General features: G+C 59.2%; 42 protein-coding genes and 1 tRNA gene. 34 read left to right on the plus strand and 9 right to left on the minus strand.

The features are described 5' to 3' along the window. Positions 1-143 precede the first annotated feature (143 nt). The 22 genes from APH41_RS08445 (at position 144) to APH41_RS08545 (ending at position 26877) form a co-directional block, all read left to right on the plus strand. Positions 144-497: a ribbon-helix-helix domain-containing protein gene (locus tag APH41_RS08445; protein WP_034128584.1), complete on the plus strand. Its 354-nt coding sequence runs from the start codon at positions 144-146 to the stop codon at positions 495-497. A gap of 162 nt (positions 498-659) precedes the next feature. Continuing rightward, positions 660-881 carry an FmdB family zinc ribbon protein gene (locus APH41_RS08450; protein WP_003193872.1) on the plus strand — a complete coding sequence of 74 codons (222 nt, stop codon included), beginning with the start codon at positions 660-662 and terminating at the stop codon, positions 879-881. Positions 882-989: 108 nt separating this feature from the next. Next, positions 990-2765, plus strand: a complete 1776-nt coding sequence (gene aspS, locus APH41_RS08455; RefSeq protein ID WP_005790914.1) for an aspartate--tRNA ligase — start codon at positions 990-992, stop codon at positions 2763-2765. 135 nt (positions 2766-2900) lie between these two features. Further along, the gene (locus APH41_RS08460) at positions 2901-3647 is read left to right on the plus strand and encodes a YebC/PmpR family DNA-binding transcriptional regulator (RefSeq protein ID WP_054918443.1); all 747 of its coding nucleotides are present in this window, start codon (positions 2901-2903) and stop codon (positions 3645-3647) included. A gap of 171 nt (positions 3648-3818) precedes the next feature. Next, positions 3819-4343, plus strand: a complete 525-nt coding sequence (gene ruvC / locus APH41_RS08465) for a crossover junction endodeoxyribonuclease RuvC (RefSeq protein WP_019821257.1) — start codon at positions 3819-3821, stop codon at positions 4341-4343. 70 nt (positions 4344-4413) lie between these two features. Then, positions 4414-5025 carry a Holliday junction branch migration protein RuvA gene (ruvA, locus tag APH41_RS08470; protein WP_054918446.1) on the plus strand — a complete coding sequence of 204 codons (612 nt, stop codon included), beginning with the start codon at positions 4414-4416 and terminating at the stop codon, positions 5023-5025. Beyond that, positions 5026-6084: a Holliday junction branch migration DNA helicase RuvB gene (gene ruvB, locus APH41_RS08475; protein ID WP_003193867.1), complete on the plus strand. Its 1059-nt coding sequence runs from the start codon at positions 5026-5028 to the stop codon at positions 6082-6084. It begins immediately after the preceding gene. A gap of 238 nt (positions 6085-6322) precedes the next feature. Beyond that, positions 6323-6778, plus strand: a complete 456-nt coding sequence (gene ybgC, locus APH41_RS08480; protein WP_014719714.1) for a tol-pal system-associated acyl-CoA thioesterase — start codon at positions 6323-6325, stop codon at positions 6776-6778. A gap of 1 nt (position 6779) precedes the next feature. Next, a complete protein-coding gene (gene tolQ, locus APH41_RS08485) occupies positions 6780-7475 on the plus strand; it encodes a protein TolQ (RefSeq protein WP_003193865.1) in 696 nt (231 codons plus the stop codon). A 23-nt stretch (positions 7476-7498) separates the two neighbouring features. Further along, positions 7499-7951 carry a protein TolR gene (gene tolR, locus APH41_RS08490; RefSeq protein ID WP_161793227.1) on the plus strand — a complete coding sequence of 151 codons (453 nt, stop codon included), beginning with the start codon at positions 7499-7501 and terminating at the stop codon, positions 7949-7951. Beyond that, entirely contained in the window at positions 7951-9024 is a 1074-nt protein-coding gene (gene tolA / locus APH41_RS08495) for a cell envelope integrity protein TolA (RefSeq protein WP_003193863.1), read from the plus strand. Before tolR ends, tolA begins: the two co-directional genes overlap by 1 nt. Before the next feature lie 17 nt (positions 9025-9041). Beyond that, a complete protein-coding gene (gene tolB, locus APH41_RS08500; protein ID WP_032874245.1) occupies positions 9042-10322 on the plus strand; it encodes a Tol-Pal system beta propeller repeat protein TolB in 1281 nt (426 codons plus the stop codon). A gap of 55 nt (positions 10323-10377) precedes the next feature. Continuing rightward, positions 10378-10878 (plus strand): peptidoglycan-associated lipoprotein Pal, encoded by a 501-nt coding sequence (gene pal / locus APH41_RS08505; RefSeq protein ID WP_003193861.1) that lies wholly within the window; start codon positions 10378-10380, stop codon positions 10876-10878. A 6-nt stretch (positions 10879-10884) separates the two neighbouring features. Then, a complete protein-coding gene (ybgF, locus tag APH41_RS08510; RefSeq protein WP_034128581.1) occupies positions 10885-11715 on the plus strand; it encodes a tol-pal system protein YbgF in 831 nt (276 codons plus the stop codon). Positions 11716-11879: 164 nt separating this feature from the next. Beyond that, a complete protein-coding gene (queE, locus tag APH41_RS08515) occupies positions 11880-12527 on the plus strand; it encodes a 7-carboxy-7-deazaguanine synthase QueE (protein WP_034128580.1) in 648 nt (215 codons plus the stop codon). A 123-nt stretch (positions 12528-12650) separates the two neighbouring features. After that, positions 12651-12726 (plus strand) — tRNA-Lys (locus APH41_RS08520). Positions 12727-13124: 398 nt separating this feature from the next. Then, positions 13125-14837, plus strand: a complete 1713-nt coding sequence (locus APH41_RS08525) for a ShlB/FhaC/HecB family hemolysin secretion/activation protein (protein ID WP_034128579.1) — start codon at positions 13125-13127, stop codon at positions 14835-14837. A 30-nt stretch (positions 14838-14867) separates the two neighbouring features. Further along, positions 14868-25097 (plus strand): filamentous hemagglutinin N-terminal domain-containing protein, encoded by a 10230-nt coding sequence (locus APH41_RS08530; RefSeq protein ID WP_256220198.1) that lies wholly within the window; start codon positions 14868-14870, stop codon positions 25095-25097. Next, a complete protein-coding gene (locus APH41_RS08535) occupies positions 25094-25336 on the plus strand; it encodes a hypothetical protein (RefSeq protein ID WP_054897997.1) in 243 nt (80 codons plus the stop codon). The genes APH41_RS08530 and APH41_RS08535 overlap by 4 nt, the downstream gene beginning before the upstream one ends. Before the next feature lie 262 nt (positions 25337-25598). Continuing rightward, positions 25599-25748, plus strand: coding sequence for a hypothetical protein (locus tag APH41_RS29025; RefSeq protein ID WP_164919369.1), 150 nt, complete (start codon positions 25599-25601; stop codon positions 25746-25748). A gap of 3 nt (positions 25749-25751) precedes the next feature. Further along, on the plus strand, positions 25752-26231 hold the full coding sequence (locus tag APH41_RS08540; RefSeq protein ID WP_054918449.1) for a hypothetical protein: 480 nt from the start codon (positions 25752-25754) through the stop codon (positions 26229-26231). 250 nt (positions 26232-26481) lie between these two features. Next, positions 26482-26877, plus strand: coding sequence for a hypothetical protein (locus APH41_RS08545; protein ID WP_054918452.1), 396 nt, complete (start codon positions 26482-26484; stop codon positions 26875-26877). Positions 26878-27112: 235 nt separating this feature from the next. Here APH41_RS08545 and APH41_RS29635 read toward each other — a convergent pair whose 3' ends face one another. After that, positions 27113-27316 carry a DUF6124 family protein gene (locus APH41_RS29635; protein ID WP_371262619.1) on the minus strand — a complete coding sequence of 68 codons (204 nt, stop codon included), beginning with the start codon at positions 27314-27316 and terminating at the stop codon, positions 27113-27115. Between the two features lie 48 nt (positions 27317-27364). Here APH41_RS29635 and APH41_RS08550 point away from each other — a divergent pair, with 48 nt between their 5' ends. From APH41_RS08550 to APH41_RS08600, 11 genes are all read left to right on the plus strand, one after another. Continuing rightward, positions 27365-28066 carry a transposase gene (locus tag APH41_RS08550; RefSeq protein ID WP_054918456.1) on the plus strand — a complete coding sequence of 234 codons (702 nt, stop codon included), beginning with the start codon at positions 27365-27367 and terminating at the stop codon, positions 28064-28066. 442 nt (positions 28067-28508) lie between these two features. Continuing rightward, positions 28509-30203, plus strand: coding sequence for a 2-isopropylmalate synthase (gene leuA / locus APH41_RS08555; RefSeq protein ID WP_034128567.1), 1695 nt, complete (start codon positions 28509-28511; stop codon positions 30201-30203). Position 30204: 1 nt separating this feature from the next. Further along, complete coding sequence (locus APH41_RS08560; RefSeq protein WP_054899116.1) at positions 30205-30945, plus strand: helix-turn-helix domain-containing protein; 741 nt, start codon at positions 30205-30207, stop codon at positions 30943-30945. 210 nt (positions 30946-31155) lie between these two features. Further along, on the plus strand, positions 31156-32658 hold the full coding sequence (locus APH41_RS08565) for an efflux transporter outer membrane subunit (RefSeq protein WP_054918459.1): 1503 nt from the start codon (positions 31156-31158) through the stop codon (positions 32656-32658). Further along, on the plus strand, positions 32655-33827 hold the full coding sequence (locus APH41_RS08570) for an HlyD family secretion protein (RefSeq protein ID WP_054918464.1): 1173 nt from the start codon (positions 32655-32657) through the stop codon (positions 33825-33827). The genes APH41_RS08565 and APH41_RS08570 overlap by 4 nt, the downstream gene beginning before the upstream one ends. Next, the gene (locus APH41_RS08575) at positions 33820-35364 is read left to right on the plus strand and encodes an MDR family MFS transporter (RefSeq protein WP_054918466.1); all 1545 of its coding nucleotides are present in this window, start codon (positions 33820-33822) and stop codon (positions 35362-35364) included. The genes APH41_RS08570 and APH41_RS08575 overlap by 8 nt, the downstream gene beginning before the upstream one ends. 461 nt (positions 35365-35825) lie before the next feature. Beyond that, complete coding sequence (locus APH41_RS08580; RefSeq protein WP_054898387.1) at positions 35826-36602, plus strand: DUF3050 domain-containing protein; 777 nt, start codon at positions 35826-35828, stop codon at positions 36600-36602. Continuing rightward, positions 36599-36946, plus strand: coding sequence for a DUF4437 domain-containing protein (locus APH41_RS08585; RefSeq protein ID WP_054918467.1), 348 nt, complete (start codon positions 36599-36601; stop codon positions 36944-36946). Before APH41_RS08580 ends, APH41_RS08585 begins: the two co-directional genes overlap by 4 nt. 24 nt (positions 36947-36970) lie before the next feature. Continuing rightward, positions 36971-37900, plus strand: a complete 930-nt coding sequence (locus APH41_RS08590; RefSeq protein WP_054918469.1) for a diiron oxygenase — start codon at positions 36971-36973, stop codon at positions 37898-37900. Between the two features lie 12 nt (positions 37901-37912). Next, positions 37913-41389, plus strand: coding sequence for an amino acid adenylation domain-containing protein (locus APH41_RS08595; protein ID WP_054918470.1), 3477 nt, complete (start codon positions 37913-37915; stop codon positions 41387-41389). 21 nt (positions 41390-41410) lie between these two features. Further along, positions 41411-41878 carry an SRPBCC family protein gene (locus APH41_RS08600; RefSeq protein ID WP_054918472.1) on the plus strand — a complete coding sequence of 156 codons (468 nt, stop codon included), beginning with the start codon at positions 41411-41413 and terminating at the stop codon, positions 41876-41878. A 143-nt stretch (positions 41879-42021) separates the two neighbouring features. Here APH41_RS08600 and APH41_RS08605 read toward each other — a convergent pair whose 3' ends face one another. Beyond that, positions 42022-46977, minus strand: a complete 4956-nt coding sequence (locus tag APH41_RS08605) for a hemagglutinin repeat-containing protein (RefSeq protein ID WP_054918474.1) — start codon at positions 46975-46977, stop codon at positions 42022-42024. 120 nt (positions 46978-47097) lie between these two features. Then, positions 47098-48813 carry a ShlB/FhaC/HecB family hemolysin secretion/activation protein gene (locus tag APH41_RS08610; protein WP_054918476.1) on the minus strand — a complete coding sequence of 572 codons (1716 nt, stop codon included), beginning with the start codon at positions 48811-48813 and terminating at the stop codon, positions 47098-47100. 473 nt (positions 48814-49286) lie between these two features. Between APH41_RS08610 and nadA the strand changes: the two genes are divergently transcribed. After that, positions 49287-50345, plus strand: coding sequence for a quinolinate synthase NadA (nadA, locus tag APH41_RS08615; RefSeq protein WP_054918478.1), 1059 nt, complete (start codon positions 49287-49289; stop codon positions 50343-50345). 125 nt (positions 50346-50470) lie between these two features. On the opposite strand, the gene APH41_RS08620 is transcribed toward nadA, so the two are convergent. From APH41_RS08620 to gcvH, 6 genes are all read right to left on the minus strand, one after another. Further along, positions 50471-50959 carry an RDD family protein gene (locus APH41_RS08620; RefSeq protein WP_034128556.1) on the minus strand — a complete coding sequence of 163 codons (489 nt, stop codon included), beginning with the start codon at positions 50957-50959 and terminating at the stop codon, positions 50471-50473. Between the two features lie 95 nt (positions 50960-51054). After that, on the minus strand, positions 51055-51267 hold the full coding sequence (locus APH41_RS08625) for a cold-shock protein (RefSeq protein WP_054918481.1): 213 nt from the start codon (positions 51265-51267) through the stop codon (positions 51055-51057). Between the two features lie 392 nt (positions 51268-51659). Further along, a complete protein-coding gene (gene gcvT / locus APH41_RS08630; protein WP_054918482.1) occupies positions 51660-52784 on the minus strand; it encodes a glycine cleavage system aminomethyltransferase GcvT in 1125 nt (374 codons plus the stop codon). Positions 52785-52823: 39 nt separating this feature from the next. Beyond that, positions 52824-54200: an L-serine ammonia-lyase gene (locus APH41_RS08635; protein WP_034128553.1), complete on the minus strand. Its 1377-nt coding sequence runs from the start codon at positions 54198-54200 to the stop codon at positions 52824-52826. A gap of 161 nt (positions 54201-54361) precedes the next feature. Then, positions 54362-57199, minus strand: a complete 2838-nt coding sequence (gene gcvP, locus APH41_RS08640; RefSeq protein WP_054918484.1) for an aminomethyl-transferring glycine dehydrogenase — start codon at positions 57197-57199, stop codon at positions 54362-54364. A 10-nt stretch (positions 57200-57209) separates the two neighbouring features. Beyond that, positions 57210-57593, minus strand: coding sequence for a glycine cleavage system protein GcvH (gene gcvH, locus APH41_RS08645; protein WP_014719698.1), 384 nt, complete (start codon positions 57591-57593; stop codon positions 57210-57212). Between the last annotated feature and the right edge of the window lie 78 nt (positions 57594-57671).

Below are 57671 nucleotides of genomic sequence, written 5' to 3' on the forward strand. Positions count from 1 at the left end.
CTGGTTTCCCTGCGCTTCCTGGCGTTGTCCTACAACTAACAACTCCCCGTCTTCTGGCTGCTCTGCGCTGGCTGCTGTTTTATAGGCCATCGTCCAATGGGAGAAGCCCATTGGCTGCTGTTTGGCAATGGAGTGTCAGGTGTATGTCACGTGGAGTGGGTAAGGGAATGATGGAAGCCTGTGGTTTTCACAAGATAAAGGTCGACCCTTTTACCAAGGGTTTTGATATGGGGCTGGCCAAGCCACTGTCCCGTTCGGTCAGGCTCAATGGGTTTTCTACCTGCCTGCGGCTTGAACAGATCTATTGGAATATCCTGACGGAAATCGCCAGGCTCAATACCTGTTCGGTCAGTGCGCTGTTGTCCTATGTCGATCGGGAAGTGCATTTGCGTTACGGAGGCGTGAAGAACTTCAGTGGGCTGGTGAGGGTGGTGTGCGTGGTTCACGTCCTCAAAGGTCGGGGCGCCCTCACGTCCGGGGATACGCTCGCGCAGTAGTCCGATGGCCGGGCCTTCAGCCCGACGGGCCGGGTCCTGGGCACAAAGCCGGCTGCGCTGTATTGATTTACCAGATATAATCCCGCGCTTTGCTGCGCATGCCGGGCTTTATGCACAGGGCAGGGCGTGGCGCTGTAACGATCTGATCGCCGAGACATCTCCATGCCCATGTACGACTATCAATGCGCTTCCTGTGGTCATCAGTTGGAAGCCATTCAGAAGATCAGCGCCGCGCCGCTGGTCGATTGCCCTGCCTGCCAGGCACCTGAGTTGAAGAAGATGTTGTCCATGCCGGGCTTCCGCCTGAGCGGCAGCGGCTGGTACGAGACTGATTTCAAGACCGGTGCCAAGAAGAACCTGGCCGGCGGCGACAAAGCAGACTGAGTTGAACTCTACGCGCAGGCTCCTGCATTATCCGTCCCCTGCTTTAATGTGCGGTGACGAGGCGGGCCTGCCACCGAATTTCGAATTACGAGAAGTGAAACCACGACCATGATGCGCAGCCACTATTGCGGCCAACTGAACGAGACCCTGGAAGGTCAGGAAATCACCCTTTGCGGATGGGTTCACCGTCGCCGCGACCACGGCGGGGTAATCTTCCTCGATATCCGCGACCGTGATGGTCTGGCCCAGGTAGTGTTCGACCCGGACCGCGCCGAAAGCTTCGCCGCCGCCGACCGCGTGCGCAGCGAATACGTAGTGAAGATCACCGGCAAGGTACGCCTGCGTCCGGCCGGTGCCGTGAACAAGAACATGGCTTCCGGCGGCATCGAAGTGCTGGGCTATGAGCTGGAAGTGCTGAACGAGTCGGAAACCCCGCCGTTCCCGCTCAACGAATACTCCGACGTGGGCGAAGAAACTCGCCTGCGCTACCGTTTCCTGGACCTGCGTCGTCCGGAAATGGCCGAGAAGCTGCGCCTGCGCTCGCGCATGACCACCAGCATCCGCCGCTTCCTGGATGAAAACGGCTTCCTCGACGTCGAAACCCCGATCCTCACCCGGGCCACCCCGGAAGGCGCACGCGACTACCTGGTACCGAGCCGTACCCATGCCGGCAGCTTCTTCGCCTTGCCGCAATCGCCGCAGCTGTTCAAGCAACTGCTGATGGTGGCTGGTTTCGACCGCTACTACCAGATCGCCAAGTGCTTCCGTGACGAAGACCTGCGTGCCGATCGCCAGCCGGAATTCACCCAGATCGACATCGAGACCAGCTTCCTCGATGAAAAAGAGATCATGGGCCTGACCGAGCAGATGATCCGCAACCTGTTCAAGGAAGTCCTGGACCTGGAGTTCGGCGAATTCCCGCACATGACCTTCGAAGAAGCCATGCGCCGCTACGGTTCCGACAAGCCAGACCTGCGTAACCCGCTGGAGCTGGTGGACGTGGCCGACCAGCTCAAGGACGTCGACTTCAAGGTGTTCAGCGGCCCGGCCAACGATCCTAAATGCCGCATCGCCGCCCTGCGTGTGCCTGGCGGCGCGAGCATGCCGCGCAAGCAGATCGACGACTACACCAAGTTCGTCGGCATCTACGGTGCCAAGGGCCTGGCGTACATCAAGGTCAACGAGCGCGCCAACGGTGTCGACGGCCTGCAATCGCCGATCGTGAAAAACATCCCTGAAGCCAACCTGAACACGATCCTCGATCGCGTCGGTGCGGTTGACGGCGACATCGTGTTCTTCGGTGCCGACAAGGCCAAGATCGTCAGCGAGGCCCTGGGCGCGCTGCGTATCAAGCTCGGTCACGACCTGAACCTGCTGACCTGCGAATGGGCGCCGATGTGGGTTGTGGACTTCCCGATGTTCGAAGAGAACGACGACGGCAGCTTCAGCGCCTTGCACCACCCGTTCACCGCACCGAAGTGCTCCCCGCAAGAGCTGGAAGCCAACCCTGCAGGCGCGCTGTCCCGTGCCTACGACATGGTGTTGAACGGTACTGAACTGGGTGGCGGTTCGATCCGTATCCACCGCAAAGAGATGCAACAAGCGGTCTTCCGCCTGCTGGGCATCAACGAAGCGGAACAGGAAGAGAAATTCGGCTTCCTGCTCGACGCCCTGAAATACGGCGCGCCGCCGCACGGTGGCCTGGCGTTCGGCCTGGACCGTCTGGTGATGCTGATGACCGGCGCCCAGTCGATCCGTGAAGTGATCGCCTTCCCGAAAACCCAGAGCGCTGCGGACGTCATGACCCAGGCTCCGGGTGTGGTTGATGCCAAGGCACTGCGCGAGCTGCACATCCGCCTGCGCGAGACGCCGAAGGCTGAGTAAGGCTGCAGCGTGAAAGCGCGATAAGGTTGTACGCAGTCAAAAAGGCGCATCTTCGGATGCGCCTTTGCGTTTAAAAGAGGGAAATCTCGCCTGGGGCGGGATTGATAAGGTTTCTAGAGAATTCGGAGTTGTGTTATGGCTGGCCATTCCAAGTGGGCGAACATCAAGCACCGCAAAGAGCGTCAGGATGCCAAGAAAGGCAAGATCTTCACCAAGTGGATTCGCGAACTGACCGTCGCTGCCCGTCAGGGTGGCGGTGACCCGGGCTCCAACCCGCGTCTGCGCCTGGCGCTGGACAAGGCGCTGGGCGCCAACATGAGCCGCGACATCATCGACCGCGCCGTGGCCCGTGGTGCCGGTGCGGCCGACACCGACGATATGGTCGAGCTGACCTATGAAGGCTACGGCCCGGGCGGTGTGGCAGTGATGGTCGAATGCATGACCGACAACCGCAACCGTACCGCGGCAGCCGTGCGCCATGCGTTCAGCAAGTGTGGCGGCAACCTTGGCACGGACGGCTCGGTGGCCTACCTGTTCGAGCGCAAGGGGCAGATCACCTTCGCACCGGGCACTGATGAAGACGCGCTGATGGAAGCCGCGATGGAAGCGGATGCCGATGACGTGGTCACCAACGAAGACGGCTCCATCGATGTGTTCACCTCGTTCGCCAGCTTCTACGCCGTGCGTAATGCCCTGGAAGCCGCTGGTTTCAGCGGCACCGACGCGGAGATCGTGATGCTGCCGACCACCAGTGCCGAACTGGACCTGGACGGTGCCCAGAAGGTGCTGAAGCTGCTGGACATGCTTGAAGATCTGGATGACGTGCAGAATGTGTATTCGAATGCCGACATCCCTGGGTCTGTGGCCGAACAGCTCGCTTAAGAACGATGAATATCCGCTGTGGGAGCTGGCTTGCCTGCGATAGCATCACCTCGATTTGACAGAAGCACCGAGGTGCCCGCATTGCAGGCAAGCCAGCTCCCACAGGGCTTCTATGCTGTTACACAAATGTGTGCCTGGCACATACCGTTGTAAATCCAACCCGCAGGCGTTATGACTTTAATCCTAGGTATCGACCCCGGTTCGCGCATCACCGGTTTTGGCGTGGTGCAGCAGACCCCACGCGGCTGTGTGTACGTCGCCTCGGGCTGCATCCGCACTGGCGCAGGGGAATTGGCCGAGCGGCTGCAGATCGTCTATCGCGGCGTACGTGAAGTCATCCAGACCTACGGCCCGGTCACCATGGGCATAGAGAAAGTCTTCATGGCCAAGAATGCCGACTCGGCGTTGAAGCTCGGGCAGGCCCGGGGCGCTGCCATCGTGGCAGGTGCCGAGGAGGGCATGGAGATCGCTGAATACACCGCGACCCAGGTCAAGCAGGCCGTGGTCGGCACCGGTGGCGCCAACAAGGAGCAGGTGCAAATGATGGTCATGCACATGCTCAAGCTCACTTCAAAGCCGCAGATCGACGCCTCGGATGCCCTGGCCATCGCCATTTGCCATGCCCATACCCGCTCCAGCCTGTTGCCTCACGGCTTGGGCGCAGCACGTAGTCGTGGCGGGCGGCTGCGTCTCTGATAGCATCAGCGCAATCGTTATTTTTGCGGTCAGGCTCCGATCTGACCCCCAAGCTTTAAGGATCTGAACCGTGATTGGACGCTTGCGCGGCACCCTGGCTGAGAAACAGCCGCCGCACCTGATTCTGGATGTGAATGGGTTGGGTTATGAGATGGAAGTGCCCATGACCACCCTGTATCGCCTGCCGTCGGTCGGCGAGCCGATAACCTTGCACACTCATTTAGTGGTGCGCGAAGACGCGCAACTACTCTATGGTTTCATCGGCAAGCGTGACCGCGATTTCTTCCGCGAGCTGATTCGTCTCAATGGCGTGGGGCCCAAATTGGCCCTGGCCTTGATGTCGAGCCTGGAAGTGGATGAATTGGTCCGGGCTGTATCGGCCCAGGATACCTCGGCCCTGACCAAGGTGCCGGGGGTGGGCAAGAAGACCGCCGAGCGCTTGTTGGTCGAGCTCAAGGACCGCTTCAAAGCCTGGGAGGTGGTGCCGAGCATGTTCGCCCTGGTACCGAACCAGCCGGATATGCCGGCGGCCCAGGTCGCCAGCGCGGAAAGCGATGCCGTCAATGCGCTGATCTCCCTGGGCTACAAGCCTCAGGAAGCCAGCAAGGCCGTATCGGCCATCAAGGACAAGAACCTGAGCGCTGAAGACATGATTCGCCGTGCCCTGAAGGGAATGATTTAAGTGATTGAAGCCGATCGTCTGATCGCGGCCACCGGCCCGCGTGACCGTGAAGAAGTCCAGGACCGGGCCATCCGCCCGTTGAGCCTGGCCGAATACATCGGCCAGCCCACCGTGCGCGAGCAGATGGAGCTGTTTATCCAGGCCGCTCGCGGGCGCAGTGAGTCCCTGGACCACACCCTGATCTTCGGCCCGCCGGGTTTGGGCAAGACCACTCTGGCCAATATCATCGCCCAGGAAATGGGCGTGTCGATCAAGTCCACCTCCGGCCCGGTGCTTGAGCGTCCTGGCGACTTGGCCGCGTTGCTGACCAATCTTGAACCCCATGACGTGCTGTTTATCGACGAAATCCATCGCTTGTCGCCGATTGTCGAAGAAGTGCTGTACCCAGCCATGGAAGACTTCCAGCTCGACATCATGATCGGCGAAGGCCCGGCGGCCCGTTCGATCAAACTCGACCTGCCGCCCTTTACCCTGGTGGGCGCGACCACCCGCGCGGGCATGTTGACCAACCCGCTGCGAGACCGTTTCGGCATTGTTCAACGTCTAGAGTTCTATAGCACCGCCGATCTGGCGACCATTGTCAGCCGGTCGGCGAGTATCCTCGGCTTGCCCCTGGACCCGGAAGGCGCCTTTGAAATCGCTCGACGCGCTCGCGGTACGCCACGAATTGCCAACCGTTTGCTGCGCCGCGTGCGAGACTTTGCCGAGGTGCGTGCCAAGGGCCACATCACCAAGGCCGTGGCGGACCTGGCCTTGAACCTGCTGGATGTGGACGAACATGGTTTTGATCACCAAGATCGACGCCTACTTTTGACCATGATCGAGAAATTCGACGGTGGCCCGGTCGGCGTGGACAGCCTGGCCGCAGCCATCAGTGAGGAGCGCCATACCATTGAGGATGTGCTGGAACCGTACCTGATTCAGCAGGGCTACATCATGCGAACCCCGCGGGGCAGGGTGGTGACGCGTCATGCCTATTTGCACTTCGGGCTAAACATTCCGTCACGATTGGGAGAGATGCCCGTGGTAGACGAATTCCTCGATGCAGTGGACGATTAAAAAATTGCAGGAGCGAGCTTGCTCGCGAAAAACGCCAACGATAACGCGGTATGTCTGGTTATACGCGGCGTGCTCAGGTTCTTCGCGAGCAAGCTCGCTCCTACAGGGTATTTGTCATGTGGGGTGATTTATCTGAGCTTTGTGCTGTCCCAGTGTCTGGCGTCGTCATTTGAAAGCGTTCAGGAATGAAAAAACAGTTGCCCAGCCAATTGGCAACCTGAGGAGTAAGCACTAGAGTATGCGCGCGCAAAACGGGGATCAGTCGTTCGCACATCGCTGTCGCGTTTATTACGAGGACACCGATGCCGGCGGCATCGTTTATTACGTCAATTACCTGAAATTCATGGAACGGGCTCGAACCGAGCGGCTGCGGGAGTTGGGTTTTGCCCAGTCCGAGCTGGTAGGCGAGGACCTGTTATTCGTCGTGCATTCCAGCGAGGCGCGGTATTACGCGCCGGCGCGACTGGACGATGAGTTGCTGGTCAGTGCTGAAGTCATCGAATTGAACCGTGCCAGCCTGCGTTTCAAGCAGCAGGTCAGGCGGGCCACGGATGCAACGCTGCTCTGTGAGGGGCAGTTCCTGGTGGCGTGTGTGCGCACCAACAGCTTGAAACCTCGGGCCATTCCCGAAACTCTACGCGCGGCCTTTGCCGCCGTGAGCGGCGCGGGTCAACAATCAAAGCAGGAGATTTAGCGTGGAACCTACCGTCGTCGACCATTCCTCCATGTGGAGCCTGGTCAGCAATGCCAGTGTCGTGGTTCAACTGGTCATGCTGACCCTGGTAGCCGCATCGGTTACCTCTTGGGTCATGATTTTTCAGCGCAGCAACATGTTGCGCGCCGGTCGACGTGCCCTGGAGAGCTTTGAAGAGCGCTTCTGGTCGGGTATCGACCTGTCCAAACTGTACCGCCAGGCCGGCAGCAACCCGGACCCGGACTCGGGCGTCGAGCAGATCTTCCGTGCCGGTTTCAAGGAGTTCTCGCGCTTGCGCCAACAGCCGGGTGTCGATCCTGAAGCGGTGATGGAAGGTGTGGCCCGTGCCATGCGCGTGGCCATCTCCCGCGAAGAAGAGAAACTTGAGCAGGGCCTGCCGTTCCTTGCCACCGTGGGTTCTGTCAGCCCGTACATCGGCCTGTTCGGTACCGTATGGGGCATCATGAACTCCTTCCGTGGCCTGGCCCAGGCGCAGCAAGCCACACTGGCCACCGTGGCCCCGGGTATTGCCGAAGCACTGATCGCCACCGCGATCGGCCTGTTCGCCGCTATCCCCGCAGTAATCGCCTACAACCGTTTTGCCGCAACCAGCGAAACCTTGATCGGCCGTTACTACACCTTCGCCGATGAATTCCAGGCGATCCTGCACCGTAAAGTGCACACCAGCGAAGAATAAGCAGGTAATTCCCAATGGCTTTAATCGCTCGAGCTCGCAAAAAGCGCAAGCCGGTCGCCGAGATGAACGTAGTGCCCTACATCGACGTGATGCTGGTGCTGCTGGTGATCTTCATGGTGACCGCGCCGATGCTCAACCAGGGCGTGAAAGTTGATCTGCCCAAGGTTTCCAGTGAAGCCTTGCCGCAGGACAACAACACTCAGGTCCTGACCATTTCGATCAAGGCTGACAAGACCTATTACTGGAACCTTGGCAGCGAAGTCGATACGCAAAAGCAGCAGGACAAGGCCCTGACCTTGCCTGCAATGACCGATGCGGTGACCAAGATCATTCGCTCCGGCAACGAAGGCGGCAAGCACACCCAGGTGTTTATCCGGGGTGACAAATCGGTCGACTACGGCTCCGTCATGGGCGCCATGGGCGGGCTGCAGAAGGCCGGCGTCGGTAACGTTGGCTTGATTACCGAGGCGCCCTGATGCAGCAACAGCGAGAGCCGTCCGCCTCGGAAAGCTACTTCTGGCCTGGCGTGTGGGCAATTGCCCTGCACGTCCTGGTGTTCGGCATGCTGTTCGTCAGCTTTGCCATGACCCCGGACCTGCCGCCAGCCAAGCCGATCGTGCAGGCGACCCTGTATCAGCTGAAATCGAAAAGTCAGGCCACCACCCAGACCAATCAGAAGATTGCGGGTGAGGCCCAGAAGTCGGCCGCGCGCCAGACTGAAGTCGAGCAGATGGAACAGAAGAAGGTCGAGCAGGAAGCGGTGAAGGCTGCTGCGGAACAAAAGAAAGAAGAGGCGGCTCAAAAGGCCGAGGAATCGAAAAAGGCTGACGAAGCCAAGAAGGCCGACGAGGCTAAAAAGGCTGATGAAGCCAAGAAAGCCGAGAAAGCTGCCGAAGCGAAAAAGGCCGAAGAGAAACAATTGGCTGATATAGCCAAGAAGAAATCGGAAGAAGAAGCCAAGAAGGCTGCCGAAGAAGAGGCCAAGAAAAAGGCCGCTGAAGAAGCCAAGAAAAAGATAGTCGAAGACGCGAAAAAGAAAGCCGCCGAAGACGCCAAGAAAAAAGCTGAAGCAGACGAGGCGAAGAAGAAAGTCGCCGACGAAGCGAAGAAGAAAGCTGCCGCCGACGCATCCAAGAAAAAGGCCCAGGAAGCAGCACGCAAATCCGCCGAAGAGAAAAAGGCCCAGGCCCTGGCAGATTTGCTTTCCGACACGCCGCAGCGTCAGCAAGCCTTGGCCGATGAGCGTGGCGATGAAGTCGCGGGCAGTTTCGACGACCTGATTCGGGCGCGGGCAGCGGAAGGTTGGACACGTCCACCTTCGGCACGTAAAGGCATGACAGTAGTGCTGCAGATCGGCATGTTGCCGGACGGTACGGTGACTTCGGTCAGCGTGGCCAAGTCCAGTGGTGACGGTTCGTTCGACAGTTCGGCGGTTGCCGCGGTCAAGAATATTGGCCGGTTGACCGAGATGCAGGGAATGAAACCAAGTGACTTCGCTCCCTATCGTTCATTCAAGATGACATTCACACCTGAGGATCTAGCCTTGTGAGAAACCTTCTTCGAGGAATGCTTGTCGTTATTTGCTGTATGGCAGGGATAGCGGCGGCGGATGAAAAGAACATCCTGGTAACCAGCGGCAGTGATCGGGCCACCCCGATTGCAGTCGTGCCGTTCGGTTGGCAGGGCGGCAGCGTGCTGCCGGACGACATGGCCCAGATCGTCAGCGACGACCTGCGTAACTCCGGTTACTACGCGCCGATTCCAAAAGGCAACATGATCAGCCAGCCAACCCAGGCCAGCGAAGTCATCTTCCGTGACTGGAAGGCGGTGGGCGCCCAGTACCTGATGGTCGGCAGCATCACGCCGGCCGGCGGTCGCCTGCAGATCCAGTACACGTTGTTCAACGTGGCCACCGAGCAGCAGGTCTTGACCGGCAGCGTATCGGGTACCGCCGAACAACTGCGCGACATGGCTCACTACATCTCGGACCAGTCGTTTGAAAAACTCACCGGTATCAAGGGGGCGTTCTCGACGCGCCTACTGTATGTCACGGCTGAGCGTTTCTCTGTAGACAATACCCGCTACACCCTGCAGCGTTCGGACTACGACGGTGCACGTGCAGTGACCTTGCTGCAGTCCCGTGAGCCAATCCTGTCGCCGCGCTTCGCGCCGGACGGCAAGCGTATTGCCTACGTATCGTTCGAACAGCGTCGCCCGCGTATCTTTGTGCAGCACATCGATACTGGCCGTCGTGAGCAGATCACCAACTTCGAAGGCCTCAACGGTGCGCCAGCCTGGTCGCCGGACGGTTCGCGCCTGGCTTTCGTGCTGTCCAAGGACGGCAACCCGGATATCTACGTGATGAACATGGCCTCGCGTCAACTCTCGCGTGTGACCAGCGGCCCGGGCATCAACACCGAACCGTTCTGGGGCAAGGATGGCTCGACCATCTACTTCACCTCTGACCGTGGCGGCAAGCCTCAGGTCTACAAGGCAAATGTGAACGGCGGCGGTGCGGAACGTGTGACCTTTATTGGTAACTACAACGCCAACCCCAAGCTTTCGGCCGATGAAAAGACGTTGGTGATGATTCACCGTCAGGATGGTTTCACTAATTTCCGGGTTGCGGCCCAGGATTTGCAGCGCGGAACCGTAAAAATCCTTACAGATACCAACCTTGATGAGTCAGCCACTGTTGCGCCCAACGGCACCATGGTAATCTACGCCACCCGCCAGCAGGGCCGGGGAGTCTTGATGCTCGTGTCCATCAACGGACGCGTAAGGCTCCCACTTCCTACCGCACAAGGCGAAGTCAGAGAACCATCCTGGTCCCCTTACCTGAACTGACGCGGCGCTACAAAAAGAAGTACTTAACACACTGGGGTTCATTAGGAGTTTCACGATGGAAATGCTGAAGTTTGGTAAGTTTGCTGCTCTGGCTCTGGCTCTGTCCGTAGCCGTTGGTTGCTCCTCTAAAGGCGGCGACAATGCCGGTGAAGGCGCAGCTGTTGATCCAAACGCTGGTTACGGCGCCAACACTGGTGCGGTCGACGGCTCCCTGAGCGAAGAAGCTGCTCTGCGCGCTATCACCACTTTCTACTTCGAATACGACAGTTCGGACCTGAAGCCAGAAGCCATGCGCGCTCTGGACGTTCACGCCAAGGACCTGAAAGCTAACGGCGCTCGCGTTGTTCTGGAAGGTAACACTGACGCCCGTGGTACTCGTGAGTACAACATGGCACTGGGCGAGCGTCGTGCGAAAGCCGTTCAGCGCTACCTGGTACTGCAAGGTGTTGCTCCAGGCCAACTGGAACTGGTTTCCTACGGTAAAGAGCGTCCAGTTGCAACTGGCAACGACGAACAGTCGTGGGCTCAGAACCGTCGCGTCGAACTGCGTAAGTAATTCGTCATGCGAACGTGCCGTCGTGCTCTAACTGTATTGGCTCTCAGCTTCGCACCGCTTGCGGTGTGGGCTGCGGTTCCTGTAACGGATAGCAACTCAGGCTATAACAATAGCGGGAGCAGTTATCCGCCAGCGGGTTATGGCACGAACGGCGCCTATGCGGGGGGAGCGGCTACGTCCGCTCCCTCGGCACAGGGCGAACTGTTCAACCAGCTGCAACGCATGCAGGATCAGTTGGCCCAGCAACAAGGCGCCATTGAAGTTCTGCAGAACCAAGTGAACCAGCTGAAGCAAGAAGGCCTGGAGCGTTACCAGGATCTTGACCGTCGTATTGGAGCCGGTGTTGCACCTGCCGCTACTCCTGATAATTCTTCTACCGGTGGCGCACCCAGTGCCGCTGCCGGTGGCGCAGCAGCGGGGGCCGCCGCGGCTGCCCCTGCCGCCAGCAGTGAACCGGGTGATCCGGCGAAGGAAAAACTGTATTACGATGCAGCCTTCGACCTGATCAAGGCCAAGGATTTCGATAAGGCCAGCCAGGCTTTTACCGCTTTCCTGCGCAAATACCCCAACAGCCAGTACGCGGGCAACGCCCAGTACTGGTTGGGTGAGGTCAACCTGGCAAAGGGTGATTTGCAGGCGGCGGGCCAGGCTTTTGCCAAGGTCAGCCAGCTGTACCCCAAGCATGCCAAGGTTCCGGATTCGCTGTACAAACTCGCTGACGTAGAACGCCGCCTGGGTCACACCGACAAGGTCAAAGGTATTCTGCAGCAGGTGGTTGCCCAGTATCCGGGTACCTCCGCGGCGCAGTTGGCCCAGCGGGACCTGCAACGCTTGTAAGCAATGCAGCCCGTTCAGAAGAAACCCGCGCTTGTCGCGGGTTTTTTCGTTAGAATCCACGCCCTTTTATGAAACACGCTTCCTGGGGTTGACGCGTTGGCGCAATCCCTTGAAGTGCCTGACGGAGGCGGACAGCCTGTTTAGCTGTTACGCCCGTGGCGACTATGCAAGACACATTACGTATTACCGAAGTCTTTTACTCGTTGCAGGGTGAAACGCGCACTGCTGGCCTGCCCACTGTCTTTGTACGGTTGACCGGCTGCCCGTTGCGTTGCCAATACTGTGACAGCGCCTACGCCTTCAGCGGCGGCACTGTGCGCACCCTCGACGACATCCTGGAGCAGGTTGCTGGTTACCGGCCGCGCTACGTCTGCGTGACGGGCGGTGAGCCTCTGGCGCAACCCAACGCCATTCCGTTGCTCAAACAGCTGTGTGATGCCGGTTACGAGGTCTCCCTGGAAACCAGTGGCGCCCTGGACATCTCCGCGGTCGACCCGCGCGTCAGCCGAGTGGTTGACCTCAAGACCCCGGACTCCAAGGAAGCCCACCGCAATCGCTACGAGAACATGGACTTGCTGACGGCCAACGATCAGGTCAAGTTCGTCATCTGTTCCCGTGACGATTATGACTGGGCCACCTCCAAGCTGATCCAGTATGGCCTGGAGCGTCGAGCGGGCGAGGTGCTGTTCTCGCCAAGCCATCACGACCTGAATGCCCGTGACCTGGCGGATTGGGTAGTGGCGGACAACCTGCCGGTACGCCTGCAATTGCAGCTGCACAAGTACCTGTGGAACGACGAGCCGGGGCGCTGATCCGGCTGCTGCGATAGGCGTTCTACCCACCGAATTACCGTTCAAATGCGTTTTTTCTGATTTATTTAAAATAAGGTGTTGAATAATCCTTAGAAATCAGTATTATACGCGCCACCACACAGCGGGTCGTTAGCTCAGTTGGTAGAGCAGTTGGCTTTTAACCAATTGGTCGTAGGTTCGAATCCCACACGACCCACCATTTTTGGCGGTTTAGAAAATCCGGAAGGCCCACGCAAGTGAGGATTTCCGGGTTTTTTTTTGCCTGTGATTTGGCCTGCCCGAGTCGACGTTGGGTCAACGTCTGCGCAAATTTCCGTTGTCGTCCAAAAATTCCTTAAATTCAAATATTCATATGCGGACCGGTGCTGACCCAATAGTCCGGGCGTTCGTGTGGGTGCTCAATGTGTATCAAATCTGATACCGCTGGTCGGAAAACAACCAATAACTTCAAGCAATATCCATTCTTATTCGATTATTTTCTTTATTCGTCAGCTAGTTACAGTTTTTTTAGGGCGTTACCTAAAGGTGGGTCAGTTTATTGGCGAGAAACGCGGTCGATGTTAGTTTGCCACCCTTCGTAAATTCGATGGATCGAACATGAATTCCCAACCGCCACGGACTCGGTATTCACTGAGCATTGCCCTGCTTGTCTGCCTCGCCTCCCCCAGCGTGATGGCGGCAACCCTTCCGGGTGATCAGGACCTGATCCGCGACCGGCAAAACCGCCTGTTGGAAGATCAGCAACGCCGCCTTGAACAACTCAAGGAACTGCCCGGCAAAGAGGCCAGGCCCGAAGCGCCAGCAGCCCCGGTGGACAGCCGTTGCTTCCCGATCCAAACCATTGAACTCCAGGGGGCCGACCACCTGCCTGCCCCTGAACGCGAGCGTCTGCTCAAACCGTACACCGGTCAATGCCTGGGCGTCTCACAACTCAACGCCCTGCTCAAAGACCTCACCGACTTCTACATCGACAAGGGCCTGATGACGAGTCGCGCCTACTTGCCGCAACAGGACATGTCCAAGGGGCATCTGCAAGTGCTGGTGGTGGAGGGCAAACTCGAAGGCTTGAAGGGCGCCGACAACAGCAAGTTGACGGACCGCGAGCTGGCCATGGCCTTTCCCGGCAAAAGCGGCGAGATATTGAACCTGCGAGAAATCGAGCAGGCCGTCGACCAACTCAATCGCTTGCCGTCCAATCAAGCCCAAATGGAGCTGACCCCGGGCGAGGCCGTGGGCGGCAGCTCGGTATTGGTCAAAAACAACCCGCAAAAGCCATGGCGCGCCAGCCTTTCACGTAACAACGATGGCCAGAAAAGCACCGGCGAACAGCAGTGGGGCACCGGCTTTGAGTGGGACAGCCCGCTGGGCCTGGCCGATCAGCTGATTCTGCGCGGCGGCCATGACGCGGTCAGCGACCATCAGAAAACTTCCAAGAACGCGATGCTCTACTACAACGTGCCTTGGGGCTGGTGGAACTTCAGCTATAGCTACAACCAGAGCGATTACCGTTCGGTCGTCCAGGGCGACGGTTTCGACTTCAAGCAAACCGGTGACAGTGAAAACCATCAGTTACGCGCTGAGCGGGTGATCCACCGTGATGCCGTGAGCAAGACGTCGCTCAACGTCGGCCTGTCCCACCTGCGCACCAACAACTACATCGATAGCAGCCGCCTCAAAGAGAGCAGCAACCGCCTCAGTGAACTGCAGTTGGGCATCAACCATGGTCGTCGTATCGGCAGTGCGTTCGTCAACGTCGATGTGGGCATGCAAAACGGCACCGGCGCCTTCGACGCCCAAGGCAATCATAACCCCCTGCCTGGCGTGCCGGATGCGCGCTACCGCAAGTACACCGCCACCGTCAGCTACCTGCAACCCTTCACGCTGTGGGGCGAGTCGTTCAGTTTCACCAGCCTGGCCACCGGCCAACGCAGCGAAGACGTGCTGTTCAGCCCCCAGCGCATGAGCCTCGGTGGCTCGGCGTCGGTACGCGGCTACAAGGATCAGCAACTGACCGGCGACAGCGGCGGTTACTGGCGCAATGACCTGCGCTGGAGCCGCCCGGTGACCCTCGGTTGGCTGCGCCCGGTGTTCGGCGAGTACGGTGCCAGCGTGGGCTACGACCAGGGCGTGATCCGCAATGGTCGCTACAACGGCGAAGTGCACGGCCGCGTCTCGAGCAACTCCCTTGAGCTGTTCGCCCGCGGCCAACACGTGAGCACCAGCGTGACCTTTGCCCACTCACTGGAACGACCGGCCGCGCTGCTTGAGCGCGAAGCACCGATCTACTTCCGCATGGATTTCTTCCTGTAATTCAACGCCCAGTTGCAACGAGAATTTGAAATGGATGTTCGCCAATTTGCCTTCCTGGTTCGCCAGCCTTCTGCTGCCCTGAAAAGCCGTGACGCGTTCCTGGGCCTGCCCAAACGTGGCGTGGCGCTGATCCTGGCCAACGCGCTGTTCTGGCAACCGCTGCTGGCCCAGGCCGAAGGCATCGTGGTCAGCGCGCCGGGCACCACGGTCGGCCAGGCGGGCAATGGCGTGCCGGTGGTAAACATCGCCGCCCCCAATGGCAGTGGCCTGTCCCACAACCAGTTCAAGGACTACAACGTCGGCGCCAACGGCGTGATACTCAACAACGCCACCGACCGTACCCAATCGACGCAACTGGGCGGCATCATCCTCGGCAACCCGAACCTGCAAGGCCGCGCCGCCAACATCATCCTCAACGAAGTCAACGGCGGCAGTCCCAGCCAACTGCGCGGCTACACCGAAGTGGCGGGCCAGTCGGCCAAGGTCATCGTCGCCAACCCCTATGGCATTACTTGCAGTGGCTGCGGCTTCATCAACACCCCCAACGTCACCCTGACCACCGGCAAACCGATACTCGACGCAAGCGGGCAACTGCAACGTTACCAGGTTGATGGCGGCGCCGTGACCATCGACGGCCAGGGCTTGAATGCCGATAACGTCGACCGCTTTGAAATCATCACCCGCTCGGCCAGGATTAACGCACAGATCAACGCGCGCAACTTGAGCGTGATTGCCGGGCGCAATGACGTCGATGCTAAAAGTCTGCAAGCCACCGCCCGGGCCGATGACGGCAGTGCCAAGCCGGAGCTGGCGATTGATTCGACGGCGTTGGGTGGGATGTATGCCGGGGCGATCAAACTGGTGGGCACCGAGGCCGGGGTGGGCGTGAAGCTCGACGGTACGTTAATGGCCAGTGGCGGTGATATTCAGCTCGATGCCAACGGACGTCTGAGTTTGGCCAATGCCAAAGCCAGCGAAGCGGTGGTGATCAAGGCCGGTCAATTGGACGCTGCGGGTGCGGTGTATGCCGGCACGCGAGTCGATGTACAAACCACGGCAGGCCTGAGCAACCAGAAAAGCCTGGCGGCCCGCGACAGCATCACCGTGACCAGCGGTGGGGCGCTGGTCAACAGCGGCATCATCGAAGCCGGTGTCAACGCCGATGAAAGCCGCAATGCCGGTGGCGATGTCAGTCTGCGCGCGGCAAACCTGATCAATAGCGGCAGCGTGGTTGCCAGCCGAACCCTTACCGCCACGGCCAACCAAACCTTGAACAATCAAGGCGGCACTCTGAGCGGTACCACCGCCGTGATTAACGCCGGTCAACTCGACAACCGTGGCGGTCGTGTACTGGGTAAGGACTCGCTCAAGGTCACGGCCACCGGTCTGGATAACCGCACCAACGGTCTGCTGCACAGTGAAAACAGCACCGACGTTACGGTGACCGCTGCGCTGGATAACCAGAACGGTCGCGTGATCGGCCTCAAGAACCTGACGCTCAACGCTGGCCAACTGACTAACGATAACGGCCTGGTCGCCAGCCAGGCGCAGGCCCGTGTAACCGCAGGGCAACTGAGTAACCAGGCGGGTGAAATCTCTGCCAGCCAGACAACCGTGATTGCCACGAACCTGGATAACCGTTCAGGCAAATTGCTGGGCAGCAACCTCAACGTAACCGCCAGCGGTGCCATCGATAACCGCCTGGGGATTTTCTCTGCGTCCAGCCTGACAGTACAGGCGGCCAGCCTGGATAACCGCGACAAAGGTTCCATCGCCGCCCAAGGCGTGATGAACCTGACCGTCGCCGGGCTGCTGGACAATCGCAATGAAGGCAACCTCGTCAGCCAGGGGGCTCAACAAATAACCGCAGGGCAGTTGAACAACAGCCAGGGCGGCCTGGTGTCCAGCAAAACCACCCTGGCGTTGCACGGCGACAGCCTGATCAACCAGGGTGGCGTGGTCATTGCCGACGGCGCGCTGACCCTCACCGGCGGCGATCTGGATAACAGCCAAGCGGGCGTGATCAGCACCAAGGCCGCCGCGCACGTGCAACTGAACCAGTTGAACAACAGCAATGGCGGCAAGTTGGGCAGCGATGGTGCGCTGACCCTCAACGCCAACCAGCTCGAAAACGGCGCCGGTCGCATCAGCGCCAAGGGCGACCTGCGGGCAACCGTCGGTGTGCTCAATCAACAAGCGGGCGAACTCGTCAGCGACGGTGCGCTGAACCTGACCGGCGCGTCCCTGGATAACCGCAACGGCGGCCTTATCGCTGCCACCAAGGGCGTGGACCTGCGCAGCCAGACCATCCTCAATCAGCAAGGCGAGATCTCCAGCCAGGCCAAGGTGCTGGTGGTCGCCGATCAACTGAACAACACCACCGGCAAGGTCATCGGCGACAGCGGCCTGACGCTCACGGTGCAGCGCCTGCTCAACCAGAGCAACGGCTTGCTGGCGGGGCGTGAGAGCCTGGCATTGAATGGCGACCAACTGGATAACAGCCTGGGTGGCCGCGTTACCAGCCAAAAAGACCTGACCATTAGCCTGACCGGAGACTTGCTCAACCAAGGGCAGGGCACGCTGCTGAGCGAGGGCGGACTGACCGTCAGGGCTGGCACCCTGGATAACAGCCGGGGCGGTATTCTTTCTGCGGCCAATGCGCTGTCGATCACCACCCAGGGCCAACTGAACAATCAGGCTGGCAAGCTGCTGGCCGATGGCACCGCCACGCTGGTCAGCACTGCGCTGAACAACAGCCAGGGCGGCGTGATCAGCGCCAAGCAACAGGTGGACGTGCGCAGCGCCGGCCTGGACAACAGCCAGCGCGGCAGCATCAGCAGTGACGCTGGCATCACCCTCAACGCAGGGCGACTGGACAACAGCCAACAAGGTTCGATCTTCGCCAAGTCCACGGTCAAGGCAACCCTGACCGGGCTGGACCAACATGATCGTGGCGAGCTGATCAGCAATACCAGCATCGACCTGGACTTGAGCCATGGGCAACTGATCAACCGTGACCACGGCCTGATCGCGACACCGGGCCAACTGCTGCTGAAAAACCTGGGCACCGTCGACAACAGTCAGGGCGGTGAAATCTCCAGCACCCAATCATTCCTGTTGATGGCCGATGCGCTGAATAACCGCGGCGGTAAAGTCATCAGTGGCGACAGCCTGCAGGTACGTATCGCCAAGGCGCTGGATAACAGTGTGGAAGGTGTACTGTCCGCCAAGAGCGTTCTGCAGGTGGCAGCTGACAGCCTGGACAACCAGGCCGGTGGCGCGCTCGCCAGCCGTGGTGCGCTGGAGCTGAAGGTCACCGGCGTGCTGGATAACCATAACCAGGGGCAGATCTTTGCCGCTACGGTTTTGACGACCACCTCAGGCTCCTTGAACAACAGCGACAAGGGCAGCCTCTCGGCCGGCACGCTACAGACGCTCAACACCGGCGCGCTGGACAATCACCAGGGCGGGCGAATCGTCAGCGATGGTAGCCAGACGGTCACCGCCGCCAATGTGGATAACCGCGCGGGTGTGATCGGCAGTCAACAGGCGTTGAACCTGACCACTGCCAACCTCGATAACACTGCCGGGTTGATCAACAGCCAGGCTGATTTGACTCTGACCGGGCAAACAGTCGACTCAAGCCTGGATGGCGAAATCTCAGCCAGGGGCGACTTGAAACTCATCGTCCAACAGCTGATCCAGCGCCAGGGCCGCTTGATCGGCGAACGCACTGTGAGCCTCGATCTGCAAGGCGGCAATCTCGATAACAGCGCAGGCTTGATCAGCGCCAAAGGCCCGCTGACCTTCGCGCGCCTGGTTAACCTGACCAACCGAGAACAAGGCGAAATCTCCAGCCAGACGGCGTTCACCATCGCCGCCAAACGCATCGATAACGGTGATCGCGGGGTCATCCTCAGTGCCGATCAATTGCGCCTTGAAGCGGATACCGTGGTCAACGCCAACAAGGGCTTGATCTCCGGCTGGAACGGTCTGACGGTGGTCGGCAATGGCCTCGACAACAGCGCCGAGGGCACGTTGTCGAGCAAGAGTGGCACCCTGCACACTGACCTCACCGGTGTATTGGATAACCACGCGGCGGGCGCCCTGGTCAGCATGGGCAAACAAACGCTCATCGCGGGCAGCCTGAACAATGATCAGGGGATCATCTCCGGCCAGGCCGATGTCGACCTCAACGTTGCCGGTCGCCTGGATAACAGCAACAACGGCCTGATTTCCGCAGCTCAACACCTGGGCTTCAATAATGCCCAGAGTCAAATTCTCAACCGTGGTGGGCGTATCAACGCCGCCAACATCACCTTTATCGGCGAGAGTCTCGACAACAGTGCTGGCCAACTGATCAGCCAGGGCACCTTGGACGGCACCCTCAGTGGTGCGCTGATCAACGCCAACAATGCGCGCCTGGCCAGTGGCGCAGCCCTGTTGCTGAACGCCGCCAGCCTGGGCAACCGAGGCGGCCAACTGGTCAGCCAGGATCGCCTTGACCTGACCCTCGCCAATGGCGATCTGGATAACAGCGCCAAAGGCACCCTCGCCAGCCAGAAAGACCTGGTGATCAAGCTGTTGGCCGGTGACGTTCAAAACCAGCAAGACGGCCTGATGTTCAGCCAGAAGGGCAAGCTCGACCTTACCGCCCGCACCCTCACCAACGATCAAGGCACGCTGCAAAGCCAGACCGATAACCGCCTGCGCCTCAGCGGCGCCCTGAGTAACCAGGGCGGCCGCGTCGACAGCCTCAGTGGCAACCTGGACCTGGAAACCGCCAGTGTAGCCAACACGGCCGGTGGCGTACTCAACAGCAGCAAGGGCTGGGTCAAACTGGTCACTGGGTTGTTCACTAACAGCAACGGCATCACTCAGGCGCAGTCGCTGGATATCCAAGCCAAGGGCGGGCTGCTCAACCAAATGGGGCATTTATCCGCACTCGGCGGTGAAAGCCGCATCGTCACCACGACCTTCAATAACCAGGGCGGCGGTGTCTACGCCGATACCTTGCTCAAGGTCACTGCCCAGGCTTTCGATAACCAGGGCACGGCGGCCGGTAAGGGCGGCAAGGTCGGTGCACGCAATATCGACTTTGGCCTCACTGGCGCCCTGAGCAATGGCTATGGCCTGATTGAAAGCGACGACGTCCTGCGCCTTGCTGCGCAAACCATCAACAACGTCGGCGGTAACCTGCGGGCCATGGGCCGTACGGGCACGACCGACATCGATGTTTCCGGCCTGTTCGATAACCGCTTCGGCGTGCTTGAAAGCGCCAACGAACACCTGAACCTGCAAGCCGCCGGCCTGGACAATAACGGCGGGCGCATCGTACACACCGGCACCGGTACGTTCGACCTGACCTCCGACCAAGTCACCCGGGCCGGCGGCAGCTTCGTCACCAACGGCCAGTTGGACATCAAGGCTGCCAGTTGGACCAACAGCAGCGTGATCCAGGCCGGGCGCCTGAACCTCGACATCGGCCAGTTCACCCAGACCGCCAGCGGCCAGTTGCTCGGTGCACAAAGCCTGGTCGGCATTGGCGACACCTGGACCAACGACGGCCTTCTGGCCAGTGATGGCACCCTCAGTGTGACGCTCACCGGTGGCTACAGCGGCAACGGCCGCGTCAGCAGCCTGGGCAACATGAGCCTCACCAGCGCCAGCATGGACCTGGGCGAGAACGCCCGCATTGCCGGCGGCGCACTCAACCAGGTCACTAGCACGAGCCTGAATAACCACGGGCGCCTGACTGCCATCGGCGACCTGACAGTCAATGCCACCACCCTGAACAACTACGGCACCCTGGGCGGCGCCGGAAAAGTCCGGCTGAACGCCACGCACCTGGTCAATGACAAGGGCTTGCTCTTCAGCGGCAACGACATGGCGTTGCGCGTCAATGATTTCAGCAACCGCTATGGCGACGTCTACAGCCTCGGCGCCCTGGACATCGCCCGGGATGATGCGAGCGCGCGCAGCAGCCTGATCGAGAACGTCTCCGGCAGCCTGGAAAGTGGCACCGGCATGCGCTTGCTGGCAGACACCCTGAGCAACCGTCGTGACCAGTTCACCACTGAAATGAAGCTGGTGTCGGGCAACCTCAATATCTATTGGAACGACTACTGCAAAGGCAAAGGCTGCGAGCTGTACTTCAACTCGGTGGAGAAATACGAAGATGTCATCACCGGCAGCTCGGCCTCTGCGTTCATCAACGCCGGTGGCGACCTGACTGTGGGCAGCCAGACCTTCGATAACCTTTATAGCTCGGTATCCGCCGCCGGGAATATCCTGATCAACACCGATGTGCTGACCAACCGCGGCGCGGCAGGCGGCGAAGAGCGTCACTTCAATTCCGGGCTCTATACCCGCGACCGTGGCATCTACAACACCTTCATGGAGCGCCAGAACCAGTTCAACATCTACAACAATCCCAACTCAGGCGACTACCGCCCGGGCCAGATGACGATGGACCAGGTCAGGGCAGGCGTTGGCAATTTCTATGAAAGCAGTAGCTATGTAGTGCCCACCACCGGCAGCGTGATTGCACAGGCGGTGATTCAGGCCGCAGGTGCGGTGACGGTTAATGCGACCTCCAGGATCGACAACAGCGTCATCCGCCCCAACGCCACCAACATCGACACCCCGGCGGCCAACCGCAACACCAACTCGGATGTATTTGCCTCCACGGTAAAACCGGCGATCACCGCACAGTTACCGCCAGACCTGGCCCAACGCCAAGTCAACCCGGTGACCTTGCCAGGCTTCAGTTTGCCGACCAGCCAGAACGGCCTGTTCCGTCTCAGCGGCCAGGCAGCGAACGCGGGTGTAGCGGGTAAAGCGGACACCGCTACCGGTGACTTCAGCGTCAACGGGCGTGTCATCACCGCCGCCGACCGCGAAAAAAACCTCGACTACACCGCCGTGCAAGAACGCGGTTTCAGCCTCGACGGCCAGCCCGTCAGCGGCGCAGTCAACGGCCAAGCCCCGCTGGCTCTGGACAGCCGTGCCCCATCAGTCACCCGCGTACAAGGCCTGCCGGAAATCACCCCGGTAGATAACAGCCACAAATACCTGATCGAAACCAACCCGGCGCTCACCGACCTCAAGCAGTTCATGAGCTCCGACTACCTGCTCGGCAAACTCGGCTACAACCCCGACGCCAGCTGGAAGCGCTTGGGCGATGGCCTGTACGAGCAACGCCTGATCCGCGAAGCCGTGGTGGCCCGCACCGGCCAACGCTACATCAACGGCCTTGCCAGTGATGACCAGTTGTTCCGCTACCTGATGGACAACGCCATCTCCTACAAGGACTCGCTCAACCTGCAACTGGGCGTGTCCCTTACCGCTGAGCAAGTGGCGGCGCTGACCCACGACATCGTGTGGATGGAAGAAGCCGAGGTCAACGGCCAGAAAGTCCTGACCCCCGTGCTCTACCTGGCCCAGGCCAACAACCGCCTGGCCCCCAACGGCGCGCTGATTCAGGGCCAGAACGTGAGCCTGGTCACCGGCGGCGACCTGCACAACAGCGGCACCCTGCGGGCCACCAACAACCTCAGCATGGTCGCCGGCAACATCGACAACAGCGGCCTGATGCAAGCCGGCAACCGCCTGGAAATGCTCGCCACCGACTCGATCCGCAACAGCCGTGGCGGCATCATCAATGGCCGCGACATCAGCGCCACTGCTGTGACCGGCGACATCATCAACGAGCGCACCGTCACCACCTTTAAACAGGAAGGCCAGGGCTACCAACTGCGCAACGACGTGGCCAGCGAAGCCTCCCGCTTCGAAGCCACCGACACGCTCAAACTGAACGCCGGCCGCGACGTGCTCAACCTCGGCAGCAACCTCAAGGCCGGTGGCAACGCCAGCGTAACCGCAGGGCGCGACGTACTGATCGCCAGCCAGACCGAACAGGACGACTACGCCTACCAACGCCGCCGCATCAGCGGCACCGAGCAAACCATCCTGCAACACACCTCCGCCGTGGACGTGGGCGGCAACCTCGCCATCGACGCCCGGCGCGACATCGCCGTGGTCGCCAGCACCGTCAGCGCCGCCAAAGACCTCAGCGTCAAAGCCGGCGAAAACCTGACCCTGGCCGCCGCCGCCAACGAACAACACGACTACTCCAAAGGCAAAAAAGGCGGCACCAAAACCACTACTCAACTGGACGACGTCACCCAACAAAGCGCCGAACTCAAAGCCGGCGGCGACCTGATCGCCATCGCCGGCACCGACCTGACTTTGGTTGCCAGCAAGATCAGCGCAGGCAATGAAGCCTATGTGCATGCGGATAACGAACTGCAAATGCTGGCGGCGCAGGACAGTCATTACTCGCTGTATGACATGAGCAAGAAGGGCAATTGGGGCAGCAAGAAGACTCAGCGTGATGAAGTGACCGATGTGAAGAGTGTCGGGAGCGAGATCAAGACTGGGGGTGATCTGACGCTGGAGAGTGGTGGGGATCAGAAGTATCAGGCGGCGAAGCTTGAGAGTGGTGGGGATATTGCGATTGTCAGTGGGGGGGCGGTTGAGTTTGAGGCGGTGAAGGATCTGCATCAGGAGAGTCATGAGAAGAGCAATAACAATGCCTTCTGGGTGTCCTCCAAAGGCAAAGGCAACACCGACGAAACACTGCGCCAGACCCAGATGGTTGCCGAGGGCAACATCGCGATCAAGGCGGTGGAAGGCCTGAAGATCGACGTCAATCAGGTCAATCAACAGACCGTCAGCCAATCGATTGAGGCGATGGTCAAGGCCGATCCGCAACTGGCCTGGATTAAGGATGCAGAGGCTCGTGGGGATGTGGACTGGAGGCAGGTCAAGGAGATTCATGACAGCTTCAAGTACAGCAACTCAGGGTTGGGGCCTGCGTCGCAGATCATTATTGCGATTGTGATGGCGGCGGTGGTTGGGCCGTTGGCTGCGGGTGCGGCTGCCAGCGCAGGGGCGGGCGTTGGCGTGGCAGCTGGAGCTGGAGCAGTGGCTGCAGGAGCAGCGACCAACGCTACGGTCAGTGTCGTTAACAACCGTGGCAACTTGGGCGCGGTACTCAAGGACGTGACTTCTTCGGATGCGATGAAGGGGTATGTGATTGCTGGCGTCACGGCTGGCATGACCGCTGCATATTTTGGTGATTGGACGGGGACTCAAACAAACACAATCACTGGGAAAGTCACGACGCCAGGTCTACTGAATACGTGGAGCGGTGTCGGTAAATTTGCCGCCAACCAGACGTTGCAAAGCGGCACATCCATGCTGCTGAGCAAGGCACTCGGGCAGGGCGGTAGCGCCAGCGATGCATTAAAAAGTGCGCTGTTCAATACGTTGGCGGCAGCTAGTTTCAATCTGGTGGGAAATTACACCCAAGGTGTAGTTGCCGATGGGTCGGCACCCAAGATTGCGATTCACGCGATGGTAGGTGGTTTGCTGGCTGAGGCTACGGGCGGCGATTTTAAAACCGGTGCGTTGGCAGCGGGGGCGAATGAGGCGCTGGTTACTCATCTGAATACGCTGGTTAACGGCAACGAAGAGTTGCTGACGATGAGTTCGCAGATCGTGGGTGTGTTGGCGGCTGCGGGGCAGAAAGATGCGGACGCTGCCAAGATCGAGAAAGGGGCTTGGGTTGCGCAAAACCTGACGCAATACAATTTTCTGGAGCATCTGCCACCAGGCTTAAGTGAATACGGATCAGCGGCGACTACTCTGGCAAAGGACATGCTGGAAAAAGGTGCCACTAACGACCAAATTGCCCAAGCACAGCTGGAGCTGGCCCAAGGACAAGGTTTTGAAGGGGTTCAACCGGCTAACGAGTTCGTCAAGGCTTGGGGCTATTTTATGGCCGGTGAACTCACAGGTGCTGGGCTGGCGGCAGTATTAGGTCGGCTTGTGATGGGAGGTGCAAAAGGATTGCCTTCCGCCCTGCAAAATTTCGGCGGCCGCACTTTCGATGATCTATCTGCCGCAGCTTCAAATCCTATCAATAAGGAAGGTCTGACAGAGGCTGCTAGGGCGCTCACAAAGCATGCTTCTGGCCAGCGAGCTACTGGAACGTTCCCAAAACTCACAGGTGGAATTGAAAAGCAAAATGCAACTGCACTCGGTATTATTGATGACGTTCTCAAGAATCCAAATTCAACATTCTCAAATTTGAGTCGCGGTGGGCTAGAGGTCCGGGCTCCCGATGGAAGAGGTCTGCGCTACAATAATGATGGCTCATTTTCTGGGTTTTTGGACCCTAAGGCGAAACCATGAAACTTGAAAGTAATTCGGATTTTGAAGTTCTGGGCTTTAGTGATAATCGCTATAAAAGGCTGACTGCGGAGATTCAATATAAAGGCGAACCAATTGCTCAAGTTAATCAGGATAAAGGGGTGGACGCTTTAGAGGTGGAGATCTTTGCTGACTTAAGTAGCGCGACTTTGAGAGTTCCATTCTCTGGTTTTTTTGAGGCGATGATTCTAGCGAAAGATTTCATTGTTGAGTCGGGGTGAGGCTAGAAGAAAAAATGGGGCAAATTTGAGCGTCACTTACTTGACAAGAAAAGGGGGCAGGTTTTTTGAGGTTTGGGCTTTGTGAAGATCTTGAGACGTAGCGGATGAGTCTCTGAAAAAATAAATCTGTCCATTTTTTTTCGTTCAATTACCTTACAAAGGTTCCACCGTTATCGGTCATGCACTATCGAAGCACGCGGGTAGAAATCCTGATATTTGGGGTAAGACTACAGGGTCTATGGCTACTTGGAACGAGCAGGCTATGAAGCAGTTACGTGAAATAATACGTGCTCCCGGCGAGTTTAAGTCGGTGACAACAGAAAAAGGAATTCCATTTATAGAGAAACGTCTTGGCGACGGGCGTGGCATACGGTTGAATTTAGATGGGGCATTTAAAGGGTTTGTCGACTAATTTATGAAAGAGTTATATGAGGTTGTTCTAGGTGGTGTGGTTGAAGACGATATTATTATTCTTCTGAAGGATTTGGAGAGTCATTCGGAGCGCGTCGACGATGTGACAGCTTCAGAAGTGCTCGGTATTGCGAGTTGCTTGGGCCTTGATCAAAGTATGGTTGCGGAGCTTTGTCGTTTTGAAGGTGATGTTTGTGTGTCTGCTAAGTTGTATGGTTTTGATATTGTATCTGCTTCCTCCGATTTTTTTGTATTACTTAGAGTTGTAAAATGTGGGGGCGGTGTTGACGTAGAGCTGTGTTTTGACGATTCTGTTTTTAATGATGTTGATAAAGTTATGCTTCTACTGCAGAAATATCTGAAAGAGATTTCTGATAGAGTTCGTATGAAGGAGTATTACGGAGGGATGGAGCCTGCTAAAGACTTAGGAACTCGGTACTTTACTGGCGAAATGTTAGGCCCTCTGGTTACGCGTTTTCGCTGACAGGTGGCAAAATGGGTGAGTATAAGCCTACATCCACGAAAACGACTTACGATCCAAAGGTTCTGCCGGATAGCAGGGTGGCTGATATGTCTAGTCGAGCGGCAGTCCAAGCCGAGTCTTTGTTTAAAACCAACCCAGCGTTGAGAGAAGCTAGTATTAAAGTTGATGGCTATCACTTCCAAGTGACACGTAATAGCAAGACAGGAGAAATAACAAATTCCTTTATCACTATGCCCCCGAGGACAAACTAATGGATAGCTTGGCTTGGCTTAAGAGGTTCAAGGAGTCATTTGCTTCAACTGGTCTGGACTATGAAGATCTTTACGAATTGATAGAGGCTTCTATGGCGAGGGGAAGGACTAATTTTCCAGCGTTCATCTATGACGCTTCGCAGGGATTTGGCTTCTCTGTGAGTGAAGGTTTTTTTTACGCCCTTGATCAGGACTGGGACGATCCAGAAAGTTTCAATAAGGTTAGTTTCTTTTTGGGCGAAGTGGAAACTTCAAGTATCCCAGTGCCTGACTACGTTTCCCTGATGAAAATTGCAGCAGATGTTTATTCTGCTTTCTTTCCTGATGATGGGGATGGCGTTCTAAGGTCTGCTGAAAGATTAGAAGAGCGTTACTCAAAAAAATTTTCAGTCTAGTTGGAGTGGAAAAGGGGCAGATTTATTTGATTGCTCTATTGGCGGTTTGCTGTTTAATAACGTGGTTTTATTTTTTGGTACCTGCTAGCTTTATAGTTAGCCAAAATGGATGTCTATAAGGCACCATTTTTTTGTAAGTATTCAATTGTTTAAATATAAGTGATAGATGGGGTAGGCCACGATATTTCGAATAAAACTGCGTAACCTATCCTCATCTATTTTTCTCCATTAAAAATCAGAGGGTTACTGGACTCGTTTTTTTCAGAGCATCGTTTACTAGAAGGTGCGCGCTTTCGATCAGCTGGGCCAACCCGAAGGTTTGAAGTCGCTGTGATCCGTTTGAGGAAAACGCCTGTTCATTCGCCATTGCTGATGCCGAAGCCAAAAGCTCACTCGCATTGAGAAAAAAGGGGACTGAGAAAAAAGGGGACAGATTTATTTTTTCCCCATTTGCTAGGCTGTAATTCTCTAAGGAAGGAGGTTACCTATGCCCAGAGTGGGACGTGTCGTTTTGCCCAACTATCCTCATCATGTTGTACAGCGTGGTCACAACCGCCAGGTGATCTTTGCTGCCGAGGAGGACTACCAGCGCTACGTGAGAGACCTTCGAGAGCTTAAGGACGCATTTGGCATAAAAATATACGCCTACTGTTTGATGACTAATCATGTCCATTTGCTGGTTTCTCCGGGTAACTCGGTTGCAGGGCTAGGGCAGTTAATGAAGGCGCTCGCGGCTCGGGCCACTCGGTATCGAAACAGGTTAGAAGGGCGGACAGGTACATTATGGGAGGGACGGTATAAATCAAGCGTGGTGCAAACGGAGGCTTACTTGCTAGCTTGCTGCAGGTACATTGAATTAAATCCGGTTCGTGCATGCATGGTAGCTGACGCGGCGGATTATCCATGGTCAAGTTACAGTGCCCGCACAGGGCTGGTGCCTGATAGTGACTGGCTTGATGTTGATGCTTGTTTTTCCATATTGGGAGATACAACGCTGAAGCGCCGCGAAAATTATAAGGTATTTGTGAAGCAGTCCGTTTCGAGTGATGAGACGAAAATTATTCGTGAGGCGTTGCAACGGGGGCAGCTTACCGGAACTGCTCGTTTCATTGAAGAAGTTGAGAGGATTGCAGGCGTTCGTATTGAGCGCCGAGGGCAAGGGCGGCCGAGGTTGGATGGTGGTAAATAAATCTGTCCCCTTTTTGGTCCGTCCCCTTTTTGGTCGCCCTTTTTGGTCGCTTTTTGCTCGTCCTGAACGTAACCTACAGGTATCCAATCAAGTGTGTTCAGAAAACCCGAGAGCCTTACACAGGTAAGGTTCTCGGGTTTTTTTTGCCCGTCAGAAATGTTTTCCCTGGCTCCCTCAGCCCGTTCATCCAAGCGATAGGTTCTTTTTTACTGATTTTGCCGGTAACTCCTGACTTCCGGTCTTTGATTGTTGGCTTTTATTTCTTTGCGCAATATTTTTTCGGTTTTTTTGAGCTTTTTGGATTTTTCTTTGGATTTTTTCATTCCGCAAACTCAACAACGCAATTTGTATCAAACTATGTTCGTTTAGTATTGGATCCAATCAGTCGGCATTGCCGGTGGTGTGTCTGACACAAACAAACTGCTGAAAAAGGAGAAACGCCATGATGCTCAAGGACCCTTCCCGCAAATATCGCCACTTCACCACGGTTAACCTGCCGGATCGCACATGGCCCAGCACTGTCCAGGCTGCCGCTCCCACCTGGTGCAGTGTGGATATGCGTGATGGCAACCAGGCTTTGATCGAGCCGATGAATGCCGAGCGCAAGCGGCGTTTCTTCGATTTGCTGGTGAAGGTCGGTTTCAAGCAGATCGAGGTGGGCTTTCCTGCCGCTTCGCAGACCGACTTTGACTATGTCCGTGAGCTGATTGAAAGCGGTTCGATTCCTGATGATGTGACGATTCAGGTCATGACCCAGGCGCGCAGCCACCTCATCGCGCGCACGTTTGAGGCGTTGAAGGGCGCGCCTCGCGCCATCGTGCATGTTTACAATGCGACGGCGCCTGTGTTTCGGGATGTTGTCTTCAATGTGGACAAGGCGGGCTGCATCGAGATTGCTACCCAGGCAACACGAGAGATCAAGCAGCACATGGACGCGAACCCCGATACGCAGTGGACGTTCCAGTACTCCCCGGAAACCTTTTGCTTCACCGAGCTGGATTTTGCATTGCAGGTGTGTGAAGCGGTGACGGATACGTTCGGGCCGACCCCGAGCAACAAGATGATCCTGAATCTGCCCACCACCGTGGAGGTGTCTACCGCCAATGTCTTCGCCGACCAGATCGAATGGTTCTGCCGGCACTTCAGTCGCCGTGACAGTGTGGTCATCAGCGTGCATCCGCACAATGATCGGGGCACTGGAGTTTCCACCGCGGAGCAGGCGTGCCTGGCCGGTGCCGAGCGTGTCGAGGGCACGTTGTTCGGTAACGGTGAGCGTACCGGCAACGTCGATATCCTCACGTTGGCGATGAACCTCTACACCAGCGGCATCGATCCGCAGTTGGATTTCTCCGACATCCTGCACGTCCAGCGTGAGGTGGAGTTCTGCAATCAGTTGCCGACCCATCCTCGTCACCCTTACGCCGGTGAGTTGGTGTTTACCGCGTTCTCCGGCTCGCATCAGGACGCGATCAAGAAAGGCTTTGCGGCGCGCCAGGCCAATCCGCAGGGCATGTGGGAAGTGCCGTATCTGCCTATCGATCCTGCCGATATGGGCCGTAGCTATGAAGCGGTGATTCGCGTGAACAGCCAGTCGGGCAAGGGGGGCGTGGCCTATCTGTTGGAGCAGCACGGCATTGTGATGCCGCGTCGCTTGCAGATGGAGTTCAGCAGCCTGGTACAACAGGAAGCCGATGGCTCCGGCCAGGAAATCAGTGGCGAGATGATCCTTGCCTGCTTCACCCGGCATTACCTGGAGCAGGGCAAGCCTTACGCGTTACGAGCCCCCAAACTGGTGAGCGAGGGCGATGTGACTTACCTGGAGGCCACCCTTGAACAAGGTACACAGCGCATCGACTTGAGTGGCGAGGGCAACGGCCCGCTTGCGGCGCTGGTCGATGCGTTTGCCCAGCGTGGCATTCATTTTGATATCGCCGATTACCACGAACATGCCACCCGTGACGGTGCCCAGGCTGAGGCGTTGGCCTATGTGGAAATTCGCGTGGGCAACCAGTTGCTGTTCGGCGCCGCTCGCGATGGCAGTAGCCTGCTCGCTTCCCTCGAAGCGGTCACCAGTGCGGTCAATCGTGCATCGCGCCTGGGCCTGCTCAGCGTGGTGAATGCTGCGGTGCCGTCCTGAGATGAACGCGCATACCGCATTGGCGGCACTTGCCGGTAATTATGGCCACGGTGACATCGTGGCCTCGCATCGACATGACGAAGGCCAACTGGTCTACGCCATCAACGGCGTGATGCTTGTGTCGGTGGAGGAGACCACCTGGGTGGTACCTTCCGGGCATGCCCTGTGGGTGCCTTCAGGTTTGGAACATCAGATCCGCATGACCGGCGAAGTGCGCATGCGCACTTTGTTGATCTCACCGGGAGCGCACCGTCGTTTGACGGAGGAGTGCGAGGTCATCAGGGTTTCACCCTTGCTGCGCGAGCTGATTGTGGCCGCCGGCGATGAGCCTGACAGCCACCCGGCGTCGTTGCGGCATGTACAGATTGTCGAGCTGATTTTCTCGGAACTTGACCGTGCGCAAAGGGTGCTGGCTCACGTGCCGATACCGGACGAGCCGAGGCTCAAGTCTCTGTGTGCGGACTTTATCGACAACCCTTCTCAGGAGTCGAAACTGGAGAGTTGGGCGGTGCAACTCAATATGAGTTCACGCACCTTGGCTCGGCTGTTCCAGAAAGAGTTGGGCATGAGTTACGGCGAGTGGCGCAAGCGCACGCGGCTGCTGCTCAGCATGCAGCGGCTGGCCAGTGGTGCCTCCATCCTTGAAGTGGCATTGGAGCATGGTTATCAGAGTCCGAGTGCATTTACCGCGATGTTCAAACGCACCATGGGCTACACCCCGAGTAACTGTCGCTTGGTCTGAATCTGACTGGCGATAGCACCACCTCCTTTTGAACATGGCCCCGCCTCCAGGCAGGGCCATGTTTACCTGTGCCTGGTGTATGGAGCCTGCGGCGCAGAGGGCGCGCCGGCACATTGTCCCAATCGAAACGATGGTTGTCTGGAACTCGGGAGATGCGCAAGCGGTTGCTCTCTTACCCTGCGTCTCTACTTGGCATTCTGGATTTCTTCGATGGGTTCGCCTTCTCTTTTCCCACGGCATTGCCGTCTTTCGCTGCTTGGCATGGCGGTGGCGTTGTTGGCGGGTTGTTCGTCCTGGGTCGCCCATACACCGGCACAGCCACATCCGGAACGCATCAATGCCCTGAGCCACCTGCCCCAAGGTGTCTCGGACCAAGCGTTACCTGAGCGCTGGTGGCAGTTGTATAACGATCCGCAACTCGATGCGCTGGTGCAACAGGCGTTGCTGCACAACCGCGACCTGGCGGCGGCCCAGGCCCATGTGCAAGCGATGCTGGCCGGGATCCAGCAGGCCGATGCCGAGCGCTGGCCGTCCACCCAGGCGTCGCTGGGGGCCGCTTATGGCAAGACGGCCGATGACCAGACGCTGGCCAAGGCCACCGATAGCGATGCGCCGTCAGAGTGGGCATTCAACCCAGGCTTCGAGCTGGCTTATCAAGTGGATGTGTGGGGCCAGGTTCAGCGCACCATTGAACGTGCCCAAGTGCAAACCGCAGCGGCGCAGGATGCCGAGGACTTGCTGCGCATCACGGTCGTGGCGCAAACCACTCGCGCCTATGTGAATGCCTGCGCCCTGGGGGCGCGTGCCAAGGTACAGCGCCATTCGTTGGACGTGGTCGGGCATAGCCTGGCGTTGACCGATCGCCAGCGCCAGGCCGGTGTGGTGACAGACCTTGAATACAGCCGCATGCAAGCCCTGCAAGGCGAAACCCAGGCGTTGCTGCCGATGTTGGAGGCGCGTCGACAAGCCGCGCTCTACGAATTGGCCATGCTGACCGGCGTCGCTGAACTGGACCAAGGCTCTGGCGCCGCAACGTGTGAAGTGGTGCCCCAACTCAATGCCGAGTTGCCGGTGGGTGATGGCTGGCAACTATTGGCGCGCCGCCCCGACATACGTCAGGCCGAGCGCGCGTTGCAGGCGGCCACGCTGCAAGTGGATATCGTCCAGGCCGACCTGTACCCCAAGGTGACCTTCGGCGCTTCAGTGTCCTCCTCGGCCAACAAACCCCATGAGCTGGGGGACAGCAGTGCGGTGATGTTCGGCATCGGCCCACTGATTACCTGGCAGTTCCCTAATTGGCAGGCCAACCGCGCGCGGGTCAAGCAGGCACGGGCACTCGAGCAGGTGGAGGTCGCGCAGTTCGAGGCCAGCGTCCTCAAGGCCCTCAAGGAGGTGCGCCAGGCCCTGGCGTTGTACGACGGCGAACGGCAGCGCCACGCGGCCTTGAGCCGGGCGCTGGACAGCAGCCGCCAAGCCTACAAGTTGGCCCAATTCAACTACGACGCCGGTTCTATCGACTTTCTCGACGTGCTGGACAGTGAGCGTGAACTGATCCGCTTGCAGGCCACGCGCGCCGACGCCGATGGCCAGTTACTGCAACGCCAGATCGGCCTATTCCGTGCCCTTGGTGGCGGTTGGCAGTCCGGCGCCGTCGATACCCCGGCCGCTGCGCCCACCCACGCGTCTATCCCTTCTTCCGGTACCCAGCCATGAATATCGCCGTTGATGAAAAAACTGCTGTCCAGGACGAGCAGGAGAATGTGCTCGAGCAACTTATGCATGCGCGTAAGCAACGGCGCAAAAGAAACCTGATCCTGCTGGGCGGCGCCGGGTTGTTGATCGCGGCGGTGGTGTTCGGCGTGTACTGGATGACCGTCGGCCGCTATCTGGAGCAGACCGATGATGCGTATGTGCGGGCCGACTGGATCCCCATCAGCCCGAAAGTCTCAGGCTACGTGGCCGAGGTGATAGTAGAGGATGATCAGCCGGTCAAGGCAGGGGATGTGCTGGTACGCATCGAGGACCGTGACTACCAGGCCCGCTTGGCACAAGCCCGCGCAGAACTGGCCGAGACCCAGGCCTCGGTGGCAGCGCAAGAGGCCAACTTGACAGTCACTGACAGCCTGATCGCCCAGCAAAAGGCCGGGGTTGCCCAGGCTGAGGCCCATGCTCGCAGTGTGGCCGCTGAGTTACGCCGCGCAAGCCTTGACCAGCGTCGCTACGAAGGCTTGGTGCGCGAACATGCTGCCAGCACGCAGCGTCTGGAAACGGCCGCCGCCAGTTACACCCAGGCCAATGCTGCGGTGGAAATTGCCAAGGCGATGCAACGCCAGCAGGAAACCCGCTTGACCGTGGCCACCACCCGCCGTCAACTGGCTCAGGCTTCGCTCCAGCAGCAGATAGCCCGGCGCAGCCAGGCCGAGGCGCAGTTGAACCTGGCGACGCATGCGTTGGAGGACACCTTGATCCGCTCACCCATCGACGGCGTGGTGGGGCAGCGCAAAGTCCGTACCCGCCAATACGTCGCGCCAGGGTTGCCACTGCTGGCGGTGGTGCCTTTGCAGCAGGCTTACGTCGTGGCCAACTACAAAGAAACTCAATTGCGCGATATGCGTGCCGGCCAACCGGTGGATATCAGCGTCGACAGTTATTCGGGGCGCAAGCTCAAAGGCCATGTGGTGAGCTTCTCGCCAGGCTCCGGGGCGGTGTTCGCACTGTTGCCGTCGGACAACGCTACCGGCAACTTCACCAAGATCGTGCAACGCTTTCCAGTCAAGATCGTCATTGATGAGCATGACGAAGGCGGGCCCATCCTGCCGGGCATGTCGGTGATCACCACGGTGGACACCCGCCCAGCTGAGCAGGGCGCTGCACATGACTGAAGCGGCTGAAAAGAGCGTCTCCTTTCGCGCCTGGGTGGCGGTGATCGGGGGGCTGTTCGGCTGTTTCATGGCCGGCATGAACGTGCACGTGACCAGCGCCGCGCTGCCGGAGATCGAAGGCTCCCTGGGCGCGACGTTCGAGGAAGGCTCGTGGATCTCCACCGCCTACCTGGTCGCGGAAATCGTGATGATCCCGCTGACCGCCTGGTTGGTGCAGGTGTTCTCTCTGCGACGTGTGATGCTCGTGGGCTCGTTTGTATTTTTGGTGGCGTCCATTGCCTGCTCCTGGGCGCCCAACCTGGAAGTGATGATCATCATTCGGGTAATCCAGGGCGCTGCCGGCGCAGTGCTGATTCCCTTGTCATTCCAGCTGATCATCACTGAACTGCCGCCCAGCAAGATCGCGATGGGCATGGCGCTGTTCGCGTTGTCCAACAGCGTCGCCCAGGCCGCCGGGCCGTCCATTGGCGGCTGGCTGACCGATGCCTATTCCTGGCGCTGGATCTTCTACCTGCAACTGGCCCCCGGCATTCTCTTGCTGTTGGCGGTGGCATGGTCGATCGATGCCAAGCCCATGCAGTTGAGCCTGCTCAAGCGCGGCGACTGGGGCGGGATCATCGCCATGATCGTCGGCCTGGGTGGCTTGCAGATCGTGCTGGAAGAAGGTGGCCGCAAGGACTGGTTCGGCTCCGATTTCATTGTATGGATGTCACTGATTGCCGGCGTTGCCTTGGTGTACTTCGTGCTGTCGCAGTTGTATGGCAGTCGCTCCTTCATCAACCTGCGCCTGCTCAAGAGCTACAACTTCGGCGTGGCCAGCGCAGCGATGTTCATCTTTGGCGCGGCCACCTTCGGCCTGGTGTTCCTGGTGCCCAATTACCTGTCTCAGTTGCAGGGCTACAACGCCCGGGAGATTGGCATCAGCCTGATCGCCTACGGCATGGTGCAACTGGTACTGGCGCCGTTCATGCCGCGCCTGATGAAGTGGCTCAACCCGAAACTGATGGTTGCCAGTGGCTTTTTCATCATGGCCCTGGGGTGCTATCTCGGCGCGCACCTGGACGTGGACAGCGCCGCCAACGTGATTATTCCGTCCACCGTGGTACGGGGCATCGGGCAGCCGCTGATCATGGTGGCGCTTTCCGTGCTGGCGGTGTCTGGCCTGGCCAAAGATGAAGCCGGCTCGGCCTCGGCCTTGTTTTCCATGCTGCGTAACTTGGGTGGTGCCGTGGGCACGGCGGGCCTGACGCAGATCGTGGCCATGCGCGAGCGCTTTCACTCTGAGCGGGTAGGGGAGTCGATCACCCTGTTTTCCCCGGCCTTTCAGGAGCGCCTGCGCGCCAGCATGGCCGACAGCGAGGCTTTTATCTTCAACCAGCTATTACCCGCTCAACAGCAGGTCCTTGAGGGCTTGATCCACACCGTGCGTCGTGAGGCGTACCTGATGGCCTACAGCGATGCGTTCTATGTGTCCTGTATTGCTTTGATCTTGTGCGGGGTCGCGGCCCTGGCATTGCGCCAATCAGCAAAGAACTGAACTCATTACTGCCCGCAGGTAATACGCGGGCGCTTATCAGCGGTAAGAGGGAACTTGAATGGTAAAAAGGCGAATGGCCGCGTTCATAGACTAGTTAATTGCTAACTTAGCAATTCCATACAGTTTGTTTGCACTCCCTTGAGGGGTGTTAGCCAACTATTGCCTGGCGAAGTTGATTTTATTAACTTCGGTCGGGCTTCTGTTTTTGTGGGTTTTACAACTTGGAAATAAATTGTATTAATTTTCCAAAAAACACTTGCTGATCATCATGAACTTCCTCTAAGTTTCGTCTTGCTTCGACGGCTGACCTTCGGGTCACGGAAGCATAACCGTACAACTTAATTGAATAAGACTCTAGCACTGGCCAAGAACGGCGAGGCAGGCCTGCTTATGCCTGAAAAAAGGTAAGCGGGTATCTCTCGAGTGGTCAGCGTTAACTAAAGCCTGATAAGGAGCGCAACATGGAAGATAAAAAGACGCTGTTGAACGCCAAGAAAGTAGAGCTGGGCAATCATCGGATCTTTGCTGAAATCAATTCGCTGCCGGTCCTGCGCGCCTTTATGGAAACCCATGTGTTTGCGGTGTGGGATTTCATGTCCCTGGCCAAGCGCCTGCAACAGGACCTCACCTGTACTCGCCTGCCTTGGCTGCCTCCCGTGGACCCGGCGGCCGCGCACCTGATCAACGAAATCATCCTGGGCGAAGAGTCCGACCAGAACTTGCAAGGCGGTCACTACAGCCACTTCGAACTCTACCTGCATGCCATGCGCGAAGTCGGCGCCAGCACCGACAAGATCGAACACTTTGTCAAACTGATGCGCGAAGGCGTCGATCTGAAAACGGCCTTGAGCCGTTGCGGTGCAGGCCTGGCAGCGTCGGCTTTCGTCACTGACACCATCGAAACCGCCATCAACGCTTCCACCCACAGTGTGGCTGCTGCGTTTTTGCATGGCCGTGAAAGTGTCATCCCGCAGATGTTCCAGCGCATTCTGGACGATTGGGATATCACCGCAGACGACGCGCCAACCTTTCGCTATTACCTGCAGCGCCACATCGAAGTCGACTCGGAAGACCACGGCCCGGCGGCAGAAAGCCTGTTGGCGCGCCTGGTCAATGGCGATGCGCAGCGTCAGGAAGAGGTCTACGTATCGGCTATCGCGGCGGTACAAAGCCGCCTGGCGTTGTGGGACAACCTGCGCGTGGCCATGGGCGAAACGGTCAGTGAGTGCGTGGCATGAACTTCGAAGTGATCGAGGCCGACCAGGCCCAATGGTTTGAGGTGACCTCTGAACGCGGTATCACGCTGACCGTCTTCAAAGACACATTGGACCCTGTTACGAAAACTGGAGTGCGTACACGTCTGGTACGTTTTCACCCTGGGGGCGGCACCCGTGAAATCTATACCCATGATTATCACGAAGAAGTGTATTTGATTGAAGGCGACCAGACAGAGCAGGCCAGTGAGGGGCGCCCGGAGAAAACTTACCGCGACGGTAGTTACTTCTTCAGGGTCGCACACACGGAGCACGGGCCGTTTAATTCGAAAGACGGATGCCTGTTGTTTGAAGTGCACTACTACTGAGTATCATGAATAAAGGAAGTAGTCATGAGAGCTGAAGCATATCAATCGTTTTCCGAGTCGTGGGAGGAAAGGGCGACTATTCGGACGCGCCCGAGACGACGCTTGGAAGATGACGAAAAGTTAATATTTCCGGCCAGTCGTCAACCATTGGTCATGAGCGCAACCTTTATGCAGGAGTGTAGTCACTTACAGCATTTTGTTCTCGTTCAGAGCTTGTATAAGTTCATTAATGATGTGGTGATTTTCGAAACCGAAATTGTCGACAAGACCGCCAGGAGCATTGCGAAAGATAACTTCGCTATCCGCTTTCCGTTTGCGTGCCGTTACGACGCGATGACCGTGGTCGTCGATGAGGACTATCACGCGCTAGTGGCGATGGACTACATGCAACAGACCATCGAGTTGACGGGCATCGAACCCATCACCTTGCCAGCGGAAATCGAGCTCAGCCGTTCTATCCCCAAGGCATTGGCCATGGCGCCCGCGCACCTCAAGGCTGCTGTCGAGCTGATCTGCGTGGCCATTGCGGAAAACACCCTGACCAACGATGTTGCCGCGTTTGCCCGCGACGACTCGGTCAAGGCATCGGTCAAGGGGTTGATGGCCGACCACTTGGCGGATGAGGGTCGACATTCGGGCTTTTGGGCCAAGTTGACGCGCATTTACTGGAATACCGCGAGCGAAGAGGACAAACGTGTGCTGGCCTCGATCATGCCGGTGTTCTTGGGTGAGTACCTGACCAACGAGATCCAGCAGGGGTTTGATTTCGCGCTGATCGAGCAACTGCCGGTGAACCCCAGCGTCAAGGCGGCGTTGCGTGAAGAGGTCGAAGGCATGAGTTTTCCGATCACGCCGTCTCACCCGCTGGTAGGCAACATCGTCCGATTCTTCAAACACAGCGGCCTGCTCGACGCTCCCTGCATGCAGGAAGCGCTCGCCGATTATCTGCGCTAGAGGACAACTTCGATGAGACATCTTGATATCGTTTTGTGCGGGCGCAGCCATGCGCTCGCCTGCCTTACGCAAGAGTTGGAACAGATGGGGCACACCGCCCGCTTGTTGACCAGCGATAACGCCATTGAGCTTTGCCAGTTATCGGCGCCGGACGTGCTGATAGACGACGCTAGCACGGCGCAACTCCCGCACTATCCGTCGTGTCATCGCCTATCTTTGCGGGCGCAGGCTGACGATGACAGTGATGTTCTCGCGCCACTGCGGGTGGACTGCCTGTGGCGTCCTGGCGATGGCGATTGGATGCTGCTGGGGCGTCGTGAAGTCAGCGCCCCCCTCGCCGGCAACGGTGCCGACCGGGCACGTGAAGCGATAGCGCAAGTGGTAGAGATGGCCAGTGTGCACATCGGGCGTTTCTCACGCAGTGCTGACTATCTTGAGGCGCCCCGTGAGCCGGTGCAGGCGATTGATCGCTTGTCGAGCCTGACCCTGTTGGATGGCCTGGCCTGGCGTCATCGCCACAATGCGAGCGCTAATACCGGCATTCTGGAGGAGGCCAGGCGCCCCTTTGTGCAGCGCTTGGCCGATAGCCTGTTGGCCAACGCCGAGCGCAACGCCCTGAAAGTGCAAGGGCGGGGTATGTCCTATGCGCAACTGCACGCTTATAGCGTTGCGATCCAGGAACGCTTGCAACCCTTGCTTGAAACCTCGACCCCAGGGTTGACGGTGGTCGGCATCTCGTTGCCCAAAGGCACTGCGCTCTATGCAGCGATCCTGGCGGTGATTGGTTGCGGTGCGGTGTACCTGCCGTTGGACCCGAACCATCCTGTCGAACGCCGTGCGGCCATCCTCAAGCATGCCGGTGCCAGCCTGCTGATCCAGGACACCGAGGCAGACAACCCGCTACCGGGCCTGGCTACCCTGGATATTGGCCATCTGGACTTCTTCCACCACGGCGCCAAGGGCTACAGCCGTGTCGCCCTGGCCCCGGATCAGAGCCTGTTGCGCGTAGCGCTGGACGGTTCGGCACCCTGCGTGGCGATCTACACGTCCGGTACCACCGGCCAACCCAAAGGCGTGTTGCTCACAGTCGACAACTTGAGCCACTTCTGTGCGTGGTATGCCCGTTATGTGGAACTGGACCGCCATAGCCGTGCCCTGCAGTTCTCGACCATCAATTTCGATGCATCGCTGCTGGATATCTTCCCGACGCTGATCCAGGGTGGCGAGTTGATCGTGCCCACCGAAGACCAGCGCCGCGACCCGGTGGCGCTTGCTGAATTGATCCAACGGGAGCAGGTCACCCACGCCTTTTTGCCGCCGGCTTTGCTCAGCATCATCCAGCTTGAATCGCTGTACGGCATGCAGCATTTGGTGACGGGCGGCGATGTGTGCGAACCCCACGTGATCGAAAAACTGATGGGCCACTGTGCACTGCACAACATCTATGGCCCCACCGAGACCACGGTGCTCGCCACCTGCCGTACCTTCCAACGGGGGGACAACAATCGCAACCTGGGCGTACCGATTGCCAATACCGCGATTTACCTGCTGGATGAGCACGGCCAACCGGTAGGCGAAAATGACAGCGGTGAAATCCACATCGCCGGGCCAGGGGTAGGCGCCGGTTACCTGGGCGCCTTGCAAATGACGGCCGAACGCTATCGGCTGCACGAGTTGCCCGATGGCCAGTGGGTGCGCCTCTACCGTACCGGTGACCTGGCGCGTTGGACCGAGGAGGGCATCCAGATCATCGGGCGCCTGGATAACCAGGTGAAGATCCGCGGTTTTCGGGTGGAGCCGGAAGAGATCGAACACCTGCTGCAATCGAGCCAGTTGTTCCGGCAACTGGCGGTGGTCATCGATCACCAGCGCCGCATCCTGACGTTTTTCTCCCAGCCTCAAGAGGGCGAGGGCCAGGCGGCCAGTGAGCAGTTGCAGGCCTATGCGCTCAAACATTTGCCCGACTACATGCGCCCCAGCGCCTATTGCCTGCTGGACCGGTTGCCGGCCACGGCCAATGGCAAGGTCGACCGCAAGGCCCTGAGAGACCTGCCGGTCAACTACAAGACGCAAGGGCCGCGCCTGGCTCCCCAGAACGCCACCCAGGCGCAGTTGCTGGAGCTGTGGTCCAGGCTGCTCGACTTGCCTGGGCCGGACATTTCCGTAGATGACAGTTTCTTCAATCTGGGTGGCCATTCGATCCTGTTGTCGCAGATGCTCATGGGGATTCGCGAGGCGTTCGGCAAAGGAGTCTCGATCAACCGTTTTATTGAGCAACCCACCTTGGTCAACCTCGCCAACCTGATTGACCAGGACGTCGAGGCCACTGCTACGGTCAGTCCGCAGGCGCTGCAAGACGCCATGATCCGGCCTGAGCTGGAGGTACTGCCCATCAGTCGATTGGGCAACGTACATAAAGTCATCGTGACCGGCTCCAACGGGTTCCTGGGTGTGCATATCGTCGAGGCCCTGCTGGAACTGGGCAGCACCGAAGTGGCGTGCCTGGTGCGCGAGTCCGGCGGCATGAGCGCGCAAGAGCGCTTCGAGGATGCGCTGATCCAGAACCGCCTCGAACATCTGGACCTGAGCCGGGTCAAGGTCCTGGCGGCGGATATCAGCAAGCCGCGCCTGGGGTTGTCCGAGCAGGACTATGAATGGCTGGATCGTGAATACGGCGTGTTGATCTACAACGCGGCCAACGTCAACCACGTGCTCGACTACGAGTCGCTGGTCAAGGACAACGTCACGCCGGTGCTGGAATGCCTGCAATTGTGTGAAGGGCGCAGCAAGAAAATTTTCAACTTCATTTCCACCCTGTCGGCATCCAGCACGGTGGACGAGCAGGGCCGGGTATTGGAAGAACCGCCTGCCTTCACGCCGCCCATCTACATCCGCAATGGTTACAACCTCTCCAAATGGGTGGCTGAGCGCATCTTGTGGAACGCCAGTGAGTCGGGGGTGTGGGTCAATCTCTATCGCCCTGGAAACATCGCGTTCAATACGCGAACCGGTGTGTGCCAGCCTCATCAGAACCGTTTGATGCTGATGCTCAAAGGCTCCTTGCAGCTTAAGCAAGTGCCCGAACTGGCGCTCAACTTCGACCTGATGCCGGTGGACTTCCTCGCACGCTTCATTGCGTTTCACGCCAGCCGTCATAACCGCACCAAAGCGGTGTTCAACTTGCACAACCCGCTGCCTTTGACATGGGCTCACTATCTGGAGGCGTTCCGCGCGGCCGGTCACGATTTCCAGATGGTCCCGGTGACACAATGGCAGCAACGCCTGTCGGCCATCGACAGTGATAACGCGTTGTTCGGCGTGGTCGGTTTTTACCTCAATGGGTTTGAAGAAGACATTGGCGATATCTCGATGATCGAGTACCGCAATGCACTCTCAGGAATCCAGAGCATGGGCGAAGACTACCCAGCCAAGAACAGTGAGTTGCTGCAAAAAGGCTGTGACTACCTCAAGCAAATCGATTTCATCTGAGCAAAAAAAAGGAGCTTACCCATGCAACATTTTGAACCCGATACCCTGGTCCGTAATCCAGTCGGCAACCCTGTCGTCGCCAGCGTCAGCGTGAATGGCGATGCTCGCAGTGTGTGGAATGTCGTCGGAGATTTCGCCGGTTTCACGAAGTTTATTCCGGCCTTGTCCCATATCGAGATGACGGGCGAGGGCGTGCGCTCGGTACGCAAGAAGCTGTTCAAGGACGGCAATGTCGTGATTGAGCAACTCAACAGCCATGACGATCAAGCCATGACCATGACCTGGTCGCTGATCTACACCTCGCTGAACATCGGTAACCTGTGGGCGCTGATGGAGGTGGTGCCACAAGGCCCGAACCAGAGCCTGGCGACCTGGACCATCATTGGCCAGCCCTACACGGGCGGTAAGGAAGACGTACCGGCGTTCGAAGCTTTCCTGCAAGGCTTTGCCGATGACGCGATGAAGAACGTACAGGCGCTCTTCAACTGACATAGGAAGAGCAGGCAGTGGCTGATTCCGTGGCGAGGGAGCTTGCTCCCGTTGGGGCGCGAAGCGACCCTGAGAATAGGACTGCTGCGCAGTCCATCGGGAGCAAGCTCCCTCGCCACAGAAGCGTTCTGCTGTTTTAAGCGTTAGTTGATGGCTTGATCAATCCCCGCCTGCAAGGCCTGGCTTTCACTGTGCCCACCCGCTCGCAGCGGGCCCAGGTTGAAGGCTTGGTCATTGCGTGTGGCGTCGTCGTGTTTCTGGGTCAGTTCGTCCTTGGCACCCAGGGCCAGGTTGACCGGTGACTTCGAAACGTTCAGCCCGACATCGGCGCGGTAGTCGCTGCCGGCCAGTGTGGTTGCCGTCACCTTGGAGCCACCCAGCTCAACCTTGCCATTGGGCGCACTGATCCGCGCGCCCGTAAGCTGGGTATCACCCTTGACCTGCAGGTTGACGCCGTGGCTCGCGCGAATGCCTGACGCCTGGGTGACGCTGTCCTTGGCCACATGGCTGACATCCAGATACAGGGTCGGGGTGTAGCTGGTGTTGCCGCTCTTGTCGCCGAACAACACGCTTTCGGCGGTATTGGCCACCTTGCTGCCGGTGGTGTCTTTGCCACTGACGGTGTAGCTGTCGCTGGTTTTTGGCCAGACCTTATCCTTGAAGCCAGACAAGCGCGTGCCCAGGGCATCGGTCTTGTCTGCCAGGTATGCCTTGGCCTTGTCCACGCGGGTACCGAAGGCGCCACGGGGTTCCGGGTTCACATCGTAGCTGCCACTGCGAGTGAGTTTTTCGCCCAAGCGTTCCTTGGCATTGACCACGCTGTTGACCACGCTGTCCTTGGCCGAAGCCAGGTGCCCGGTGCCTTTGTCGACGACGTTCTCCAGCTTGTCGCGATGCTTGTCGAACGCGCCTTCAGCCTTGGCTTGTACCTTGTCCTTCAATGGGCCGCTGGCTTTGGCCAGCTTATCCACCACCCCCGGCTGGTTTTTTTCGACATCCAGCCTGGCGTCGACATTCACCTGAGTGCTGTTGACCTGGTCCTTGCGGCTTTCGACGACGAGGTCGCCGCCCACCGCGCCATGCACCTTGTCGGCGTCGACACGCGCTCCGGCCAGATGGGTATCGCCGGCACTGTTGAGGGTGACGTCACCCGCCGTGATCAGGCTGTTGTGCTGGGTGGTACCTTGCAAGTGATCCACATCGACCTTGGCCCGCGCATTGATGCCGCGCTGGGTCTTGGGTGTCTCATGTTCACCGGCGTCGGCCAGGGTGGTTTGGCCGACGCTGCCCCCTGCGCCCAGGGTCACGCCCCAGTTACCATGGGCCTGGGTCGATTGCGCAGACTCTTGCAGGATGCCGCCGTTTTGCGCATCCAGGCTAACGCTGGCTGCGCTGACCTGAGTGCCCTGCAAGTGGATGGCATCGGTTGCATCAGCGCCGCTGGCGAGGCTGACCTTGCCGCTGCTGTGCAATTGCCCGACGACGGCGCTCTGGTCGTTTTCCGCCACTTTGCCAATATTGAAATTGGCGCTGAGGCTGCCGGTCTTGCTGCTGCTTTCGGCGCTGCTGGTCTTGCCGGCGCCGAGGGTCAGGCCGCCGCCCAGGTTGCTGCCGTTGCTGACGTGGCTACCGGTGGCGGCTTGCAGGTTTAGCTTGCCGCCGGCATTGAGGCTGATATCGCCAGCCTTCGCGCCCGTGCTGCCGATCTGCGTGCCTTGCAGGGTCATGTCAGCGCCGCTGCTGAGCTTGACGGGGCCGCTGCCCTGGATGGTTGCGACCTGGGCCTGGCTGTCCTGGGTGTCCAGGCGCTTGTTATCCAACTGCACGCCGGCACCGAGGTTGACGTTGCTGCCATTGGCGCCGGGCGCGGTGCCCACCGTCAGTGAGCCGTTGCCGCGCAGCGTGCTGCTGTTTTTACTCTGGGTGTTGGTGGCCTGGTTGAGCGCCAGCTCACCGCCGGTCTTGAGGTTGACCCCGGCCTGGCCGCCGTCGAACTGGCTGCCTTCATAACGGGCATCGCCCTTGGCGTCGATGCTCACGCCTTGGCTGGCCACATAGCTGCCGACCACCGCCGTGCTGCTGGACTCGCGCACATCGCTGCTGCCGCCCAGGCCACTGCCGCGCACATTCAGGTCTTCACCGGTGGTGGTATAGACTCGCACGCCAGCCTTGGCGTCCACGCCTTGCTCGCTGCTGCTGTGGGTGTTGGCCGCTGCGGTAGCAACGTGCTCGCCCGCCTTGATGTTCAGCCCGCCCTCGGTGGCGCGGTACTGGGTGCCCTCGTCCTGCAAGGTGCTGGCCGCATTGACCTGCACCGTGGCGCCACTGAACTGGCTGACCACGGCGGTGCTGTCCTGCGTTGTGCCGGTTTTGTTCGTGTGCCCGACTTCCACATCCAGGCCGACATTGGGTTGCTCGAATGCATCCAGCAAACCGGGCTGATGGAACTTGGCCTGGGCCACGCCCTCGACGGCTTTTTCGATCGGGCGGGTAATGCCTTTGTATTCCACATTGGCGCCAACATCGGCGGTCCAGCCGTTTTCCTTGTGGGTGCTGGTCTCGGTGGAATGGGCCGCCTGGTTGTCGATCTGGCCAGCGTTGACCTGCAGCCCGGCGCCGGCCTTGGCCTGTGCACCCTCGCTGGTGAAGGTGTTGCCAGCGTTGATGGTCAGCTTGCCGGCCGCGGCCACGGTGCTGGTTTGCGCAGTGGTTTTTTCAGCGGTGTCTTGGCTGCTTTGGTGGCTGAACTGAGCGCCACTGCCTGCCCGATCAATGCCGCCGGTGTAGTAGAAACTGCCGCCGGTGGCGGTTTTGTCGACGGCTTCGGTGCGCTTGTCGTGGGCGGCCAACAGCTCGACGTTTTTGCCGCTCAGGCTCGCATCGCCTTCGGTGGCCTGGAGGTTGGACCCGGTGATGCTGACATCGCCTGCGGCGTTAACCGCCACACTGGCGCCTTTAAGGCTGGAAGCCTGTTGTTGCGTGGTGTCGGTCTGGCGGGTTTGCTGCTGGTCTTCATAACTCAGGCCCGCACGGTACTGGCGGCTGACACCCTCGGTTTCCTTGGCGTAGCCATCGAAGCCACGGCTATGGGTGCGAGTGGTGTCGTGGGTGGTGTTCTCGGCGGCAACTACCTTGATATCGCCCTTGGCATCCGCTTGCAGTTCACCCGCGGCGGACACCTGGGAGCCACTGACGGTGATGTCCTTGGCACTTTCCAGCTTGAGGTTGCTGTCCGAGCGCAGGTTGCTGGCAACCACGGTGCTGTCCTTGAGGTTCTTGCGGCTTTCGTCCTTGGAGATACCGAAGAACTTGCTGTCATTGCTGTAGCGGTTGTCGTGGGAGGTGTCCTGGACGCCGTCGATCACCAGCGAGCCTTTGTCGCTGATGACGCTGGCCTGTTTGCCGCCTCGGGCCTGGCTGCCGCTGATGCGCACGTCGTCGGCCTTGACGATCAGCTTGCCGTCGGCGTTGACCTTGCTACCAGTGTTCGACGTCTTGCCCTGGTTACCGTCGCCTTGCTTGCCGAAGAAGCTGCCACCGGTGAGGTCGCCGGAGTAGGCATTGTCGCTGCTGCTCTGGGTACGGCTGGCGCTGGCGATTTCCACGTGCCGGGCGGCCAGTTGGATATCGCCGGGGGTTTTCAGCTCGGCGCCTTGCAATTGCAGCTTCTGTTGGCTGGTCAGCTCCAGTGTCTTTCCGGCCTTGAGGCTGCTGGTGATGCTGCGTTGTTCGCTGCTGGATTTATCCCAGTTGGCTTTCCACAGGTGCTTGCGATGGTTGCCCTGGTCGCGGGTTTCATGGGTTTCGGTGGCGGCGTTAACGTGCAGGTTGGCACCGCTGTCGACGCGCAGAGTGTTGCCCGCTTCCACATGGCTGGCTTTGATCTCGGTGTTGGCACCGGAAGACAGCGTCGCATCCTGTTGCGCCACAACCTTGTTGCCGTGCTGGCGCGAGTCTTTGTCGGTGGTGGTGCGGTCGTAGGTTTCGTAGGTGAACAGGAAGTTGCTGTTGTTCCACTGTTCACGCTTTTCCTGGAACTTGCGGCTTTCCAGGCTGCTGAGGGTCAGGTTGCGGCTGGCGTCGAGTTTGACGTTGCGCCCGCTGACGTCGGTGGCGGCCAGGTTCAGGTCCTTGGCGCTGTGCAAGTCGATATCGCCCTGGCGGCTGTGCACGCCAGCGCGAGTGGCGTCGAGGCTGTCGGCGCGCACCTGGCCGCTGATATCAAGGTCGCCGGCCGAACTGATCTTCACCCCGTCAGTGCCTTGCACCTGCACGCCGCCCACGCGCACACCGGCGCCTTCGGCGGTGCTGATGATGTTGATGCGCCCGGCCTGCATGGCGCCGAACAGGCGCGCGTCGATGCGTTGGTCCTGGGTCTTGCTGGCCGGGTCCACCTGGCGTACCTGCCCGCTGGCGAAATCGACCTGGTTGCTGCCGACGGTGAGGTTCAATTGATCGCGGGCACTGAGGCGACCTTCGCTGTCGATGCGCGGCGCGATCAGGTTGATGGACCCTTCGCGGTTGTGCAGGCCCTGGCCTTGCACTGTCAGTTGGCCGTTGGCATCGCGGGTGCTCAAGGCTTGCAGCTTGCCGTCGTTGAGTTCAGGGCGGCCCACCACCAGGTTGGCATTGGGCGTGTTGATGAAACTGCCGCCATTCACCGAAATACCGTTAGGGTTGGCCAGCACGTAATCGGCCGCCTGGCCGAAAATCTCCTGGGCGCCGTTGAGGGTCGAGGCGTTGCGGCTGATCACTTCGTTGAGGATCACGCTCGCCGCCTGGCCCTGGAACTGCGGGTTGGCCGCCAGTTGCCCGGCAAGTTGGGACTGGCCAGCTTGCAAGGCATTGTTCAACACCAGGCCCTGGCGGTCGACGTTGTAATCCAGGAACTGGTTATGGGACAGGCCACCGGCGTTCGGCGCGACGATGTTGACGATGGGTACGCCGCCCTGGTTTTGCAGCTGCGGCGTACCGCCAGGGCCTTCGACGACGGTCAAGCCTGCGGCGAGCGCGAGCTGCGGCAGCAGGAACAGGCTGGCGATGGCCCAGCGCAGTTTGCCCTGGGGTGAAAGGTGGAAGCTGTGTGAAGTAGTCGGCATAAATAATCTCGCTCTGTGTTGGCTGATCCACGACGCGCGTTGTTCGTTGCAACGCTGCTGGGGTGGTCAGGTACGGCGGTGACTCAGGCTAAAAACAGGTATTGGCTCATCGTTGCACACTCATATCTGCACGCTAAGGCGCGTCAGCCAGACCTCCGGCTCCTGGCGAAAACCTGTGGGGGTGTTGAGGTTGCGTTGGTAGTCGATGTCGAGCTGTACGTTCTTCCAGCTCAGGTTGAGCCCCGCGCTGGCGCCGCTCAGGCGTTGGCTCTGGGCGCCGTGTTCGTGCTTGACCCAGCCGTTGTCCAGGCCCAGGCGCGGGGTGAGCTTCACCGGCAAGTCAGTGTTGAGCGGCAGGCGCAAGGTGTTGCGCCAGACCGCGCCAATGGCACCGGAACTACTGTTTTCGCGGTAGCCGCGCACGGCCGAGTCGTCGGTGATCAGCAACTGTTCGATGGCGGGCAACGCATCCGGGCTGTACTGCACCGACAACTGGCTCTGCCACTGCCATGGCTGCGCTGCCCATTGGCCGTTGCGCCATTGGGTGAGGTTGGCGCGGTACTTTTGAAACTGCGCCTTGGGCCGGTTTTTCTGCACCTGGTCGGCATCGCGATCGGCGCCGAACCAGGTCAGGCCCTGGGCGTAATTGACGTCCAGGTTCCACACCGCGCTGTTGAGCCAGAACAGGTTCATGCCCGCTTCGGCTACGGTCAGCGTGGGGCTTTGGATGTCCAGGTGTACCTTCTGTAGGTAGCTGTCGACGTCTTTGTAGGCCAGTTGCAGGTTGGCGCTGAGTTGGTGGCCCTGGTCGCGCCACAACACACGGTCGCTACGCAGGCTGACCTGATCGGTGCGGCCACTGTTGTAAAACGTGGTGCGGCTGAGTTTGAACGGCGAGCGGTATTCGGCATGGCTGGCGAACAGGCTGTAGGTCCAGTAACCGTAGGGGATCGAGTAGAACAGGCTGTGGCTGCGGCTGTAGCGCGGCCCATGGTTGAGCGTGTCGCTGAAGCTCAGGTTGAGCGAGTCGTTGATTTGCAGCGGGCTGTCCAGGCTCAAGTTGATCGCATTGCGATCACGCCCGGTGCCGGCGCTGCCGAGGTTATCCACCCCCAGGCCCAGGGCCCAGCGCGAGGCACTGCTGCGCGAGCGCAGGATGATGCGCGACGCGCCCGCGGTGCTGCCTGGGGCGATGTCGGCCGTGAGGTCCACCGAGCGCAGGCGGTTGAGCTGGTCCAGGCCCTGCTCCAGATCTCGCAGGTTCAGTGGCTTGCCGAGCATCCCGGGGAATGCCCCACCCAATGACACCGGCAGGCTCTGGTCGGCCAGTTCGATGGCCTCCAGGTAGCCTTCTTCGACGTGAATATCCAGCGGTTGCCCGGCGGCGGGCGCGCTGATCAGGTAGGGGCGGCTGGCGATATAACCGGCCTCGACATACAGCCGCGTAATCTCGGCCAGCAGGCGGTTGATCTGGGTGACGCCCATGCAAGGCGCCACGTAGGGCTCGATGTGTTTGTCCAACTCGGCACGGCTGAACAGCGTGACCCCGGCCAGGCGCGTACCGCTCAAGGGCCAGCAGCGTTCGTCCTTGGCGATGTCTGTTGGCAAGGCCGGTGTGGCCGCTGGCGTACCGAAACTGCCACGTTGCATCTGGCGTTGGCGCTGCTCCAATTGTAATTGCTGCAGGTCGCGTTGCTGTTGCTGTTGCAAGCGCAGGGCTTCCTGGCCTGGCTGCGGCGCCTCGGCGCCAGCCACGGGCAGCGCCCACAGGCAGAGCAGGGCAATGCCCAGGTTCCGGGTACAACTCAAGTGTCCGGTTGAGAGCTGATTTGGCACTCGACATCCTTAACGTAGAAATACACACGATCCACACCGCACGAGCTAAACCTTGAACTCAGCGCAGACTTGCCCCACTTGAGTGAGTGCTGAACGGTTTGTTACATCGCCGTAGGATTTATTGCACATTCTGTAAGAAAAATCGTGTGATGCAGTGCTCAAATGCACAAATTTAGTGCGCGAATGGGCGTCTCAGCCCAAAAATCCTGATTTTTCAGGAGGCGGGAGGGGGCGGCGCGGTTTTGATTGTTGTCTGGGCTTCACCTAATCGGCGTGCCGCGGCGAGGAACTGAGTACCTTGCCCGGTTGCCAGATTAGGCTTTTGAATCCATTGGATATTCTGTAGCCTTGCGCAGCTTTAAGCTGTACCCGTGCTTGATGAACAAAAACACTTCGTCCGGTGGCGCCCGAAGGGCTCCTGAGCCGGTGGTACACTCGACTTTCGCGCTACTGCGCCTGCAGGTCTTGCGAACATGACGCACATTTCCGAACGCCTACTGGTTCAAGCTCACCTCGACGCCAAGCAGCCCAAGGTTCTCAGCGCTGCCGAAGAGGCGAGCCTGCGAACCGCCATTGCCGCCGAGCTCAAGGCTCAGGACGCGGTGCTGGTTGCCCACTTTTATTGCGACCCGGTGATTCAGGCCCTGGCCGAAGAAACCGGTGGTTGTGTTTCCGATTCCCTGGAGATGGCGCGCTTCGGCGCCGCTCACCCGGCCAAAACCGTACTGGTGGCTGGCGTGCGCTTCATGGGCGAGACCGCCAAGATCCTTACGCCTGAAAAACGCATCCTGATGCCTACCCTGGAAGCCACGTGCTCCCTGGACCTGGGTTGCCCGGTGGATGAGTTTTCCGCGTTCTGCGATCAGCACCCCGAGCGCACCGTGGTGGTCTATGCCAACACCTCGGCGGCGGTCAAAGCTCGGGCGGATTGGGTGGTGACTTCCAGCTGCGCGCTGGAAATTGTCGAAAGCCTGATGGACAACGGCGAGACCATTATCTGGGGTCCGGACAAACACCTGGGCACCTACATCCAGCGCCAGACTGGTGCCGATATGCTGCTGTGGGACGGTGCCTGCATCGTCCACGAAGAATTCAAGTCCAAGCAGCTCGAAGACATGAAGGCGTTGTACCCGGATGCGGCAATCCTGGTGCACCCGGAGTCACCGACTTCGGTGATCGAATTGGCTGACGCGGTGGGTTCCACCAGCCAACTGATCGCTGCGGCGCAACGCTTGCCGAACAAGACCTTTATCGTCGCGACCGACCGCGGCATCTTCTACAAGATGCAGCAGTTGTGCCCGGACAAAGTCTTTGTCGAAGCGCCTACCGCCGGTAACGGTGCAGCCTGTCGCAGTTGCGCGCACTGCCCGTGGATGGCAATGAACACACTGGAGCGTACGTTGCAGTGTTTGCGTGAGGGCGGTAATGAGATCTTCGTGGAGCCGGCGGTGATTCCGCAGGCGGTACGACCGCTCAAGCGTATGTTGGACTTCACCCAGGCCGCACGATTGAAACTGGCCGGCAACGCCTGAACACAAATCAAAATGTGGGAGCTGGCTTGCCTGCGATAGCGGTGTAACAGTTACAGGTGTTTTTGACTGCAACACCGCTATCGCAGGCAAGCCAGCTCCCACAGTTGATCTGTGATGCGCTTGAGTTACTTCTTTTGCTTCGGGATCCGCACCAACTGCGTATCCGAATAGATGTCATGCCAGCTGCGTTTGTGTTTATCGAACAACGACCAGATAAATCCCAACCCCACGCACAGCCATGACGCAATCGACACCACAAAACGCAGCAGTGCCTGCCACAGGCTGATCCGCGACCCGTCGGCGTTCTGCACGCGCACGCCCCACACCTGCATGCCTAGGGTTTGCCCCGAATGAGTCCAGAACTTGGCGAAGAACCCGAAGAGCACGAACAGCAGGATCGTGGACAGCAACGGGTCACCGTCCAGCGCGCCGGATTCGGTGAGTGTGCGCATTTTCGCTTCGCCCACGAAGGCGATCCACACCAGCTTGTAGATAAACGCGGTGACGATCAGCAGTGCGGTACATAAAAGAAAGTCGTAGAACATCGCTGCCAGGCGGCGGCCCAGGCCAACGGCGGGGAACTCGCCCTGGGGGCTCAACAGGGGTTTGGACATGGCAGGGCTCTCTGGAGAAAGCACGCAGTTTACGCAATGGCGCCCATAAAAAAGCCCCTGATGTCATATCAGGGGCTTTTTGTCGCAGGTAAGGGTCAGGCTTCTGCGTTTACTTCGTCAGCCTGCATGCCTTTCTGGCCTTGCACGGCAACGAAAGTCACTTTCTGGCCTTCCTTCAGGCTCTTGAAGCCATTGCCCTGAATTGCGCGGAAATGCACGAACAGATCCGGGCCGCTTTCAGGAGTGATAAAACCAAAGCCTTTTTCGTCGTTGAACCACTTGACGGTACCGCTCTGACGCTCAGCCATTTTCTTCTTTCCTTTGACGCTAAAAATTAATGACAGCCCCTTTCAAACGAAAGAGTACTGGGCTGGGTTGCAGGAAAGTAAGAGACATCGAACGGGTTGTAGCAAACTACTTGAGCTACTGCCCAGGTCCAGGTTCCAAGCGACCCATGCAAACACAGTGGGCAAACTCTACGCCAACTAATATGAAAAAAACAAGCCCTTGTGCAGGCCCTGATTTTACTGGGTCTCATGACACTTTGTTGAATGTTCTGATGCCGGCTTATTCGATAGAGTTATTCACTTGTTATAGGGCGTCAGCTATAAAAATCCTATCGTGAATGCACTGTTTTATGGCGGTTGCGTTACGGTTTAGTGCACGTTAACGCAACCGCGTTACTTATAGAAACAGTCAATCAGCCACGGTAGTAACGTTGCGGAACAAATGGCATTTTACTTACACGCAGTGGCACCTTTTTCCCACGTACCATTGCGCAAACTTCGGTATCCAGTGCGACAAATGCGTTGTCCAGATAACCCATCGCCAGAGGGCCACCCAAGGTTGGACCAAAGCCCCCGCTGCAGACGCTGCCGATAACCGTACCTTGTGCATCGACAATTTCAGCGCCTTCACGCACCGGGGTACGCTCCTGCGGCAGCAGGCCTACGCGTTTGCGCGCCACACCGGTTTGCTGCTGAGTGAAGATGCGGTCGGCGCCAGGGAAGCCGCCGGCCCGTGCGCCATCGGCACGCCGAGCCTTGGAAATCGCCCACAGCAGGCTGGCTTCGATTGGCGTGGTGTCGGTGTTCATGTCGTGGCCGTACAAACACAAGCCGGCTTCCAGGCGTAGCGAATCGCGAGCGCCCAGGCCGATCGCCTGCACTTCGGTTTCGGCCAGCAGGCTGCGGGCCAGGCTCTCGGCATTGGCGGCCGGCACGGAGATTTCAAAACCGTCTTCACCGGTGTAGCCGGAGCGGCTGACGTAGCAGTCCACGCCCAGCAAACGCAGGGTGGCGAATTGCATGAAGGTCATCTGAGTGACTTCAGGGGCCAGGCGCGCCAATACTTTCACTGCCGCAGGGCCTTGCAGGGCCAGCAGGGCGCGTTCTTCGAACAGCGGTTCGATGGTGCATTGGTCGCCGATATGTGTACGCAGGTGCGCCAGGTCCTGGTCCTTGCAGGCGGCGTTGACCACCAGGAACAATTCGTCGTTGCCCAGGTTGGCGACCATCAGGTCGTCGAGGATGCCGCCTTGCTCATTGGTGAACATCGCATAGCGCTGCATGCCTACTGGCAGGTCGATGATATCGACGGGCACCAGGGTCTCCAGAGCCTTGGCGGCATTCGCGCCAGTGAGACGAATCTGGCCCATGTGGGAGACGTCGAACAACCCGGCCTGTTCACGGGTATGCAGGTGTTCCTTCATCACGCCCAATGGATACTGCACCGGCATGTCGTAGCCGGCGAAGGGCACCATGCGTGCGCCCAGTTCCAGGTGCAGGGCATGCAATGGGGTTTTCAACAGGGTTTCGGTGGACATATTCAACTCCTGAAAAACGTGCCGACGCGCTTGTGGGCGTCAGCACTCGATAATGTTGACCGCCAAACCGCCACGGGCGGTTTCCTTGTATTTGCTTTTCATGTCGGCGCCCGTCTGGCGCATGGTGCGGATGACCTTGTCGAGGGACACAAAGTGCTGCCCGTCGCCACGCAGGGCCATGCGCACCGCATTGATCGCCTTCACCGAGCCCATGGCATTGCGCTCGATGCACGGCACCTGCACCAGCCCGCCAATTGGGTCGCAGGTCAGGCCGAGGTTGTGTTCCATGCCGATCTCGGCGGCGTTTTCCACTTGGGACACGCTGCCGCCCAGCACTTCGCAGAGTGCGCCTGCGGCCATGGAACAGGCCACGCCGACTTCGCCCTGGCAACCGACTTCGGCGCCTGAGATCGAAGCGTTTTCCTTGTACAAAATGCCGATGGCGGCCGCGGTGAGCAAAAAGCGCACTACGCCGTCTTCGTTCGCGCCGGGGATAAAACGCATGTAGTAATGCAGCACGGCGGGAATGATCCCGGCCGCGCCGTTGGTGGGCGCGGTGACCACGCGCCCGCCATTGGCGTTTTCTTCGTTGACCGCCAGCGCATACAGGTTGACCCAATCGAGCACCGACAGCGGGTCGCGCAGCGCCGACTCCGGGTTCTTGCACAACTGCCTGTGCAAGGCCGCTGCCCGGCGCTTGACCTTCAAGCCTCCGGGCAAGATGCCTTCGTTGCGACAGCCGGCATCGACGCAATCCTGCATGACCTGCCAGATCTTCAACAAACCGCTGCGGGTTTCGGCTTCCGGGCGCCAGGCACTTTCATTGGTCAGCATCACCTGGCTGATAGACAGGCCATAGGTGGTGCAGTGGCCGAGCAAGTCCTTGGCGTGTTTGAACGGGAAGGTCAGGGGTGTAGCGTCTTCGACGATACGGTCGGCGCCCGCCGCGTCTTCATCCACCACGAAACCGCCACCGACCGAGTAGTACTCGCGGCTGCGGGTCTGGATGCCGGCGGCGTCAAAGGCACGAAAGATCATGCCGTTGGGATGATAGGCAAGGGGCTTGCGGATCATCGCCAGGTGTTCTTTCTCGTTGAACGCAATGCTGTGTTCGCCGAGCAGGTTGAGGCGCCCGTCACTGCGCATCTGCGCCAGGCGTGCTGCCACGGTTTCGGTATTCACGGTGTCCGGGTGTTCGCCTTCCAGGCCCAGCAACACAGCCTTGTCGCTGCCGTGGCCTTTGCCGGTGGCGCCCAGTGATCCGTAGAGTTCCACCTTGATGCCGGTGGTGGCCTCCAGCAGGTTGTCACGCTTGAGCCCCTCGACGAATCGGGCAGCGGCACGCATCGGGCCGACGGTGTGGGAACTGGAGGGGCCGATGCCAATCTTGAACAGGTCGAACACGCTAAGGGACATGGTTGTTCTCCGGTTTCTTATTATTTTCTGAAAGCCGACTCGGTCAATGTGGGAGCCGGGCTTGCCCGCGATAACGGTGGGTCAGGCAACATCACTGTCGGCTGATACACCGCTATCGCAGGCAAGCCAGCTCCCACACTGGCCGCGTATCTCTCGTCAGATCAGGCGTAGCTCTCGATAGAAGGGCACGCACACACCAGGTTGCGATCGCCAAACACGTTGTCGACCCGGCCAACCGGTGGCCAGTACTTGCTTTCGATCAACGACGCTACCGGGTACACCGCTTGTTCACGGCTGTATGGGTGGCTCCATTCTCCCACCAGTTCCGCAGCCGTGTGCGGCGCGTTCTTGAGGGGGTTGTCGTCTTTGTCGAGGGTGCCGTTTTCTACCGCGCGGATCTCTTCGCGGATGGCGATCATGGCGTCGCAGAAGCGGTCCAGCTCTTCCTTGGATTCACTTTCGGTGGGCTCGATCATCAAGGTGCCGGCCACCGGGAACGACATGGTCGGCGCATGGAAACCAAAATCGATCAGGCGCTTGGCCACGTCGTCCACGCTGATGCCGCTGCTGTCTTTCAACGGGCGCAGGTCCAGGATGCATTCGTGGGCCACCAGGCCATTGCTGCCGGTGTACAGCACCGGGTAGTGCTCTTCCAGGCGACGGGAAATGTAGTTGGCATTCAGGATCGCCAACTGCGACGCACGCTTGAGGCCGGCGCCGCCCATCATGCTGATGTACATCCAGGTGATCGGCAGAATGCTCGCGCTGCCGAACGGCGCAGCGCACACCGCGCCTTCCTTGCGTTCCATGGCGGCGTGGCCGGGCAGGAATGGCGTGAGGTGCGACTTGACGCCAATCGGGCCAACGCCCGGGCCGCCACCGCCGTGGGGAATGCAGAAGGTTTTGTGCAGGTTCAGGTGGGACACATCGCCGCCGAACTTGCCCGGTGCGCACAGGCCGACCATGGCGTTCATGTTGGCGCCGTCGATGTACACCTGGCCGCCGTTGTCATGAATGATCCCGCAGATTTCGCGAATACCTTCCTCGAACACGCCGTGGGTAGAGGGGTAGGTGATCATCAGTGCTGCGAGGTGCTCGCGGTGCTCGATGGCCTTGGCGCGCAGGTCTTCGATGTCGACGTTGCCGCGTGCATCGCAAGCGGTGACCACCACGCGCATGCCGGCCATGTTGGCGGTCGCAGGGTTGGTACCGTGGGCTGACGACGGGATCAGGCAGATGTCGCGACGTTCTTCGCCACGGCTCTGGTGATAGGCACGGATGGCCAAGAGGCCGGCGTACTCACCCTGGGAACCGGCGTTGGGTTGCAGGGAGATCGCGTCGTAACCGGTGGCCGCGCAGAGCATGGCTTCCAGTTCGCTGGTCAGTTGCTGGTAGCCGGCGCTTTGCGCGGCGGGGGCGAACGGGTGCAGGGCACCGAATTCGGCCCAGGTCACCGGGATCATTTCGCTGGCGGCGTTGAGCTTCATGGTGCACGAGCCCAGCGGGATCATGGTGCGGTCCAGGGCCAGGTCCTTGTCGGCCAGCTTGCGCAGGTAGCGCATCAGCTCGGTTTCCGAGTGATAACGGTTGAACACCGGGTGGCTGAGGATCGGCGACTGACGCAGCAATGCGCTTGGCAGGGTGCTTTCGGTTGCAGCAAAGGCTGGCAGGGTTTTGCCGTCGGCGAAGATGGCCCACAAGGCTTGGATATCGGCCTGGGTGGTGGTTTCGTCGACCGACAGGCCTACGCGCTCGCCATCTACCACACGCAGGTTGATGCGCTGGGCGCGGGCCTTGTCGTGCAGGGCTGCGGTGTGGGCGCCGGTGTGGATTGTCAGGGTGTCGAAGAAGTGTGCCTGCTCGACTTTCTGGCCCAGGGCCGTCAAACCCTTGGCCAGGATCGCGGTCAGCTGGTGAATGCGCTGGGCGATCTGCGTCAGGCCCTTGGGGCCGTGGTACACGGCGTACATGCTGGCGATATTGGCCAGCAGCACTTGCGCGGTGCAGATGTTGCTGGTGGCTTTCTCGCGGCGGATATGTTGCTCGCGGGTTTGCATGGCCAGGCGCAGGGCCGGCTTGCCGAAGCGGTCGACGGAAACACCGACCAGACGGCCTGGCATGTCGCGCTTGAACGCATCCTTGGTGGAGAAGTACGCCGCGTGCGGGCCACCGAAGCCCAGTGGCACGCCAAAGCGTTGTGCGCTGCCAATGGCGACGTCGGCGCCGAATTCACCCGGCGGCGTCAGCAGGGTCAGGGCCAGCAGGTCGGCGGCCACGGCGACCAGTGCGTTGGCGGCGTGGAAACGTTCGGTCAGTTCGCGATAGTCGAACACATCGCCGTTGCTGGCCGGGTATTGCAGCAGGGCGCCGAAGAACGGGCTGACGTCGGTCAGTTCGCGCTCATCGCCCACTACTACATCGATGCCCAGTGGTTCGGCGCGAGTGCGCAGGACGTCGAGGGTTTGTGGGTGGCTGTGCACCGAAGCGAAGAACGCGTTGCTGCTTTTGTTCTTGCTCAGGCGCTTGCAGAAGGTCATGGCTTCGGCGGCGGCCGTGGCTTCGTCGAGCAGGGAGGCGTTGGCAATCGGCAGGCCGGTGAGGTCGCTGATCAGGGTCTGGAAATTCAGCAGGGCTTCCAGGCGGCCTTGGGAAATCTCGGGTTGATACGGCGTGTAGGCGGTGTACCAGGCCGGGTTTTCCAGCAGGTTGCGTAGGATCGGCGACGGCGTATGGCAGTTGTAGTAGCCCTGGCCGATGTAGGTCTTGAACAGTTGGTTCTGGCTGGCGATGGCCTTGATCTTGGCCAGGGCCTCGGCTTCGCTCAGGCCGTCTTCCAGGCCGAGCACGCTGGTGCCCTTGATGCTTTCCGGGATGACGCTGGCGCTCAGGGCTTCGAGGGAATCAAACCCCAGGCTGGCGAGCATTTGCTGCTCATCTTCCTGGCGCGGGCCGATGTGGCGGGCGATGAATTCGTTGGCGGTGGTCAGATTAACGGTCATGGCGCGCTCCTCAAGCTTCAGCGTTGGCTTTGATCAGGCGGTCGTACGCATCCTGATCCAACAGCTTAGCCACTGCATCGGCATCGGCGGGTTTAAAGCGGAAGAACCAGCCTTCGCCCATCGGGTCTTCGTTGACCAGTTCCGGGCTGCCATCGAGCTTGTCGTTGACTTCGAGGACTTCACCGTCCAACGGCATGTACACACCACTGGCGGCCTTGACCGACTCCACGGTGGAGGCTTCGGCGCCCTTGGTATAAGCCTGCAACTCTGGCAGTTGCACGAAAACCACATCACCCAGCGCATTCTGCGCAAAAGCGGTGATACCCACGGTGACGCTGCCATCGGCTTCGGCGCGCAGCCATTCGTGATCTTCAGTGAAACGCAACTCGCTCATGGAAACTCCTCAGGGCCAGAATCGTCTGGTGGACGGGATTGGAATAATGAGGAGTTGCTTAGCAATATTGCGGCCAAC

It is taken from the genome of Pseudomonas sp. NBRC 111138 (assembly GCF_001320835.1).
Classification (GTDB): domain Bacteria; phylum Pseudomonadota; class Gammaproteobacteria; order Pseudomonadales; family Pseudomonadaceae; genus Aquipseudomonas; species Aquipseudomonas paracarnis.

Excerpts from the sequence above, each read along its gene's own strand:
- APH41_RS08575 (WP_054918466.1), top strand. The coding sequence starts at position 33,820 with ATGACTGAAGCGGCTGAAAAGAGCGTCTCCTTTCGCGCCTGGGTGGCG.
- APH41_RS08635 (WP_034128553.1), bottom strand. The coding sequence starts at position 54,200 with ATGTCCCTTAGCGTGTTCGACCTGTTCAAGATTGGCATCGGCCCCTCC.
- APH41_RS08560 (WP_054899116.1), top strand. The coding sequence starts at position 30,205 with ATGAACGCGCATACCGCATTGGCGGCACTTGCCGGTAATTATGGCCAC.
- APH41_RS08590 (WP_054918469.1), top strand. The coding sequence starts at position 36,971 with ATGAGAGCTGAAGCATATCAATCGTTTTCCGAGTCGTGGGAGGAAAGG.
- APH41_RS29025 (WP_164919369.1), top strand. The coding sequence starts at position 25,599 with ATGAAGCAGTTACGTGAAATAATACGTGCTCCCGGCGAGTTTAAGTCG.
- tolA (WP_003193863.1), top strand. The coding sequence starts at position 7,951 with ATGCAGCAACAGCGAGAGCCGTCCGCCTCGGAAAGCTACTTCTGGCCT.
- gcvT (WP_054918482.1), bottom strand. The coding sequence starts at position 52,784 with ATGTCCACCGAAACCCTGTTGAAAACCCCATTGCATGCCCTGCACCTG.
- APH41_RS08595 (WP_054918470.1), top strand. The coding sequence starts at position 37,913 with ATGAGACATCTTGATATCGTTTTGTGCGGGCGCAGCCATGCGCTCGCC.
- APH41_RS08445 (WP_034128584.1), top strand. The coding sequence starts at position 144 with ATGTCACGTGGAGTGGGTAAGGGAATGATGGAAGCCTGTGGTTTTCAC.
- APH41_RS08460 (WP_054918443.1), top strand. The coding sequence starts at position 2,901 with ATGGCTGGCCATTCCAAGTGGGCGAACATCAAGCACCGCAAAGAGCGT.
- APH41_RS08600 (WP_054918472.1), top strand. The coding sequence starts at position 41,411 with ATGCAACATTTTGAACCCGATACCCTGGTCCGTAATCCAGTCGGCAAC.
- APH41_RS08525 (WP_034128579.1), top strand. The coding sequence starts at position 13,125 with ATGAATTCCCAACCGCCACGGACTCGGTATTCACTGAGCATTGCCCTG.
- aspS (WP_005790914.1), top strand. The coding sequence starts at position 990 with ATGATGCGCAGCCACTATTGCGGCCAACTGAACGAGACCCTGGAAGGT.
- gcvP (WP_054918484.1), bottom strand. The coding sequence starts at position 57,199 with ATGACCGTTAATCTGACCACCGCCAACGAATTCATCGCCCGCCACATC.
- leuA (WP_034128567.1), top strand. The coding sequence starts at position 28,509 with ATGATGCTCAAGGACCCTTCCCGCAAATATCGCCACTTCACCACGGTT.
- tolB (WP_032874245.1), top strand. The coding sequence starts at position 9,042 with ATGCTTGTCGTTATTTGCTGTATGGCAGGGATAGCGGCGGCGGATGAA.
- ruvC (WP_019821257.1), top strand. The coding sequence starts at position 3,819 with ATGACTTTAATCCTAGGTATCGACCCCGGTTCGCGCATCACCGGTTTT.
- APH41_RS08540 (WP_054918449.1), top strand. The coding sequence starts at position 25,752 with ATGAAAGAGTTATATGAGGTTGTTCTAGGTGGTGTGGTTGAAGACGAT.
- APH41_RS08605 (WP_054918474.1), bottom strand. The coding sequence starts at position 46,977 with ATGCCGACTACTTCACACAGCTTCCACCTTTCACCCCAGGGCAAACTG.
- pal (WP_003193861.1), top strand. The coding sequence starts at position 10,378 with ATGGAAATGCTGAAGTTTGGTAAGTTTGCTGCTCTGGCTCTGGCTCTG.
- APH41_RS08550 (WP_054918456.1), top strand. The coding sequence starts at position 27,365 with ATGCCCAGAGTGGGACGTGTCGTTTTGCCCAACTATCCTCATCATGTT.
- APH41_RS08530 (WP_256220198.1), top strand. The coding sequence starts at position 14,868 with ATGGATGTTCGCCAATTTGCCTTCCTGGTTCGCCAGCCTTCTGCTGCC.
- ybgC (WP_014719714.1), top strand. The coding sequence starts at position 6,323 with ATGCGCGCGCAAAACGGGGATCAGTCGTTCGCACATCGCTGTCGCGTT.
- APH41_RS08625 (WP_054918481.1), bottom strand. The coding sequence starts at position 51,267 with ATGGCTGAGCGTCAGAGCGGTACCGTCAAGTGGTTCAACGACGAAAAA.
- APH41_RS08535 (WP_054897997.1), top strand. The coding sequence starts at position 25,094 with ATGAAACTTGAAAGTAATTCGGATTTTGAAGTTCTGGGCTTTAGTGAT.
- queE (WP_034128580.1), top strand. The coding sequence starts at position 11,880 with ATGCAAGACACATTACGTATTACCGAAGTCTTTTACTCGTTGCAGGGT.
- APH41_RS08565 (WP_054918459.1), top strand. The coding sequence starts at position 31,156 with ATGGGTTCGCCTTCTCTTTTCCCACGGCATTGCCGTCTTTCGCTGCTT.
- APH41_RS08585 (WP_054918467.1), top strand. The coding sequence starts at position 36,599 with ATGAACTTCGAAGTGATCGAGGCCGACCAGGCCCAATGGTTTGAGGTG.
- ybgF (WP_034128581.1), top strand. The coding sequence starts at position 10,885 with ATGCGAACGTGCCGTCGTGCTCTAACTGTATTGGCTCTCAGCTTCGCA.
- gcvH (WP_014719698.1), bottom strand. The coding sequence starts at position 57,593 with ATGAGCGAGTTGCGTTTCACTGAAGATCACGAATGGCTGCGCGCCGAA.
- APH41_RS08580 (WP_054898387.1), top strand. The coding sequence starts at position 35,826 with ATGGAAGATAAAAAGACGCTGTTGAACGCCAAGAAAGTAGAGCTGGGC.
- nadA (WP_054918478.1), top strand. The coding sequence starts at position 49,287 with ATGACGCACATTTCCGAACGCCTACTGGTTCAAGCTCACCTCGACGCC.
- APH41_RS08545 (WP_054918452.1), top strand. The coding sequence starts at position 26,482 with ATGGATAGCTTGGCTTGGCTTAAGAGGTTCAAGGAGTCATTTGCTTCA.
- APH41_RS08450 (WP_003193872.1), top strand. The coding sequence starts at position 660 with ATGCCCATGTACGACTATCAATGCGCTTCCTGTGGTCATCAGTTGGAA.
- APH41_RS08620 (WP_034128556.1), bottom strand. The coding sequence starts at position 50,959 with ATGTCCAAACCCCTGTTGAGCCCCCAGGGCGAGTTCCCCGCCGTTGGC.
- APH41_RS08570 (WP_054918464.1), top strand. The coding sequence starts at position 32,655 with ATGAATATCGCCGTTGATGAAAAAACTGCTGTCCAGGACGAGCAGGAG.